The sequence below is a fragment of the Peribacillus simplex genome (assembly GCF_001542915.1).
GTDB classification, from domain to species: Bacteria; Bacillota; Bacilli; order Bacillales; family DSM-1321; genus Peribacillus; species Peribacillus simplex_B.
Map to the genome: position 1 here is coordinate 56534 of NZ_LNNH01000007.1, position 57671 is coordinate 114204.

Genomic DNA, 57671 nt, shown 5'->3' on the forward strand with positions numbered 1-57671 from the left:
GATGTTGCTGAAATCGTCGGCACCGCTGTCTATGACCAAGCAAAAATTGAAAAGAAAAAACCATTTCCACCTCAAGGGAAAAAGGTGAAAGCACCGCATTTAGCTGAAGAGAAAGAATTCAAGTAAGGAAGATGTACGAAGGGTAAGTTTTTTAGGGTGCATCCTGCACCCCTTTTTTTATGTTTAAAAATGGAAAATCAGGGGTAATAAGCCTAGGTTGGAACTGCTTTTATATGGGTGTAATTTCCTAATGTTCGAGCTTAAATAGCTTATTTATCCCTATTTAACTGTAAGACTATAATCCTTATAATAAAAAATATGAAAAATATGACAGTGATGAAGAATGATTTTTTGAGGTGATTACGAATTGCATGCAAATTCTTTAAGGGAGATTCACTCGGCCATCTCGGGCAGAATGTCGGACGTGAGTGAAAAAATCAATCGCTTGGAGCAGGCTAAACGACAAATCAATGAAGAACAAAATATATGCTTAGGAGAAATCAGGAAAATAATACATCCGGAATTGGCAGGAAGCTGGACGGGAAATCGAGCCGATGACTTCCAAGATGCCCGCAGCGATGCGTACAAGGCCATGTCTGCGATCATTCATGCTGATTATGACGACTATCAAGAGAAAATCGAAGGAAAAATCACAATGCTGAATATAGAGAAAACAGCTTTGAGTGCAGCAGGCACCATAGCCCATGAAGCGGATGCCCTTTTGGAAAAAGGAGAAGCCGTCATTGATCAATTGGAAAGTAAACTATCATATTTAAAAGGGTGGTTGTTTTAATGACGACAATCAAGCTGAATCATCCTGCCGTAACGAAGCAGGTCGATCAGGTAAAGACGGCCCTTGGTGGCGTCAGTCTTGGACATGTACCAGCAGGAGAGCTTGGCAGCAATAAATTGGAATTTACCTCGAAGTGGATGGATCGGGAAACGAACCTTGAGAAGGTTTTCGAACAATATATTAAAATCGTCCAAAAAAATGTCGAAGATACCCGGGCCAATATCGATTTATTAAAAGAGCAGGATGAGGCCATCTCCCATACTTCACATGGGTATCCTGCGAGATGAAAATCTACGAAGCCGAGAGCTTGCAGGACGCAACCAAGTCACGCGCCAAGCAATATGAAGAGTTAAAGAAGCAAATCATTGCCCTTAAAAAGGAATTTCAGGGGATCGTCGGCCTTGATCACGAGTTTCAGGGAGCCGGTGCTGCCGCCATCAAAAGCTTCTATGAAGCGCAGAGCGACGTAGCTGACGCCTGGATTGAGCTATTCACGACTCAAATCAGTTTTTTGGAGGGCATTCCTGCCACTCTCGAAGATGCGGACCTCTCCGGTAATACGGTGGTGGAGGTTCCATTTTTAGATGGGGAAGTTTCGAATGGCATTAAGCAAGCGAAGTCGCTTGTCGATGAACAAGCAAGCGATCTTAACAGAATCCTGAACAGTATTGATGATATCCTACCTCTGGATATGTTCGACCAAAAGGATTTTAATGAAAAAATCACGCTGGCCGGGCATAGACTGGATGACACCGTGACAAAGGTAGAGAATGTCGACCGGCAATTGGTCGAGGAGTATGAAGTGTCTGTCGGGCAGGAAAACGTGGCGGTTGGCCTTTTTCGTGCCTTGCTTGATGCGACCAAACAGGACGGCACCATTTCGCCGATGACGTTCAACCAAACAGCCTTCAAGAATAGTGAAGTCTATCAAGTGAAGGATGAAGTCGCCGGTCAGATGAAGGAGTACCAGACCTTCAAAAAGGAACAAGCCGAAGCCAAGGAAATCGAACAAGAAATGGAAGAACTCGAAAACCGCCCATGGTACGAAAAAGCCTGGGATACGACAAAAACCTTTACAGGGGAATTTACGGGATATTATGATTCAATCAGGGCAACGACCGGGGTCGATCCAGTCACGGGCCGCAAGCTGTCCGATGCCGAACGAATCGCCGCAGGCGCCATGGCGGCCGCTGGGTTCATCCCCGTCGTCGGCTGGGCCGGACGGGCCATCAAGGGCGGCAGTGCCATCTACAAAACGGCCAAAGGACTGAACGCCGCGAATCACGCACTCGACGCTTACAAATCGACAAAGGGCTTTAGCCTTCTCCAGAAATCCGAATACGGGATATACGGACTCCTCGCCGCCAACGGCCTTGGCGAAGCCGCCACAGGCAAAGACATGTTCGGCAACCAGCTAACCGAGGAACAGCGCCAGAACGGCCTCTTGGTGGCACTGGGAATCGGCAGTGTGGCTGGTGCGGCCAAAGTCGCCGATAAAGTAGCAAGTGGTACAAAGTTCATCCCTTACAGCAAGGAATTTGCGCAGAAGCAGGTTCAGAAGGTTCAAGCTTTCGGCAGGGAAATCGGCAAGGTGGAAGTTCCTCTCCGGATTAGGGTCGAAGAATTAGCGACGGCGTATGGATACAACTATAAATATGTCACTTTTGATAATACTACGGTTAAGGATATCGTGCAGAAGTTTACGGTTAAGAGTGATGGTGGTAAGGGTACAGGCAAAGTAGTGCTTGCAAAGGAATCCATTGAAATTACAAAAGTGGAGTATGGAAAGCATTATACAAGAGAGCGGATGAAGAAAGTTTTAAAACCGAATATTGAATATACATCCCCTGGTGGTCACGTATATAAAACAGACGAAAAGGGTCGTATAACAAGTGTAGAAGGTTCTCTCGACTTAGGTAGTGGTAAACGAAACAATTATGCTCAGCGAATTGCTGGAAGGGAAGACCGCTTGCCGGATGATCAAGGGGGCCACTTAATCGCCAGCATATTTAAAGGGTCTGGTCATCTAGACAACCTTGTTCCTATGAATGCAAACCTGAATATGGGAGAATGGAAAAAACTCGAAATATCTTGGGCAAAAGCTTTAGACAGTAATCCTCCTAAAACAGTAGAAGTGAAAATTTATCCTGTGTATGAGGGAAATTCAACTCGACCTACAAGTTTCGACATAGAGTATAAAATTGACGATGGCCGTTGGGATTTAAGAACATTTGAAAATAGAGCAGGGGGATAAAAAATGAATGAATCAAAACTAAATGAATATTATCAGAAAATAGCTCAAACAGTAAATGAGATGATTCCAGAAGAATGGAGTAAAGTTATTTTGTATGGAGAAGTTAATGAGGGGACAGGGACTGCGTTCTTTTTCTATCAGTCTAATATTAATGATAAACTCATATATAGTCACGATATCCCTGAATTACATAGTATTAGTAGAATAGAGTATAGAGATACTTGGCGGAGGTTAATAAAGGTTTTAAAAGAATTATCAGATGAATTTAAAGATAATAATCAAGAACAATGGACCAATTTAACTTTTACTTTAGAAAGTACAGGGGAATTTAAAGTTGACTATGATTATGAAGATTTATCAAATGCAGATGATCACGAAAGAAGGGTTATTTGGGAATATACTCGTTTGGGTCTTTTACCTGAAACTGAATATGATAAGAGTATTTTAGAAGAATACCTCAAGAAAGAATAATGGAGGATAAAAAAAGCTTGTTTTTTTGTATGACCTTAACGGTAAAGTTAAGGTCTTTTCATTGTAGAAATAGCATATGTATTGTTTTAAGTTATATCGGGCTTCTCATATAAAAGGCCGTTAGTTCTAAAAAAGATATATAGATAAGAATATGGATTTACTGACCTCAGACATCGTGATTAAATACAAGTGGTACAAAGTTCATCCCTTACAGCAAGGAAATTGCGCAAAAGCAGGTTCAGAAGGTTCAAACTACAATAACAGACATTGCGAGATCTGGAAAAGCCACGTTAAAAAATATAGGTGAAGAACTAGGTAAAAAAGAAATCCCTAAACGGATAAGTATGGAACAAGTATCCCTCGCAGGAGGACCAACCCTTCGCCAAGTTATGATGGAAAAGCAGACAATTAAGGAAGCCTATCAGAAATTCACGGTTAAGGATAGCAAAGTAGAGGGTGTTTCTGGGGAGAGTATTACTAAAGGTAAAGTGTATCCAACTAGACAAATAGATTCAGTAGCAGAAACACATATAATTGATAGAGTAAAAGAGCTAAGAGGAAATTTAACAAGTAGGTATAAGAAATCTGGTAATTTTGCTGTTGCAGAAGTGGATGTCAGTGGGATAAGTAAATCTGAATTTTATGCTCAAAGTAGCATAAATGAACTCAAAGGAAGTCTTGAGGATATGGTGCCTGATATTTCTTTACAACCTGAAAATCCAATGTTTAAAGCTACAGAAGCTATTGGTAAAGAGGGAGAGAGTTACTTAAGGAATACAGATACGGAGTATAAAATACTAAATGACATTGCTTCTGGGCTTGGGGAGAATACACAAGCTAATGGGAAAATTAAGTTTTTTACAGAATTGGATACTTGTTACAGTTGTAGTAAAGTCATAGCAGAGTTTGCTGCTAAATATAAAAATATCGAATTAGAAGTCATACACAACAATGGTAATAGAATTATTCCTTAAACTTAATTTTGAATGGAGGAGAAAATTAATGAAAGATTGGGGATATAATGAATTATTTGATGCGATTCAGGAGACATATGAAGAGTTGTTAGAAGAAGATAGGGGATATAGGTATGCTATAGCAAAACTAGCTGATGAATTTGATAGATTAGGCAAGATAGAAGATTTTATTGTTGATACTGCTATTGGAGAGATAGCAATCGGCCATGAAAAAGTATATGTTGGGCGCATTGAAGGTATAACAAAAAGGTTAAGCATGTTTATCCCACAAGAAGCAGAATCTGACTTAACATTAGAAGAAATACAAGACTTATCGAAACGAATAAAAAAAGTAATACAAGGACTAAGAAATGCAGAGGTTGATTATAATTCATCAGCAGAATAGCAGGTGAAAGAAAAATATTTAATCATGAAGTGTTAACCTTGAGTGGACAAAGCCATTCGAGGTTTTTTAATGAATTAGACAGTTTTAAATCTTAGTATGTTATCTATGATGGCTAAGTGTTATTTTTATAATTTTTGAAATTACAGGAAACTAAACAAATGAACCAACTAGAAGCAAAAGAAATAATCGAGCAATTTCATAGTTTTTGCGCAGATAAAGCAATCAATGAAGAGAATGGGGATTGATATCAATCACCGATATAAATATAAAAAAGCATTATAGGGGCTTTTATGTCCAGATCCCAGTTTATCCTATGTTAAACAGGAACCGCGACGGTTTGTACCTCATGTACTGGAAAAAGGTTTGAATATCCACCCAATTCTTTAATTAAGCAAGCAAGCGATTAGTTTTACAAAAAGTGGGTATAAAGTATGGAGCGACCTTTCATTTAATAGCTAACACTAAGTTTTCTTTATGTTGAATAAGGAGAATTTGGTGGGAGGTGATTAAATGAGGAAAGTCTATGGTATTAAAAGTTTAATAAAGTACCTTGAGTCGGTAAATCAGCCAATTACCGAAGAGGAGATCAATGATCTGATATTAAATAAAAAGATACCCCATCTCAGACCCATCAATAATTTACTGGTTTTTAATTTAGATCATATTGATGGCTGGCTTCATGACCAGCCATCCAAACCTTAACTAATGGAAGCCCTGCTTACAAGTGAATTTAAAAGGGAAAAGCCGGCCAAGGTGTTTCATGAAAACCTTGGCCGGCTCCTTTTCTTTTTTATTAGTGGAAAGGGATCACCAGCTGGCGCATGACTCATAATAGCGTAAGCAGGGCTTGGATGCCGGTCAGGATGATCCCGATTATAAAACCGCATACGGCTCCGTTCACCCGGATCCATTGCAAGTCTTTTCCTACCCCATTTTCCATCATGTCGATCAGCGTTTCGTTATCTAGCTTATCGAGATTTTCCTGGACAAGATTGCCGATTTGCGTATGATTATTTTCAATGAGAGCAGTAATTTGCTTCTGGATCCATTGATCGATGCTGGTGCTATTTTCTTTCATATTATCCAGGACTCGCTGAATGATGGGGGTCAAGTAAGCGTCCATGAAATGCTCACCTTCGACGAATTCCAGTGCTTCTTGTTGAATTTGTTGTAGACCTCCCGTTATGGTTGCCTCGGGCTCCCATTTCGTTAGAAGTTGTTCCTTCCATTTTTCAACTCCTTGTAACAGTTCCCTGTTATCGTTAATGCCTTGAATTTCTTTCCTGATATATAAGATTAAAGCTTCTCTATTTGGTTCCTTCTCATTTTTTAAATTATTTACGACACTTAACAGAAGGTTTTGGATGATATTGCCCAGTTTCTCCTCGTTAAGCAAGCTTTGAATCGATTTAACGGCAAACTGAAGCATGCCCTCCAGTTCAATCTTGCTGAGTACATCCATGGAAACAGTGCCTAGCCTGTGTCCGGTTTCTTTTTGCCTTAACCAATCTTCAGCTTTTTTCAAAACATGGTCCAAAGCCTTTTTATCAAACTCTTCGTTTACTAACTGTGAACTTACAGCATGTAGAAGCTTGCTCATGTCTATGTTAGAAAGTGATCCTTTTATTTTTTTTGCAACAAAAGGCGTAATCTTTTCTATATCTATATAACATATCATTTGCTTAATAAGTTTAATCAGGACTTTTCTGAACGTGTCACTTTGTGTCTCTTTTACTATGACTGGGATCAATTTTTCTGTAAAAGGAATGTTTTTGACTTTATCCTGAATGCTCTCCTTAGACAGCCAATCGTTTTTCAGCATTGAAACCAGTGCATGGGTCATTCTTTTCCGGTTGTTGGGCAAGAGAGCTGTATGGGGGATCGGAATTCCAAGCGGATGGCGGAATAGTGCAGTGACGGCAAACCAATCTGCCAATCCACCGACAAGTCCTGCCTCGAATCCTCCGTGTAATAAATCCAGCGGCAAGGAACCTAGAAAGGGAGTGGTTGCAATATATCCCGCTCCCATGATCAATAATGAATACCGAGCTATTTTTCTTGACGATTTTATTTTTGGCGACATTTTATTCCCTCATCCTTAACATGATATTCCATTATTAGTATCGAATCATCAACGTATTTTATGTTTTGCTTTTATTTAGTAGTATAGCAGGTAGTTCAAAAAAATACCCACAACTAAGGCGGTAAGTTCATATTTCGGGAATGGGGAAACTGCTTATTAAGAAGAAAATACTTGCAATCAAAAAAAGCCGATCATTTCGATCGGCTAAAAACGGCAAAAACGTTCAAAGTTCATCATTATATGCTTTTTTTAATCGAATCATTTTTAACTTCCACACTCTTTTTTCTCTCTTGCATGCGGCTGAAAATATAGGCTAATATGGATCCGGATATATTATGCCAAACACTGAAGATGGCACTGGGTACAGCAGCTAAAGGCGAGAAATGGGCGGTTGCTATCGCTACACCCAAACCGGAATTCTGCATCCCGACCTCCATGGCAACGGCCTTCTGTTTTGCCAAATCCATCCCGCATAACCGGGCAAAGAAAAAGCCAAGAATAAAACCAAGAACATTATGAAGCACGACGACCGCGAAAATCATTAACCCGGTTTTAGCCAGCTGATCTTGACTGCCTGCGACGACGGCTGAAACGATCAGGACGATGGCAATGACTGATACGAGGGGCAAAGCCTTTGCACCGGCCTCTGCCTGTTTACCGAAAAACTTCTTGACGATGAATCCAAGCAGGAGCGGGATGATCACGACTTGAATGATGGAAATGAATAACGATCCAATGCTGATATTGACCCATTTACTTGCCAACAGCAGGATGAGAAGCGGGGTGATGATGGGCGCTAAAATGGTGGATACGGAAGCGATGGCAACCGCAAGTGCAACATTTCCTCGTGCAAGGAACACCATGACATTTGAAGCTGTCCCACTAGGGCAGCAACCGACCAAAATGACGCCGACCGCCACTTCTTTCGGCAGGTCGAACAGGATTGCCAAAGCAAATGCCAATAACGGCATAATGATGAAGTGTCCTGCCACCCCGAGGGCTACATCTTTCGGTCGCCGGAAAACTTCTTTGAAATCAGCGGCGGACAGTGTAAGACCCATGCCAAACATGACTATACCCAATAAAGGAACGATGTACGCTCCAATCCATATAAAGTGATTAGGCATGAAATATGCTAGGACTGCAAATATCATCACCCATAAGGTAAATGTTTTTCCAGCAAATGCGCTGACTTTCTCTACTAAACCCATAATGACCTCCTAGATGTTTTAAAATAAATCAATTATAGTGTATATTCAGAATATTTAAAACCCCATTTCGGTAATAAAAAATATCCATGCATGTTAACCCGCTAATTGGGCTGAATTTAAATGCAGGCAAAGAAAGTTAGGATCATGCCGTTTTTGTGAGATGAGAACATAAAAGCGGCCAGCCAATAAGGAACGGGAAGCTACAATCAGTATGGGTTGTTTTAAAAGCCCAATTATTGCTATTGTAAGAATAATGACGGTAATACATGAAGTGGAGATGTGGGTGCTTTGATACATATATTAATTGCGGATGATGATCGGCATATTCGGGAATTGCTTAAATTCCACCTGGAGAAGGAAGGGTACATCGTTTTCGAAGCGGAGGATGGCAATGAGGCCTCGCTGCTACTTGAGAACGAGCGAATCCATCTCGCCGTTGTCGATATTATGATGCCTTATAAAAACGGCCTGGACCTTTGTAAGGAAATACGTGATCAATATGACTTGCCGGTGATCTTATTGACTGCTAAAGATCAACTTATCGATAAAGAAAAGGGTTATTTTGCCGGTACCGATGATTATCTTGTCAAGCCATTTGAGCCAAGGGAACTAATATTTCGAATAAAGGCTCTATTGCGAAGGTACCGAATGGTTAATTCCGAATCAATTGCATTGAACGAAACGATTATTGACCGTAAAAGCTATGAGGTGCGAATTGAGGGGAAGACATTGCTCCTGCCGCTTAAGGAATTTGAGCTGCTGGCACAGTTAGGGAGTTTCCCTGAGCAGGTTTTTACGCGTGAGCAGCTGATTGAACTCGTATGGGGCGCTGATTTTGAAGGAGATGACCGAACGATCGATGTCCACATAAAACGATTAAGGGAGCGCTTCTCCGGACGGACCGATGATTTCGCCATCACCACCGTTCGTGGCCTCGGTTATAAGCTGGAGGTCAATAAAAAGTGAAAACACTCTATTTCAGGATAGTTATTCAAACCATACTGATCATGGTGCTCGCCAGTGTCATCGCCTTTTTAATTTCCAATGTCTACTACCATAAGGTTCAAAAACCCTATAATGGTGAGAAAATTAGCAAAGTCGCTAGTGATATCGTTTCCTTATATGAGGAAAATCCAAGTCAGGATATCGATGCCTATTTAAACCATATAGCAGGATTGCACTATCAGATGTATTTGTTTAATGAGCGGGGTGAAGGAACTTTATATGGGGAGCCGTTTCGGGAAACCGCTTTGGATTCAGGCACGATTTCTGGAGTTTTGAATGGCAAGACCTACCAAGGAATCGCCAGCTATAATAATGGGTTATTCATTACCGGATTTTTTGATGATGTATTAATCAATAGCATCGGTGTCCCGATTAATGTGGATGGCGAGAAACATGCCCTGTTTGTTCGGCCGAATATAGAATTGCAGTTTGGCGAAATACGCTTTTTCCTTGCCGTTTTGCTAATACTCACACTACTGCTCAGTTTTTTATTCGTGATCATCAATACACGTTTCATCGTCAAGCCAATTACGAAATTGACTGAAGCTACGAAGAGAATCGCTGATGGAGATTATGGCAGTGAATTGAATGTATCCCGACGTGATGAAATCGGGGATCTGGCACAGCATTTTTCGAAAATGACCCAAAGTATCCAGCGGCTGGATGAAATGAGACAGGAGTTCGTATCGAACGTTTCTCATGAAATTCAATCGCCGCTTGCATCCATCCAAGGATTTTCGCAAACCCTGCAATCAGAGGAATTAACAAGGGAACAAAGAAATCAGTACTTGTCCATAATCGAAAAAGAGAGCAGGCGTATGTCTTTACTAAGTAAACAACTGCTTCAGCTAGCTTCGTTGGATAAAGAGGAAGATCCGCTGCAGCGGTCCAGTTTTGATTTGGCGCAGCAAATTCGGCAAGTGATGTTCATGCTGGAATGGAATTGGCGGGAGAAAGAAATGGTGATCGAAATGGATGTGCCTTCAATCGTCGTTTTTGCAGATGAGAAACTTATGAGCCAAGTATGGACGAACTTGATAACCAACAGCATTAAATATTCCGAAATGGGCAGCACAATTTACATTCGCCTCAAAAAACTGGATCATTTTGTTGAAGTGATGATTTCAGATACGGGCCTGGGAATTTCGGAAGAAGACCTCCCGTATATCCTGGATCGGTTTTATAAAGTAGACAAAGTGAGGAATCGCAGTGAAACCGGCAGCGGCTTAGGGCTTTCAATTACGAAGAAGACGATAGACCTGCATGGCGGAACGATTGAAGTTCAAAGCGAACTTGGCAAGGGAACCACTTTTTATATCCGTTTGCCCCTTATGTAATCATTCGTTCATCTTCCATTCATATTGGTTGATTACAATCCATTCATACCGATCGAAGGCTTATGGATCGGTTAACAAAAGGAATGGGAGATGAGATCATGTTTTTAGCCATACGTGAACTGAAGCATTCAAAGCTACGTTATTCGCTGATTGGATTGATCATGGTATTGGTCGCTTTGCTTGTCTTTATCATTTCAGGATTAGCCAATGGTCTTTCTTCAGATAACGCTTCATCCATACAAAACATGAAGGCTGACTATTTCGTCATGGAGCATGACTCGAAAAACAAATTGAATCGGTCGATCATATCCATGGACACGCTGGATGAACTCCGGGCTTCACCGGATGTGCAAGCAGCAGAAGGTCTGGGGCAAATGATGAGCACCTTAAATCAAATCGGTTCAAATGAAAAAACGGATGTCACGATTTTTGCGACCAATGGCAAAGGTATTTTGGCACCGGAAGTCATGGAGGGAAAGATCTATGATGATAAGAGACAAGGTGAGGCTGTTGCTGATCGTTCCTTAAAAGAGGTTGGCTATAAGTTAGGCGATTCATTTCGAGATGATTGGTCAGGAAAGGTTTTCACCATTGTTGGTTTTACGGAAAAGCAATCTTACAGCCATTCGCCGGTTGTCTACATGAATGTTAACGGATGGAGGGAGATCAATCCGGCACTGAAAAATCAAGCGAAGAATTCGATCAGTGCGATAGCTGTGCAGATGGATGCGAAGGCAGAAGAAACTATACGTAAGTCATTATCTGAAGGCGTAACACTTCTATCAAAAGATGAATTGCTTCAGAGTATCCCAGGCTTCAAAGAGGAACAGGGCACATTGACGATGATGATTGCCTTCTTGTTTGTCATCGCAGCGTTTGTCTTGGCTGTATTCTTCTATGTGATAACCTTGCAGAAAACGAATCAATTCGGAGTCCTTAAAGCACTTGGTGCCAATACGGTTTATCTTGCAAAAAGCATTGTTGGCCAGGTCATGCTGCTTGCCGTTGTATGCATCGTTATCAGTGTGGCACTGACATATGGAGTCACTTTCATCATGCCAGAGGGGATGCCTTTTGAATTGCGTCCAGATCTGGTCATTAAATATTCCCTGTTACTTTTGGTTGTATCCGCATTGGGTTCACTGCTATCACTCTATCGAGTGGCGAAGATAGATGCCCTTCATGCAATTGGGAGGGTTTCGTGATGGGTGATAAGCTATTGTTTGAAAACATCAGTAAAATTTATGGAGAAGGCGACAACATGGTGACGGCCCTTGATGATATTTCCCTAGCAGTGAGAGCAGGGGAATTCGTTGCCATCGCGGGACCATCTGGCTCAGGAAAAAGCACGTTCCTTTCCATAGCCGGTGCATTACTTTCCCCGAGTAAAGGCCGTATTCTCCTGGATGAGAAAGATATCACTTCATTACCTTCAAAGGAATTGACCCGGGTGCGTCTTGAAAAGATCGGATTCATTTTTCAAGCGGCGAACCTAGTGCCATATCTGACCGTGCGTGAACAGCTTCTGCTACTTTCTGAATTGACTGGCAAGCGGGATAAAAAAGCTGTGATAAAAGCGGATGATCTGCTTAGCCATCTTGGCCTTGAACATCGGGCAGATCACTTGCCGGAAGCGCTGTCAGGTGGAGAGCGGCAGCGTGTAGCCATCGGCCGTTCGCTTATGAATGATCCGGAAATCATTTTAGCCGATGAACCAACCGCAAGCCTGGATTCCAAAAGGGGCAGGGATGTGGTCGAAATGCTTGTGCATGAGGTGAAGGCAAGAAATAAAGCGGCGATCATGGTTACGCACGATGAAAGAATGTTGGATTTATGTGATCGGGTGATCCATATCATCGACGGCAAGATCTTTACAAATGGTGATACGGAAAAACGCGCGAACCTGCAATAAGTAGAATGGATAAGAGGAAAAATAGAGGCTGCTTCATTCCGGTAAGACGAGGAACGGGGCAGCCTATTTTGTTCATGCCTGTTTCCCTTTTTGAATCGAGACAATCGTAGAGGGGACAAATACAACTGAAAACAAAAAATCTTTGAAGGAATCAGTGGCTTTCCATGTTACTATAGAGCAGTGAAATTAACCTATCTTTTCACATTAACCACACTTAAAGGAAGGTAATAACCATGAAAAAGATTTCTTTAGATGTTTTCTTTATAGTAATTGGGGCTTTTATATTCGCCTTGGCAATAAACCTTTTCGTTATTCCGAATGAACTGGGGGAAGGGGGAGTCACGGGGATAACGATCATTTTATTTTATCTTTTTGAATGGTCGCCGGGACTTTTAAGCTTGATCATCAATGCTTTCCTGCTCATTGTCGGTTATAAATATTTGTCGAAAATGACCACGATTTATACGATCGTTGCCGTTGCATTCAACTCGCTATTCCTTCATTTAACGGAGAGTTGGAATATATCTTCCGATGAAATTGTCATCAATGCGATATTTGGCGGAGTGTTTGCCGGTGCAGGAATTGGGATGATCATTCGAGTGGGCGGGACGACTGCCGGTACAACGATCCTGGCCAGAATCACGAATAAGTATTTGGGATGGAGCTTAAGTTATGGACTTCTGTTTTTCGATTTAATCGTTGCGTTCTCATCTTATTTCATCATTGGCGCAGAAGGCCTTATGCTTACAATCCTAATGCTTTATATTGGAACGAAAACGATGGAATTCATCATAGAGGGCTTGAATCCGAAAAAAGCGATTACCATCATATCCAATGAAGCGGATCAGATTGCAAGTCAAGTAACCGTACTGATGGACAGAGGGGTAACCGTTTTTAGCGGTCATGGATACTACACGAAAGCTTCAAAGGATATTTTATATATCGTTATCAGCAAGCAGGAGGTCCTCAAGTTAAAAAGGATCGTGAAGGCAACCGATAGCAATGCATTTATTGCCATTCATGATGTCCGTGACGTATTTGGTGAAGGATTCCTCGATATATCGAAGTCCTGAATGGATTGTTTTTAGCTGGTGGATAAAGTGGTTTCGGAGTGATCTCATTCCGAAACCTTTTTTTTATTGCTGTTGTTCTATGTAGGAACCCTCGAATATTGTCTGAAGGTGTCATGAAATATATTGTAAAATAATCTATATATTCAGAATAAAATGTTATATTATGTAATTCAGAAGTCATACAACCCTGACGAGTGCAGCCATTAATGATGGAGGTGTCCAAAATGATCCTTTTGAAAGTGGATGACAGGAAGTTTGGGAAGCATACTATCAAGTATAGTGTAGTAGATAAGGAAACGAATGAATTGATCATCAGTGGTGTGTTTGAAGAATTTGGACAAGCAAGCGACAAATATTATGAATTGAAAGATGAATACGGATCTTCCAATGTGAAGATGGTATTGAAATGAAAAAAGGGGACCATTGGTTTACCCTTTTTTATTTTAGTAGAGAAACATTATCATGCAAAAGGCCCGGATACTTATTTATTTTTATACTCACATATAGGAATAATTGCAGGTTTCCCCATCATATAATTAAGTTGAGAAGGCTTTCTTGTACCTTTTTTTTGCAAAAACCTACAAAAATATTGTAAAGTATGGAATTTGGTGGTAACATAAAGCGCATAAATGTAAACGTTTGCAAGTTTATTATGTAAGGAGGTGATGTTAAAGGTTCGTGATAGTATGTAAATATGGTAGATAAAAAGATTTTTATTTTCTTTTTTTATGCAAACGTTTTCTTAAAATTGCATGAATTTTATGAAAAAGGGAGAGTCGGTATGATGAAGCGTAAAAAATGGTACGGGGGAATCTTTTCTATTTTATTGATATTTAGCGTGTTTTTGGCTGGGTGTTCTTCTTCCACTGGCGGGGACGGCGGCTCTGATAAGGTGACGCTCGATATATTTCAATTCAAGGTAGAGTTCAAGTCGCAATTCGAGACTTTGGCCAAGCAGTATGAAAAAGAAAATCCTGGTGTGAAGATCAAGATATCGACAGTCGGCGGCGGAAATGATTATAAATCAGCCATTACCGCAAAATTCGCTTCCGGTGAAGAACCAGCCGTTTTTAACATTGGCGGACCAGTGGATGTCGAACAATATAAAGATAGATTGTTAGATTTAAAGGATACGAAGGCGGCAGAAGCAGCCCTTGATGGCACTTTGGATGGGGTGAAACAGGACGGGCAAGTTCTGGGCCTTCCATTCAACCAAGAAGGGTACGGCTTGATTTATAATAAGCGGATTCTTAAAGAAGCCGGTATCAAGCCTGAAGAAATCACAAGCTATTCAGCGCTGGAGGCAGCGGTCAAGAAAATCGATTCACAGAAGAAAAAATTGAAGCTTGATGCCGTTTTCGCTTATCCGGTCAAGGAGAAGTGGGTGACAGGAAACCATCTATCCAATGTCTTTTTAGCTCCGGAGTTTGATGGGAATGTATTGGAAGCAAGCAAGTCCCCTACGGTTAAATTCACGGATGGTGATAAGTTCAAGCAACTTGTTGATATCCAAAATGAATATTCCGTCCAGCCGACAGCAAGTCTTGATTACTCCCAGCAAGTGGAGGAATTGTTCTCGCTGGAGAAAGTTGCAATCATTCAGCAAGGAAACTGGGTGTATAACACCGTGTATGACATGGATCCTGAGCTAGCGGAAAAAGGAATTGGCATCATCCCGATTCCTAATGGAGAAAAAGCTACGGGCATGCCTGTCGGCGTCCCTAACTATTGGGCAGTGAACAAGAAATCCGATGAAAAGGTACAGAAGGAAGCGAAGAAGTTCCTTGATTGGATGTATACATCTGACGAAGGGAAAAAGGCCGTTTTGGAGGACTTCAAATTCATTCCTGCTTATGAAGGATATGATGTGGAAAAAATAGCCGATCCAATTTCAAAGGAAATCTATAAATATTCCCAAGCAGGAAATACGACAGGCTGGGTGTTTAACGGTTATCCTGTCGGCTGGAATGATGAACTTGGTGCGAGCATCCAAAAATACGTAACTGGTAAGCTGACGTGGGAGGAATTTGTTAAGCAGAACATTGAAAATTGGGAAAAAATACGCAGTAAATAATGCTTGGAAATGGACAAATGACCAATCGGCATAAAGGCATGTCGATTGGTTGTTCCTGATTGGATTGCACAAACCAGCTCTTCATTTTACTTAAAGCTATAAACCCCTTTTCTACTACATTATTTTTTCATAAGGAGGTCGGTTTCGTTGAGAAATCGGGATGCCGCATATTGGCTGTTTTTGACACCTGTTCTTGCTGCACTCATTTTGGTGGTGATCGTGCCGCTTATCTATGGTTTTTATTATTCCTTTACGAATTGGAACGGTCTTGGAACCCCGGACTTCATCGGGCTCAAGAATTATCTGGATTTGTTCACCGATAGAGGATTTCTGGATACATTTTGGTTCACCATTAAATTTTCCGTAGCTGCAATCGTGGTGATCAATATTATTGGATTAAGTTTGGCTCTAATCGTGACATCCAAAATCAAATCAAGCAACATCCTCCGGACAGTTTTCTTTATGCCCAATCTGATCGGCGGCTTGATCCTCGGTTTTATTTGGCAGTTCATATTCATTAAAGTCTTCGGTGCAATCGGTGATCTAACAGGCATCGAAGCATTTAATGGCTGGCTTTCAACGACAGAAACCGGGTTTTGGGGCTTGATCATATTAACGGCTTGGCAAATGGCCGGATATATCATGATCATCTATATCGCCTATCTGCAGGCTGTTCCTGAAGACTTGATCGAGGCGGCGAAGATCGATGGGGCCAACAGCTTCCAGCGCTTCCGCCATATTACCTTTCCGCTTGTGGCACCTGCTTTTACCGTCAGCCTGTTTTTGACGCTGTCCCATTCGTTCAAGATTTATGATCAAAATCTTTCTTTGACGAACGGTGCTCCTTATAACTCAACCGAAATGGTCGCGATGAATATCGTGAAATCGGCCTTCACGGAAAATGACATGGCCTATGCACAGGCAAAAGCGGTTATCTTTTTCGTGATCGTGGCAGTCGTTTCGTTGACACAAGTGTATATCAATAAGAAAAGGGAGGTTGAGCTGTAATGAAGGAAAAATGGAAATTGTGGCTGCTTGGAATCATTGGCTTCATTTTGGCGATAGTATGGCTCACTCCGTTTTATTTGATGATTGTCAACGCATTTAAAATGAAGCGTGATATATTTGCCGATACCCTTGGTCTGCCGTCAGCCTGGACGTTCGAAAACTTCGCTCAAGCTTTCGAGCAGCTGGATTTTCTCCGGACTTTATTCAATTCTTTGTTGATATCTGGTGTGAGTGTCGCCATCATCATCATCTTTTCGGCGATGGCAGCATATGCACTTTCACGAAACAAAAGTAAAATAAGCTCCTTGCTTTTCTTCGTGTTTGTAGCAGCGATGCTAATCCCTTTTCAATCCGTAATGATACCGCTAGTTGCCCAATTCGGTCAGTTTGGGATGCTGAACAAGGGCGGTTTGATTTTCATGTATTTGGGATTCGGCTGCAGCCTTTCCATTTTCCTCTATCATGGTACCTTGAAGGGAATTCCGATCTCGCTGGATGAAGCGGCAAAAATAGATGGTGCAAACCGTTTTCAAGTATTTTGGCATATCATTTTTCCACTCTTGAAGCCCATGTCGATTACCGTTGGGATCTTAAATGTCATTTGGATATGGAACGACTACTTGCTGCCGTCCCTTGTAATAGGCGGCGCAGGCTCTGAGACCATCCCACTCAAATTGTTTTTCTTTTTTGGACAATATACGAAGCAATGGCATCTTGCCTTGGCTGGACTCACTTTATCCATTATTCCAGTCATCATCGCGTACTTTTTCGCTCAAAGGCAAATCATTAAAGGGATTGCAGATGGAGCCGTTAAATAACTATTCAAATATAGGGAATATTAAACCATATGCGGTGGACGGGGAGTGGTGATGAAGATGTCTGTAACAATAAAGGACGTCGCCAAAAAAGCGAATGTCGCTCCATCTACAGTATCGCGTGTAATCCATAACAGCCCGGCAATCAGTGAGAAGACTAAGCGTAAGGTACGCAAGGTATTAAAGGAAATGGGCTATCATATGAATGAAAACGCCAGGAACTTGGTCACGAAGTCTACCAAGGCCATTGGCATCGTCATGAAAAGCTCAGCGAAGGAATCACTTTATAATCCTTTTTTTCCAGAGGTGATCCGTGGGATCGGGGACTTCTGCAATAAAGAGGGTTTCAGTCTTTCCTTGACAACCGGTGAAACGGAGGATGCCATCTTTGAGGATGTCGTGAAGATGGTCCAAGGCAGAAGAGTGGATGGCATGATTGTTTTATACTCAAAGAAGGATGACAAGGTGGTCCCGTATCTGCTGAAACAGGGGTTTCCGTTTGTATTGATAGGAAAGCCAAGTACGAACATGACCGGCATCACCTTCATAGATAACGACAATGTTCAAGCAGCGACGGAGGTAACTGAGTTTGTGATTGGTCTTGGACATCAGCGAATCGCCTTTTTAGGAGGAAGTCCTGAGTTTGAGGTGATCTCCGACCGCTTGATGGGATTTCAGCAAGCGGTGGAACAGGCAGGGTTAGATGTACCTCAGGAATATATCAAATTGATTCCTTTGAATCGGATCGATGGAATAAAGGCAATAGACGATTTGCTTGGATTGAAAGAAGCACCGACCGCTTTTTTGGTTACGGATCTTTTGTTGGCCGTTCTTTTGCTCGGATTGTTGGCTGAAAGGAATGTGAAAGTGCCCCAGCAGGTCAGTGTCGTCTGTTTCAATCATTCCGAATTCATCGAATTCTTAAGTACGCCGCTGACAACGGTTGATATCCATACGTATCAGTTAGGATACGAGGCAGCCAAATGCGTATTCGATTTAATTGCAAACCCCGAAATGATGGAAAAAAATATAAGGATTCCTACCAAAATCATCAAGGGTGAGTCGCATTTTGCTATCGAACAGGAAATTAAAAGAAAAATGTAGAAATGTTTTCCCAATTAAAGCTTGATTTTTGTACACTTAAATTTACAATAAAGATTATCACAATCATTTTTAATAATTCATACTATTTCGTTTAATACGTGTGTTCAAATATTGGAATGTGCTTCGGTCAAGGGAAACGCAAACGTTTGCGTTAACGAAATTGAGGTATTAGGAAACAAACGAGGCAGGGAGGGGATTGTTCATGAGGGTCCTGGTATGGAATGAATTTCGCCATGAGAAGTCAAAGCCTGAAGTGGCCGAAATATATCCTGATGGAATCCATGGGGCGATAGCCGGTTTTTTACGAAGTGAACAGGTTGAGGTAAGGACCGCCACCCTTGATGAGGCAGAGCATGGGCTAACGGAAGAAGTACTGGAACAAACCGATGTACTTCTTTGGTGGGGGCATGTTGCACATGATGAAGTGCGGGATGAAATCGTTGCAAAGGTCCACAAGCGGGTACTCGAGGGAATGGGCCTCATCGTCCTCCATTCTGGTCATTTTTCGAAAATCTTCAAACAATTGATGGGTACGACTTGCGATTTGAAATGGCGTGTGGCCGACGAGAAGGAAAGACTTTGGGTAATCGATCCCAGCCACCCGATCGTTGAAGGAATCGGAGAATATATAGAGCTTGAGAAGGAAGAGATGTACGGGGAGCACTTCGATATTCCTGCACCAGATCAATTATTATTCGTCAGTTGGTTTGAAGGTGGGGAAATTTTCAGGAGCGGCTGCACGTATCAACGTGGAAAAGGGAGGATTTTTTATTTCCGGCCAGGTCATGAATCATATCCGACTTACCATAATCCGCAGATACAACGCGTCATCAAGAATGCCGTCAAATGGGTCAAGCCCGAGTTTGGCATGGTGACGAATTATGGAAGATCCGAACCGTTGGAATCCATCTCAGGCAAAGAGTGAAGTGAAGGAGAGAGCGTAATGGGCAAATTGAAGGTAGGAGTCATTGGATGCGGGAGCATTGCGAAAAATAGGCATTTTCCCGAGTATGAAGCAAATTTGCAAACAGAGATCATGGCCGTTTGCGATATTGTGCCAGACAGGGCGAATGCAGCAGCACAAAGGTATGGCGCGCGAGCATATACTGATTATATAGAACTTTTGAAGAATGAGGAGATTGAAGCGATCAGTGTATGTACACCGAACTACCTGCATGCACGCATTACCATTGCGGCATTGGAGGCAGGCAAGCATGTCCTTTGTGAAAAACCAATGGCCACTTCTTTGGATGACGCGGAAAAAATGAATGAGGCCGCAGCGAGAAACGGAAAAATCTTGATGATTGGTCATAATCAGCGATTCGTTCCCTCACACCAACGAGCAAAACAGCTTATCGAAAGTGGTGAGGTTGGAAAGGTCTATAGCTTCCGGACCGCTTTTGGACATTCCGGGCCAGAAACATGGAGCGTGGACGGACGAGAAAGCTGGTTTTTTAAAAAAGATCAGGCAGTCATTGGTGCGATGGGAGATTTAGGTGTTCATAAAGCTGATTTATTAAGGTATATCCTTGGAGAAGAATTTGTTGAGGTGGGGGCGTTTGTAGAAACGACTGCCAAGAAAAATACAGACGTCGATGACAGTGCGGCTTGTATTCTAAGGACTGCGAGCGGTATCATCGGTACCCTTACCGCCAGCTGGTCGTATGCGAAGGAAGACAATGCGACGGTCATTTATGCGGAGAAAGCCGTATTGCGCCTTGAAGACGATCCAACATATTCACTGATCATCCATCATGATAATGGAAAAACGGATACGATCCAATTAGGGAGTATCCAAACGAATGACTCCGAAGGACAGCATGACTCGGAAGTGATCAGCCACTTTGTAAAATGCGTGGCGGACAATGAGGAGCCCCTAGTCTCAGGAGTGGAAGGGTTAAAATCTTTAAAAGTCATTCTTGGCGCGATGGAATCAAATGCAACCCGAAAAATCATCCGCTTATAAAGGGGTTAACGATCATCATGTACAAATTGAAAATGGGTATTATCGGTGCTGGAGGAATTGCCCAAAAAAGGCATATCCCAGCTTTTCAAAAATTTCAAGACAAGGTAGTTTTATACGCCATTCATGATATAGACGAGTCAAAGGCAAGAGATGTGGCAAGAGAATTTCATATCGAGAAGGTTTTCACCAACTACGAAGAAATGTTTGCAGAGGTGGATGCTGTCACGATTGCAACACCAAACAAATTTCATGCGGAGATTTCCATTGCCGCCCTGCAAGCTGGCGTACATGTACTCTGTGAAAAGCCGATGGCCATTACGACCGAGGAATGCAAGGCAATAACCGAGGCTGCCAATCTATCGGGAAAAGTGCTGTCGACCGCATATCATTACCGATTCATGAAGGAGGCGCAGGCTGCCAAGAAAATGATTCAGGCAGGTGAAATCGGTGAGCCTTATGTTGCACGTGTACAGGCAATCAGGCGGCGCAAAGTCCCTGGCTGGGGAGTATTTACAAGCAAGGAATTGCAAGGCGGGGGAAGCGTGATCGATTACGGCTGCCATTTGCTTGATTTGGCCTTATGGCTCATGGATGACCCGGAACCGATTGAAATCGTAGGGTCGACATATAATTATGTCAGTAAGGGAGTCGATCAGGTCAATCTATGGGGGAATTTCGATGCCTCGGTATTTGAAGTGGATGACCATGCCACCGCTTATATCAAATTTGCAAATGGGGCGTCCCTTTTGTTCGAAACCTCTTGGGCCGCGAATATTCGTGAGGAAGCCACGGTTTTGAGCCTATCCGGAACGCAGGGCGGACTGGATGTATTCCCGTTAGTGCTGAATCAGGCTAAGCACGGCATGCTTTTAAACAGTGAGGCCGTATGGATGCCAGGGGAGGATACACCGGATCTTCAACAGGCGGAGAACTTTATCAATAGCTGCTTAGGGTTGGTGGAACCATTGGTAAAACCAGAGGAGGCCATGAAAGTTTCGAAAATAATCGAAGCCATTTATCAAAGCTCAGCAAGTGGGAAGGTCATGAGCATAAATTAAAAAAAGGTGAGGTGGGGCATGTGAAATTAGGAATTTTTACAGTATTATTTGCTCAAAAATCATTCGAGGATATGCTTGATTATGTGGCGGATTCCGGTTTAAAAACAGTCGAAATCGGTACAGGCGGGTATCCAGGCAATATCCACTGTCCCCTCGATGAACTTCTTGAGAGTGAGGAAAAACGCCAAAAATACTTGGAATCCGTACAATCAAGAGGATTGTCGATCAGTGCGTTCAGCTGCCACGGCAATCCAATCTCACCGGACGAAGCATTCGCTAAAGAAAGTGACGAAACCCTGATCAAAACGATCAAGCTGGCATCCCTGCTCAAGGTCCCTGTCGTCAATACCTTTTCAGGTACTGCTGGTGATCATGAAGGGGCAAAACATCCAAACTGGCCTGTCGCACCGTGGCCGAATGAGTATTCAGAAGTGCTGAAATGGCAGTGGGAAGAAAAATTGATTCCCTATTGGAAAAGAGTTGCAGCCATTGCCGATGAACATCAAATAAAGATCGGGCTTGAGCTGCATGGGGGATTTCTCGTTCACACACCCTATACCCTGCTAAAGCTGCGCGAAGCTACATCTGATGCCATTGGCGCTAACCTGGACCCAAGCCATCTGTGGTGGCAGGGCATCGAGCCGGTCGGCGCCATCAAGATTCTCGGCAAAGCAGGAGCCATTTACCATTTCCATGCGAAAGACACATACCTGGATCAGGATAACATCAATATGTATGGACTAACCGACATGCAGCCATACGGGAATGTCCAAAGCCGTGCCTGGAACTTCCGCTCGGTAGGATGCGGACACAGCCTCCAAGAATGGTCCGATATCATGAGCGCCCTCCGTACATACGGATACGACTATGTCGTCAGCATCGAACACGAAGATCCGCTGATGTCAGTCGAAGAAGGGTTCCAGCGAGCTGTAACCAATCTGAAAACAGTCCTCATCAATGAAAGTCCCACAGAATTATGGTGGGTATGAACAAACCATATCAAGCAGCCTCAAGCAGGTTGCTTTTTATTTATGTCTGAATGAATGAAATGATCGAATTTCATGAGAAAACGCCCGAAATGTTGTGCAAAGACTAAACTCGCGAGTAAACGCGCCATGATCTCGAAAGTAAGCAATAAACTATGTAGATATCGCGTCCAAATTATGTGTTAGGAACGAATTCACGAGATTGCGAGAATATTGCATGGCAAATAAGACTATTCAAGCAAATAAAAGATGCCTCCTATTTTTGGGGGCATCTCGCTTTTTATCTTTGCCTAGGCGTGTAGTTCAATTCCGTAAACAGTTCCTTCAGTTCATCCTCGGTCAGGTCACGCCATTGGCCGAGCGCCAGGCCGTCTAAATGGATGTTCATGATTCGGATTCGGTGCAAATCACGGACTTCATAACCTAAAGCTGAGCACATGCGGCGGATTTGTCTGTTCAGTCCTTGCATCAAGGTGATGTTGAATGTGTATTTGGTCAATTGCTTAACTTTACAGGGAAGTGTTTTCGTATCCAAAATCTCTACGCCGGCTGACATTTCTTTAATGAATGAAGCGGTAAGCGGCTTATCAACGGTTACGATGTATTCTTTTTCATGTTTGTTCTCTGCACGAAGGATTTCATTTACGATATCTCCGTCATTCGTAAGCAGGATCAGTCCGCTTGAGTCTTTGTCGAGCCGGCCGATATGGAAAATGCGGAGCGGATGATTGACAAAGTCAACGATGTTTCCTTTAATATGTTTTTCCGTCGTACTAGTAATCCCAATCGGCTTATTCAGGGCAATGTAGACATTTTGTTGTTCCACTTTTATCGGATTGCCGTCTACACGAACATCATCACCCGATTGGGCTTGACTGCCAAGTTCAGCTATAGCTCCGTTAATCGTAACACGTCCTTCTGCAATCCATTTATCAGCGCCTCGTCTCGAGGTAATTCCTGATTCACTAATATATTTATTGATCCTCAACTAAAGCACACCTTTTCATTCGAATTTTCTTCTTTAAAGGATAACGTATATCATGCTTGATAGACAAGGTTTGATGAGAATTTCCGGATATTTATTACATGGTTGTCGTGGCAGGCCGATAGGACGCTTTCTTTTGGCTTGTCAAATGGACACCGATGAAGAAGAGAAGACCCGCCAAGGCTTTGGAAGGTGGAGCCCGATTGATCTGCTATAAGAAGGCTAAGAATGGAGGCAAAGACAGAGATCGGATTGAGCAGGACTTCAGCCAGGCCTTGATGTGACGAAGCGTTATATTCCAAAATATGAATGAGCCTACAGATGGGACAATCCCGATATAAAAGAGACCTTCAATGGCTGAAAAGATCGGGATGCTTTTTAGTTTTCTGCCGAATAGAAGGTTATCATTCAACTGGAAGGTCTTCACGATATGCCTCCAATGAAACGCCGCATAAGGAAATGTAATTGCCCGCCAAAAAATTAAATGGCCAGGATAAGATATAAGGTAGTGGTAGCTGTCTTCATCAGCCTTCCTTAAATCGATTAATCTTCAGGAAAAAGCTGCTCAGCTTGAGCTGAACAGCCTTTCCTTATCTGTTAAAAACTCAGATCACGCGAAGATGGCGCTGATTTCGGCAATTTCATCCATGGTCAGCTCGACATCCAAAGCCTTTAAGTTGCGTGTGACCTGTTCCGGTTTTTTTGCTCCGGGAATGAGGACATCGATTGAATGCCTGGTTAAATACCAAGCGAGTACTACATCTGCGACATCAGCATTCTTCCTGCTGGCAATGGCACGGACTTCTTCAACTTTTTGCAGGTTGCTGACAAATTCCTGACCTTGAAAGAGTGGGCTTTGTGCGCGTCCATCCTCGAATTTGGATTCTTGATTATATTTACCGCCAAGCAGCCCAGAAGCAAGGGGGAAATAGGGAATGAAAGAGATATCGTTTTCAGCAGTATATGGCAGCAAGTCCAGTTCCGCCTCGCGTTTGAATAAGTTATATTCGGATTGTAGGACATCGACATAGCCGTCTTTATTCGCTTCTTTTAATTGCTCGAACGTAAAATTGGAAACGCCGATTGCCTTGATTTTCCCGGCATCCCTCAATTCCTTCAAGGCACCTACCGCTTCATCCTTCGGTGTTCCTTCATCAGGGAAATGGATGTAGAATAAATCGATGTAATCGGTTTGTAGCCTTTTCAAGCTTGATTCCACCGCGCTCTTCAGGAAGGCGGGAGAATTATCAAGCACGACTTTGCCATCGACGAATTTGTGGGCTCCTTTAGTGGCAAGGACTACATTTTCACGTTTGCCCGTCTCTTTAAGAATTTCTCCGATAAGTTCCTCTGATCGCTCAGGACCGTAAATGAAGGCTGTGTCCCAAAAGTTAATCCCCTTTTCAAGCGCCGTTCTTAAGACATCTTTTCCGGTATCCTCGCTTAAATTGGGGAAAAGGTTATGTCCGCCAATGGCATTCGTGCCAAGGCCAATCGGATTAACGTACAATTCTGTTTTGCCAATACGGGTTTGCTTAGACATACTGCTTATCATCTCCTTTCCCTCATCATAACAAAAAGGTGGTGGTTATTTCCAAAATAAAGCAATATGGTCCCGAACAAAATAAACGATAAAAACGTCCGCCGCCTCATATTTCGCCCTAAAGGGGCAGGAAATTAGTCTACAGTTGGCGAAACTTCCTATATTCAGGGATAAAAGAACCGGAATAACTCCCTATTATCTTTCTAACCGCAACTATATTATAATAGAAGGCAGAACACTAAAGGAGATAACAGTATGTCTGAAAATAAAAAGTTAAGCCTGGCGGATGCGGTCAAACAAAAACTGGCTCAAAAGCAAGCAGGTTCAAGTAAAGATAAACTGGAAACCGGCGTAGTGAAGAAAACGAAACAGCTCAAAAGCCAGTTGACTAAAAAGCCGAATAACCAACGTAAGCGTACAGGGGTATAATCCTAATTCGTCAAGGGACAACGACTGTTCGGAGCTTATCAAAGAGCAGTGACCTTTCATGATGAAAAGGTGCTGCTTTTTTATATTTTTCAAGTGGGAATTATTATTCGTTTTTTAATGGTTAAAGGGACTGCTGTAACAGGGGGGCAAGGATAAGGGCACAAGGAAACATATTTTCTCGAATATGGAAATGACTTCTCTGTAACGGTTTATTAAAATCATTACAAATCCCTTCGCTTCTGTTTTAAAATTGTAAGAGTGGTGACATCTTGTTACCATATTGTTTTGTTAAAATAACATTTTAAGGTTTTAACAATAATTTTCTTAACTAAAGGAACGTATGGAGCTCTTTGCTCGGAAAGCTTCAGGAAGGCTTTAGCAAATCAGTGAACATCCTTTAATTGAAAATATGAAATATATCGGGGGAATAAAGATGGACGAACGTCTAATCGAAAAAAAATATTATGAAACGATGATTGAGGATGCAACGAAACATCCCATTCAAGCTTTGGGCGAAATGTTCCTCGTGGAACAAAAAAAGGAAAGAGCGGATTTGACCGCAATTCGATATGCACAAGGGGAAGTATACTTTCAACACCATGACTATGAAGCGGCCATTTTTAAATGGGAAAACATTGAGGGCGAGCTTGGATCGTGGGCGAAGAAAAATATCGCTGACGCCTATTTTGAACTGGAAATGTATTCAACGGCAGAAGATATCTATAAATCCGTGGTTACCGATGAAGCGGTGTTGAAAACGGAGGTTCTTCTGCAATTATTTTCCCTTTACATAGTGGAATCAAGAAATGACCTGGCGTCCAAAGTCGTGAAGGAAGCCGTTGAGTTTCAACCGGATTACCCGAATGTCACGGAAATTGCACGCGCCTTTTTTGAAGAACAAAAGGATTGGAACAGTGCGGTGGTCCTAGCGTCGGACGAAAGTATCCGTACGGAATCTATGAGCTGGTTCGATGTGCTGAAAACATATATCCAGCAGGGAGTCGCTCAATCGATGGCTCCGGACTATTTTTCAAATGTCTTAGGTTCGCTATATGCGCTCGACCAGAATCGTTTCGAAAAAATGACGGTTGCCCTCTGGAAAAATTATAAATATACCGATTCATATTTCGAATGGCTCAAAGTGATCAATAACTTGATAGATATGAGTGAATTAAATCAAGGAGACGTCTGGGAAGAGCTTACCGTCCTTTACCGGGATGCCTATGCAAGTCTGCTTGAAGGAACTCATTTGATCAAGGAGCTGAGCCCTGTCGTGCCAAGGCTCCTGGAAAACTGGCTGAAAATCGCAGATGGGGAGCTCTCGTTATTTGCAGCAGCCTCTGCGTTGTCCTGGAATGAAATATTCCCTGATACGATCAATGCACTGGTCATTCAGGATGCAGAAAGTCTGTTGGCGAAGTCCCCTAAATTGGGAGGCGGGCTCGAAGCTGGTGAAAAACTCTTCAATTCCATTATCCAGTGGGCTGAAGAGAATGATTTAAAGGTCGGCAACAAACTGAAGTGGATGGTCGAGGGGCTTAAAGATACCGGCAATTTCAATCTTTTGCTAGTTGGGAGTGCAGGCAATGGCAAGACTTCCTTCATCCAGTCGATTGTCGGCGAGAGCATTGCCGCCGAAGATCATTCGTCCCTGGTCAGCGTTAAAGACGGAGATGATTTGGAAATCCTCGAAATCACGGACACAGAGCGCAAGGCTGTAATGGAATTAACGGAATTGGATGAAACGCGCCGTCAGCGGGGGACGATTGTCGATGTTACGCTGATTAGTGACTACCTGAAGAATAATCGCCTGCGGCTGTTGGATACCCCTGGATTCAATGGGGAAAAAAGCGTCGAATCTGATTTCCAAGGCTATTTGCATGGCAGTGATGGCCTATTGTTCGTCCTTGACGCCCGGGCTCCTTTCACCGGAAGTGAACGGGATCTGTTATTGGAGATTCAAAAGCTGGCTCCGAAGCTGCCGATACACTTCTTGTTGAATAAGATGGATACGATTTACAGCGATCAAGTGGCAGTACGGATGGAAGACGAAACTTGGGATAAGGTGAATGCATATTTCCCGAATGCGAAAGTTTTCGCCTTCTCCAAGCTTTATGATAGCAAGCAGCAGCTGAAGGACCTTTCGGCTTTCCTTCAATCAAATTATCAAGATGGCAATTGGATGGAGAGAAGATCTGAAAAAATCCTTGCGTTCATTCGCAAAACTTTATCTTATTTGTTAGAAAAACGGGCCGCCAACGAGAGGAAATGTGAGCATTCCATCTCTTGGAATGAACAGATGGAGGTCAAGCTGAATGGCGCTGTCAACCAGCTGGCAGATTTGGAAAAAGAAAAAAGTGAAAATATCATAAGGGCGTACCGTATGATTAAAGATGAAGTGAAAAATCAGCTTTCTTCCAACATCCCCGAATTACTTAGGGATTGCTCTAAATCGTTAACGGAAAGCAGTGATTTCAGTCAGGTCCATATCGAGTTGAATCAGGAAATGAATGATCGGATCCAAGCTTTCATTTCCGATAAAATCATGCCGCAATATTACCGTTCGCTGCAAGACTGGATTGCCAGCTCCCAAATGGAATTCTCACAAAGCCAGCAGTTTATGGATGAAATGAGTTCAGGATTCAATGAACTATACAAGGAAGAACGGATCATGCTTGCCGGGGACTTCAGGGTATTGGATGACTGGCGCCGTGATGCGGACCGGATGACAAGCAGCATCCGGATCGAAAACGTCAATATCTTATTGCGCAGGACGCCATCACAGCTGCTGCTCAAAGGAGCAGGAAAACTATTTGGGGCGATTCCGCAAAATAAAGCCAATATGTACAATCGTTATAAGAAATACTTGGAAGGCGAGGATTACCAGGATGTAGCGGAGATGATAACGGATCGCTTCCTGACCCAATTCGGATTGTTTGAAAAATCCTTGGATCGGGACATCTCACTTTTCTATCGCAGCTCATTTGCCTTACTGCAAAAAACGATAGAACAAACGCAGACGGAAATTAAAGACTACCAGGCCGCCTTGGAGCATATGAAGGAAAATCCGGAAGTTTACCGTGACCCTATCACTTTGTTCGAAGTCAAATTGCGCCAGCTAGAGAGACTGGAAAAAATCGAGAAAAAGCGTCTAGCCCAACTGCAAAGAAAATAAATAGTCATGACGAACATTTCAAATATTCAAAAATCTATTGACTTTACGACTATATCCCTATAAAGTGGTAATTACGAAAAACGTAACACAATATATTCTCTTATCAAGAGTGGCGGAGGGACTGGCCCTAAGATGCCCAGCAACCGTTCCATTAGGAATTGGTGCTAAATCCTGCAAAACAGAAATGTTTTGACAGATAAGAGAGGGACAAGTCTGCAAAACAGCCGATTAAACCTCTCTATTACTAGAGAGGTTTTTATTTTAGGATTTACACCAACTTAACAGATAAGAATAATTGAAGAAAATGGGGGAAACAGGATGAGAAAGTCTATTAACGCTGCATTCATTACAGCTATCGCTTCTGCTTTGCTTTTAACGGGTTGCTCTTCAGGACAAAGTTCAACGGAACCGAAGCGAGAAGAAAAAGTTTCATTTGAAAATGTTCCAGAAAGATTTGCCGATGGGGAAGGAGCCAAAATCAAAGTCATCCGTAAAATAGGCGGAGATGATCATACGGCCCAATATTTGGCTGGAGCGAAGGAAGAAGGGGAAGACCTGGGGTTCCAAGTGGATACATATACAGCAAATGGAGATACGGCCAAATTCCATGATGCCATAGCCCAGGCTTTGCAGCAGGATTATGACGGCTATATCATTTCCCATGGGGATGATGCAGCAACAGTCAATGATGTTCAAAAACTGGTTGATGCAGGAAAAAGCGTTGTCACCTTCGACTCCATAAGCGATTTATCCAAGATAGACGGTGTTACATTAACTTCACAGGATGATGAAGCGCTGGCAACACTTGCTTTTGATAAGTTGATAGAAGAACAGAAAGGTAAAGCGGCAATCGCCTATCTGTGGGTGGATGGTTTTCCCCCAATGGTGAGAAGAAATGCCGTCTATCAGGAAAAATTAAAAGAAAATCCTGGTATAAAAGAGGTCGAAAGGTTCGGGGTGGCATCTGCCGATACTTCGGTTCAGACACAGAATGCAGTAGCCGCAATGCTGAATAAATATCCTAAAGGTAAATTGGATGCCATTTTCGCAACATGGGATGCGTTTGCTATCGGAGCAGCCAGGGCGATAAAAGAAGCTGGCCGTGATGAGGTGAAGATATACGGAATTGACGTATCCAATGCAGATCTTCAGGAAATGCACTCTGCCGATAGCTCATGGTCCTACACGGCAGCAGTCGATCCAAAGTTGATCGGGGCTGTGAATATGAGGATATTGGCAAAAAAATTAGCGGGCGAGGATACGCCGCAAACATATGATTTAGAGGCTTCGCTCATTTCACAAAAGCAAATCCAGGCTTCAAAAGAAGCGGTAAACATGACGAACCTATCTGGAATTGTCGATGGATGGGGTGAATCCAGCGAATTTGAAGAAGATTGGATGAAAGTCTTGAAAGATCACTATAAAAAGTAAAAAAAGAGGCACTCTCTTTCCTATGAAGGGGAGTGTCTGTTCAGGTAGGGGGAATGGACATGGCCACACAACTTGAAATGAAAGGCATTTCGATTGAATTTCCTGGAGTCAAGGCGCTTAAAGATGTTGATTTTTCGGTACGGTCAGGGACCGCCCATGCATTGGTCGGTGCAAATGGGGCAGGGAAATCCACGTTGATGAAAGTTTTATCAGGGGCCCATGTTCATTATTCAGGTGACATTTATCTCGATGGGATGAAGCGGGAAATTTGTTCGCCAAAGGAAGCGCAGGAACATGGCATTCAAATCGTGTATCAGGAAGTGGATACGGCACTCATCCCATACTTAACCGTCGGTGAAAATGTAATGCTGAATGAAATGGTCCAAAACATGGGCAAGAAACAGCTGGTCAAATGGAAAGATCTGCACAGCGCGGCCACACAGATTCTTGAAGATATGAACATTCATGTTCCTTCGAAAAAATTGGTGAAAGATCTGACCCTGGCCCAAAAGCAGATGGTCCTCATAGCCAGGGCCGTTTCGACTGAATGCAAATTCTTGATTCTCGACGAACCAACTGCCCCGTTAAGCCATACGGAGACCTCGGAACTTTTTCGAGTTGTAAATGAATTAAAGCAAAAGGGTGTAGGAATCATTTTCATCTCCCATCGTCTCCCAGAAATTTTTAGGGTTTGTGAGGAAATCACGGTCATGAGGAATGGAGAGCGTGTCGCCTGCCGAAAAATGGGCGATATCACCCAGAGTGAAGTGGTTGAGCTCATGCTTGGGAGAAGGATGGATGAACAGTTCCCGGAAGTGAATGCCGCAATTGGTGACGTCGTTCTGGAAGTGAAGGGATTATCAGATGCGGGGAAGATTAAGGATGTCAGTCTGCATTTGAAGGCAGGAGAGATAGTCGGCTTGGCAGGCTTGGTCGGGGCTGGGAAAACGGAGCTGTGTAAAGTCCTGTTTGGACATACTTCGATTGGTACGGGAAAAGTCATACTGAACGGCAGAAGGGTTTCCTTGAAATCACCGCATGATGCGGTAAAAAGCGGTTTGGCACTTGTACCGGAGGAACGCAGGAAAGAAGGGGTCCTTGTTCAGGAAACCGTTACGGCGAACTTGACTGCAGCCAGTATCGGCACATTTTGCAATACTTTCAGTGTTGTGGATCGTAAGGCGGAAAAGGAAAAAGCGAAGGAGATGATTGTGAGTCTCGGCATCAAGGCTTCCTCTGGTGAAGCGAAGGTCGAAAACCTTTCAGGAGGTAATCAGCAAAAGGTTGCCATCGGGAAGTGGCTTTTGGCGGATGCGGATGTATACATATTCGATGAACCGACAAAAGGGGTAGATGTTGGAGCAAAAAAGGATATATTCGAATTGATTGCAAAGCTTGCCAGGAAGGGGAAAGCGATCATTTATGCGTCCTCGGAGCTTTCCGAAATCATCGGCATTACCAATCGGACATATGTGTTATACGATGGAACAACGGTCATCGAACTACAAACAAAGAAAACCAATGAAGAAGAACTATTATTCTATTCAACAGGAGGAAAATAGGATGAACACAATCGTTCCTGTTACAGAGACCGCGAAAAAAAGAAAGGTGGAGTTGTTCGAGTTTTTCTATAAATACGGCACGATATTGACGATTATCCTTTTGATTGGAATCTTTGCCGCTTCCAATCCATCTTTCATTCAAACCAACAATCTGATCAATATCCTCCGCTCGATTTCAATCGTGACGATCATTGCGATCGGCATAACGATATCTTTAACGGTGGATGGATTCGACCTTTCCGTCGGTTCCGTCGCTTCATTGGCCAATGCAATCGTCATATCGATGTTTGTCTGGTTTTCGCAGGATACCTTGATTGCCATATTGGCTGCAATCGGTGCCTCACTTGTCGTAGGGGCCTTGAATTCGTTCATGATCGTTAAATTGAAAATCCCTGACATGCTGATGACATTGGCTACGATGTTCATTATTCAAGGCATAGCCCTTACCTATACAAAAGGGGCGACGGTTTCGCAAAATATGGTCATGCCTGATGGGACGTTCGCGACAGGACTGATCAGCCCGCTTTTCGCCAAAGTAGGCCAAGTACCATGGATTATTTTAATCATGGCAGTCATAGTGGTGACGACGCACATCTTTTTGACGTATACGAAGCACGGTCGTTATATGTACATAATCGGGGGAAATAAGGAAGCGGCAAGACTTTCCGGGATAGCGGTCAATAAATACAAGGTGCTAGCCTATCTCCTTTCCGCTTTATTTGCCGCCATCGGGGGCATTGTCCTTGCTTCAAGGGTCATGACATCTGAAATCAATTCGGGGGCGCCGTATTTAATGGATGCCGTTGCAGCTGCCTTCATTGGTTCCTCCGTCTTGGGGGCCGGGAAACCGAATGCCTTCGGAACCTTTATTGGAGCCGTCCTGATCGGAATCCTGCAAAATGGGCTGATCATGATGTCGGTGCCCTACTATGCAATGGATATCGTCAAAGGAACAGTGCTGGCCCTTGCACTTGCGATTACCTATTATAAACAAAAACATTAATGTTCCCATGATATTTATACATCAGTCCCTTTGCCATCATGAGCATGGGGGCTGATGTCATTCAGGTCATATAGGACTCATAATGAAATATGTGATTTTAAGGTGAGTTTTCTGCCCAGTTTCATCGGCATGGCTGTACATCGGTCGGATGAATACTGATTCAACTTGGCTAGCTCCCAAGACCGGCATCGCAATGGCGGTTCTACTTAGTGACATAGAAAAAACAGAACCCGTAGAATTTCAGGTTCTGTTGATGGCATTATTTGAAATTCCGCACTTCCTCATTGCCCTCGAACTTATTATCCTTCAATATGCCGATTTCCTCTATATGATTTCGGGCATTTTCATCTCCTAATCGATAAATGATGGCATAAAGTTTTTTCATGGCTGCATCGTATTTATCATTCGCACGGTCATGATGATAGAGGAGAAAGGGCACATGTGAACGGGCATATGCTTCCGAATCATCTTTATGTTGCTCTTCTAAGCATTGTTTCAATTCCGCCAGTTCCTCATCCGTTGCGTGTATCGTGAAGCTTGGATTTTCTTCAAGTTTCTGTCCGAGTACATCGCCGCTGACCAAATCGACGTGGTAGGTCTGTTTTTCTTGCGTCATTTGCTGATCATCCTTTCAATCGTTTATCTATGATGTACCACTATTTGTAAAAGATAATCATAAAAGAGAACAATTCCATAAAAATAAAACAAACCGGATCGTGATCAATCGTTTAAAATGGAAGTATAGAGTGGATAAAATGAGGAGTGATACGGTGAAGAAATCATTCGTGATCATTGTCTGGATGACCTTGCTTGCTTCAGGCTGCGTAACAAGAAATTTCGATTCGAATATGGAATTGGGGAGAAGCCAGTTACATGAGGAAAATTATTTAGAAGCCCACGAAGCATTTGAATTAGCCTATAAAGAAGCCAAAACAACAAAAGCGAAAGAATTAAAGGACCTGTCTGGCTTTCTAGCAAATGGTATGAAGAACTACGAGGAACAGGATTTTAAAGCTGCCCAGGCTGAATTTAAAGCGGCAGCCGCCTACAAGGCAAAATCCAGCGAGGGGAAACATCTGGTTACAAAGGCAATGGAGATGGCCTCCGTATCACAATCCGCCAGCATAGAACCAGGTGAGGGGAAGGGTGGAAGTGACAATGCCGAGGAGTTTGCCGAGCCGAATTCGGAAGCGTTAGAAAGGAAGAAATCTTCCACCCTGGAGAAGCCAGCTGAACCAGTGAAGGAAAAAGCGTTAAGTGAACATCAGGCGGAGAAGCTTGTAAGAGATTACGTGGACATGGAAAAATTCCCGCATTTACAAATTGAATATGCTCGTGAGGATAAAAAGGGAAATTATATTTTCCAAGTTTTCGAAAGTGATCAAGAAAGTAAGGGCAGCGGTCACAGGGCGGTATGGGGCTGGTATGGTGTGAATGCGGAGACAAAAGAGGTATATGAAGTCATGGAGACATGACTCTGTGTGTAAAAGAGGCCCCCTGATGCGGCCTTTTTATTTTGCATCAGTGGATAATAGCGCGGAAAAACTTTGATTTTTTTTTAGAAAAGTCTGCACGGCCTTTATTTTCTTAAGAATTTTTTAATAATTGACCTTTATGATAGAACCAATCAAAGGAATTCATAGGAGGGATTAAGATGGAGGATTATAATGGCAATGAGCAAGTCCGGGTGAAGGAAGAACGGAAAAAAGGAAAATCCCTTTGGAAGACTAGTCTTGTTTCCGGCACCGTTGCTTCCATGGTTACATCTTCTGTATTTATATTTGGCGGCGATTTCATAGATCAAGGAAAAAAATCAGTGGATGATTCAGCCCAAACGGCAAGTGTAGCGCAAACGGAAAGGGCAGAAAAGGAAGGGGTCACGCCGCAAAAGCTGTCGACAAGCACTGATTCAAAGGATCGGGCAAATATGGTTGAGACCGCATCAAAATCGATTGTCGGGGTCGTGAACTTACAGGATACACAAAACCAAAGCCCGTTCCAGCAGCAAAGCACGGAAAGTGAAAAGGTCGAGACCGGAACTGGATCAGGAGTCATTTATAAAAAAGCCAATGGAAAAGCTTATATCATTACGAACAACCATGTCATCGAAGGGGCAAAGGAAGTCGAAATTTCCTTGTATGATGGACAAAAGGCGACAGCTGCTGTTGTTGGCGCCGATGCTTTGACGGATTTGGCGGTTTTGACAATCGATGCTTCGAAGGCACCGGATGGAATAAAGTTTGGAAATTCGGATAGTATGCGTCCAGGAGAAGAGGTACTGGCCATCGGGAATCCACTTGGACTTGATTTTTCACGTTCGGTTACACAGGGAATCGTCAGTGCGACGGGGCGCTCCATTTCCGTTGATACATCGGATGGCGCTTGGACATTGGATGTCATTCAAACGGATGCCGCGATAAATCCAGGGAATAGCGGCGGTGCACTGATCAACACGGCTGGAGAGGTTATCGGGATAAACAGCTTGAAGATATCCGAAAGCGGTGTGGAAGGCTTGGGCTTTGCCATACCAAGCAATGATGTGATCCCGGTCGTGACGGAACTGATCGAAAATGGGAAAATCACCCGCCCATACCTGGGTGTAAGCTTGGCCAGTATCGAAGAGCTGCCGCAGTATTACCTTCAAGATGTACCAGAGGCTGCGAAAACAGGTGTGATGATCACAAGTATAGAAGCTGGATCGGCAGCTGAGAAGGGCGGACTTAAGCAACAGGATATCATCATGGAAATGGACGGAACTAAAATCAGTACGGCTGCAGAATTAAGGAAATACTTATACACCGATAAAAAAATCGGCGATAAAGTGAAGGTTAAGGTGTATCGTGGCAAAGAAGAGAAAACGGCAACGATTACTTTGCAAAAGTCATAGTGTGAGTGGAGGACCCCTGAAGATCTATTCAGGGGTCCTTTATTGAAGAGTTGAGCCATCCTGGCAGTTGGTGTATAGAAGAGGGGAATATCGGAGAAAATTAATAGTGTATTTATCCTGTTTTGCAGAAATTCCCATCTAGTCATGAATGCCTAAAGGCAAGCAGTGGCTTCGTCTATTTGTCAAGATTTTCTACTGTTTATATGTTGAAAATTAGAAAAGATTTGACAAATTTGTGAATTGTCATAAAATAGAAAGAAAGGGGATGAAATTATGGAAGCTAATCAGAAGATGTTGGATGCAGTGAGATGGGTATCGGGCACAGGTTGTGTAATCGGAATTTTCATTTTTTGTTTAAGTTTTTTTGTAAGCGATTACAATAGAGATTATATCTTAACTGCTGTTGGCATGGCTATCACATTAAGCGCAGCTGCCATTTTCCTAGTTGGTATATTTTTTGTCCTGACAGAAGAAATGGTTATGAATACACATAAAGGTGAAAGAGTTGAACCGGAGACGACCAAGATCATCAAAATAAAAACAAAAGCGAAAACAAAAAGAAGAAGGGTGTCGATATGACACCCTTCTTTTTAAGCTATTATTGGTAACCCCAAATCATTGTAAGCAGTGTACCGAATATGGTAACCAAAGCAATGAATAGAGCGTAGTAAACGTTTGTGTAGATGGCTTTCTTATCCTCGGATTCACCAGCATGCATGAACATGACCAGCTGAACGCCGGCTTGCATGAATGCAGTCACTAAAAGGACGATCATACCGGTTTTAAAAGAAAGTTCATATACAACTACACCAAGAGCAACGGCTGTAAGAACCATGGAGAATATGAATCCCATAACATGTCCACGCGGGAATAGCTGTTTCATATTCATATTACATCATTCCTTTCAGATAGACGAAGCTGAAAATGAAGATCCAAACAACGTCTAGGAAATGCCAGTATAGAGAGTAGATGAACGCTTTGTTCGTAGTTTCCGGTGTCAAACCGCGCTTTTTGACTTGAAGCACGATGAATGTTCCCCAGAATAAACCGAGCGTTACGTGAGCTCCATGCGTTCCAAGCAATGTTAACAAGATGGATGTGAACGCACTTACTTGCAGTCCTGCACCGATATGAACATAGTGCTTGAACTCAAAGATCTCAGTGCCAAGGAATCCGGCCCCAAGCGCAAGAGTGATGATGAAGAAAACCATCATTGCATTCTTGCTGCCATGGCGCATTGCATTAATTCCAAGACCGATGGTGAAACTACTAGTCAATAGAAGGATCGTTTCAATCAGAACTGGTGTAACCTCAAAGATGTCTCCACCAACAGGTCCATTGCCGGTCCTGTTAACGAGTGTGAAGTACGTTGCAAACAGTGTTGCGAAAAGCGCGATTTCAGCTCCAAGGAAAATCCAGAAACCTAAAATCTTTAATCGGTTTTCTTCTGTACTATATTCAAGTGGCAGCGAGTTATCTATTTTCATGCGTTAGCACCTCGCAATTTTTTTTCTGTTTCTTCTATCTCTTCAACGGAGATGTGATGACCGTGATCTTTTTCAAATGAACGGTGGGCCATGCAAGCAAAGATTCCAAGTGTTGCAATGATTGCGAAGATCCACATGCTGAATACCATTGCAAATCCCCATACGAAGAAGATGATACCCAGTACGAACGGAACGCCGCTGTTATTTGGCATATGGATTTCTTTGTACTTGCCTTTGAACAATGCCGGACCATTATTTTTTGAATCCCAGAATGCTTGTGAAGAATCAACTTCAGGTACGATAGCGAAGTTGTATTCCGGAACTGGACTGTGTGTAGCCCATTCCAATGAACGTGCATTCCAAGGATCGCTTGTGATATTTCTTGGCGCATAACGAGTGCTCCAGTAAATGTTGTACACAAGGAATGCGAAACCGATCAATAAACCAAGTGCACCAACGAATGAAAGCATGTTCAACGGACCATATCCTGTTGCTTCTGAATATGTGTACATACGACGTGCTTGACCATCCAAACCTGTGATGAACATTGGGAAGAATGTTACGTTAAATCCGACTACGATGAACCAGAAAGCCCATTTCCCAATTCTTTCGCTCAATTGGAAGTTGAAGATTTTTGGCCACCAGTACGTAAACCCAGCAAGTACGGAGAATACAGTACCCGGAATCAATACGTAGTGGAAATGCGCCACCAAGAACATTGTGTTGTGATATTGGTAATCGGCACTTGCCATTGCAAGCATGACGCCCGTTACCCCACCGATCGTGAAGATCGGAATGAAAGCTAAAGAGTAAAGCATTGGAACGGTGAATTCAATTTTCCCTCTCCAAAGCGTGAACAGCCAGTTAAAGATCTTGATTCCCGTCGGAACGGCAATCGCCATCGTTGTAATCGAGAAGATACCGTTAACCATTGCACCGTGACCCATCGTGAAGAAATGGTGAGCCCATACAACGAATGATAGAACGGAAATGGCAACCATAGAGACAACCATTGATTTATAACCATAAAGGTTACGACGTGCAAATGTAGAAATGATCTCACTGTATATACCGAAGGCAGGCAAGATAACGATATAAACCTCAGGGTGTCCCCAAATCCAGAACAAGTTAGCCCAGAGCATATCCGATCCGCCGTTAGCCATTGTAAAGAAGTTAGTTCCAAACAGACGGTCCATTGTCATTAACGCCAGTGCCACTGTCAATACAGGGAAAGCGAAGACGATGATAAGGTTCGTGATAAGGATTGACCATGTGAACATCGGCATTTTCATCAATGTCATACCAGGTGCTCTCATTTTCAAAATTGTTACGATAAAGTTGATACCAGTCATCAATGTACCGATACCTGCGATTTGAATCGCGATCGCGTAATAGTTCATCCCAACGGATTCACTGAATTCGACACTCGCTAACGGGAAGTAAGCTGTCCAACCTGCATCAGGAGAACCCCCGACAACGAACGAGATGTTGAATAACATGGCTCCCCAGAAGAACAACCAGAAAGAAACTGCGTTCAAACGAGGGAAAGCTACGTCACGTGCCCCAATTTGTAGAGGAGTGACGATATTCATCAAACCGATGATGAATGGCATGGCCATGAACAGGATCATAACGACCCCGTGTGTTGTGAAAATTTCATTATAATGCTGTCCATCCAACAAACCATTATCAGGTATTGCTGTTTGAGCACGCATCAATATTGCGTCGGCTCCACCACGGAAAAGCATAAGTAGTGCAGCGAGAATGTACATGATACCGATACGTTTGTGGTCAACCGTTGTGAACCACTCGCGCCATAGGTAGCCCCACTTTTTAAAATAGGTTACGCCTACTAGTATTGCAAGTACTGTAACCGCGATTGCGATCTGTGAACCGACAATCATAGGGGAGCTGTGTGGTACGGCAAATCTATCAAAGTAATCCATACTCTTTGTGACTCCTTTCGAAAAGTTATTCTAAATAACTGCTTGTGATTTTAAATCTTAATGTTGATGCTCTGTTTCTGCTTCATCCGCTTTTTTAGAATCTTCGTGTTCTGAGTGTTTAGATTCTCCATTGCCTGAAGCACCGTGATTGTGTTCAGGGGCAGGTCTGAAGTCAAGATGTGTTCCGTTAAATGTGTATTGTCCAACGTGACCTGGCTCCAATAGTTTATCAAATTCACTTTCCGTCAATTTCTTAGCGGTACCGTGAATTTCATCAACCCACTTCGTGTATTCATCTTCAGGCATAGCCTTAACATTGAAAGTATGTTCAGCGAAACCTGAACCACTGAAGTTGGCGTTTCTTCCCATATACTCACCAGGTGTATCTGCTACCAAGTGCAAAGTGTTCACCATGTCACTCATCGCATATTTTTGCCCACCTAGTTGTGGAATCCAGAAGCTTGAGATTGGTCCGTAAGAATAAAGCTTAAATTCGATTGGTCGGTTTGTTGGTAAGAACAAGTAGTTTACTGTTTCAATATCCTCTTCCGGATAACTGAAATGCCACTTCCAGTTTGAAGATGCAGCATAAATGATCAATGGTTCTTGATCCTCATATCCTTTTGGTGTAGCCTCGACTTCATATGTCGAGCGAACACTGACAACGGAAAGGAATATGACGATAAGGATCGGGATAATTGTCCAGATCGCTTCGAGAACGTGACTTCCTTCCACGTGAGGTGGTACATAGTCATCGCTTGACTTGGAAGCGCGGTATTTAAATAACATAATTGCATAGAGAATGACAACGACTAAGACAATAATTAACATCGTCCAAATTGAAATCATGATCACATTAGCTTGGTTTGCTGCTACAGGACCTTTTGGATCGAGTACAGCTAATGGGTTGTCGCAACCAGTTAGTACGGTGGCGATGGAAAAAATTATAGTTAATAAAGCCCATTTCATTTTCATATAGATACCCCTTTCTTTCTTTATTGGAAATTCTAAATAACAAGTTATTCAGAGTGAGTGTTACATTGTTCACAAACTGACGTCTCTATATTAGTATCATATATGGAAAAAAACAATCAAAAGTGACATATGTCACAAAAAGTTCATGAAGAGATAGTGAAAGAATGGGATATGAGCTTATTAGTTGGATATATAATAAGAAAAGAAGTATAATAGCGTATTAGTTTATTTCAATTTAAGGCTGCTTTCAATTGAAATTTGTTCTCAAAAGAACCGTTCGTGAATTGGTAAAATTTCAAGAAAATTACATTAGAATAATATTACATATAAAAGCGATGAATAAGACGAGGGTTATAAGGGTTTTATTTGTTTTTTAATATAAAAAGACACCGGATTACCAATCGAATAAATTGAGGAATTTAGGCCTAAAGGCAATAAAAAAAAGCAGGTATCTAAAAACGATGCCTGCTTTTTTATTCACTCCATTGCTTCTGGACTTGATGAAGGGCCTGTTGTAAAATTTGTTCCTGATTTGCACTAGGTTCCGTGAGGACGTTCGTTTGATAGGATTTCCCTTTATAATCAACTTTCACTGTAACTTTTACCATGATTCATTCTTCCTTTCTTGTCTTGCCTGATTAGTTTAGTGTGAGGGGAGTACACTTCATGTATACCCAGGGGAGTGGAATGCTCAAACATTTCGAACTGGATGACTCAATATTCATAATTATCTGATATTTTATGAAAAATGTCAATATTTTTATGAGGAGTATGACAATAAAAGTGAAGTTTCAGCGCCGGATAGGGAAAGTCAGTCTTGAAAAATGGAAACGGCCCTGCTTTGTTATGGAAGCAGGGTCGTTTCTTTAAATTTTTGTTAAGATAATTCCAATCAAGGCTGCTAAAACACCGGCAATTTGATAGGACTTTAGTTTTTCCTTGAATAAATAACAACCGGCAAAAACCACGATTAAACAGTTCAGGCTCACCACGGGAAAAATGATGCTGGCAATTCCGGTATTTAAAGCGAAGAAATAACATACATACGCAATGATGCTTAGTAAGCCCACAAGAGAGCCGATTTTCACTTCGCTTAACTTGAGCTTTTCATTCTTCATGCCCGATGCCGCCATCAAATAAAGTGTTCCGCCCCCATACATCGATACCAGAATATCAAGTGAGTTCAGATGCAGGCGCGTGGTCGTTGTCATTAAAATCCCGAGTACACCAAATGAGAATATTGCAAATATTGTATGCATCATCCAGGGCAAATATTGATGATTGCCCTTAGCGTTAGGGGTATACTGAATGACAAGGGTGGCAAGGAGCATGCAGGCGATCCCGGTCCACTGCAACGAAGAAATATGTTCATGAAAAATGATCGCAGCACAAAGGATGGGGAAAATAGCATTGGCCGCAATCAACGGTGATGTCAAACTGGCCGGCCCCTTTTCAAATGCACTGCCCATCTGGATATTCCCGTTAGCATTAAGGATACCAATTGCAGCTCCGAGCAAGATGGATAGCCAATTAGTCGTCAAACCATCCACGATTCCGCCATACATAAGTGCCATGATGAAGGCCGTAAAATAAAAGAAAAATTGGATATGTACCTTGGAGTAACCTTTTCCGCTGCTCCATTTGAAAATGCTGTTATTGATACCGAAACATATACTGGTGATGAGTGCTGCAAAAATCCACATTTGTATACTCTCTTCCTTCAGGTAGGATATCTTCATTTCCATTTTAAGCGGAATATAGGCAGGAATCAAACTCATTTTACAAGAGTTGGATTGACAGATGGGATATTTTTTTCTATATTTACTATGACTATTTCAAATATATTTCCCGATAATGGGAGAGGTTCATAGCATCACCCTCTTAAAAAAACTATGGCTTTGATATTTTTCGCGAATCAACCATATCTTTTTAGAGATATGGTTTTTTGTTATATAGAGGCCCATTTTATGAATCTCCCCCGACAAGCGTGGAAGAGGAGGACTTTTTATGTCTGGAAGAAAAGAAGAAGAATTAAAGGAAATTACATTACTTGGGAATCAAGGAACAAAATATACATTCGACTACGCTCCAGAAATTCTCGAGTCGTTCGAGAACAAGCACCCTAACCGAGATTATTTCGTCAAATTCAATTGCCCGGAGTTCACTAGCTTATGTCCAATAACCGGACAACCTGACTTTGCAACCATATACATCAGCTATATTCCAAGCGTGAAGATGGTCGAGAGCAAGTCCTTGAAGCTTTATTTATTCTCATTCCGTAACCACGGCGATTTCCATGAAGACTGCATGAACATCATCATGAATGATTTAATCGAATTGATGGACCCGAAATATATTGAAGTCTGGGGCAAGTTCACACCCCGGGGCGGCATTTCCATCGATCCATACACAAACTATGGAAAGCCAGGGACGAAGTATGAAGAAATGGCGGATTACCGCTTGATCAATCATGACTTATACCCGGAAACCGTGGATAATCGTTAAAAGGCAGAAAAAACAAAAGGGTTTCGAAGACTTTCCTTCCGAAACCCTTTTGAATAGTATGGGTTCCCCATTTAGTCCGCGCATTCATGCTTTTCATATCGAAGAACCGCTAATCCTTCTTTTCGCTTCGCATTTTATCTAGTCCTCATTCCTCAGATGATTTGCTTCTTCCTAAATTGTTACCAACTGTGGCTTGCATCATTTACTAATGATGAAAATGAATAAGACGTTCCCGGACTGCCTCTTGATAAGCGAGTGCCAGCAGTGGAAAGCAACGGTCCAATTCCCCCACGGAACCATTGTTAATGGGGATTCTATCTTTTTTTCAAGCACAGCGGAATGAAACGTTCAAACTCCAAATTCTTCAAAGTGGAGAGCGATGGAAACTTCCAGTTTTATTGCGAGGCTCATGGGAGAAGGAGTAAACATACATATCCGCTTTTTTTCTTAATCTATCGTACAGTTTTATTAGTGGTTTGTCCTTTTTAAAAATACAAATGTCCTCCTGTAATGGAATTATCGCTTGATTGTTTCGTTGAAAAACGTAATAATAGGGAGAGTGAATGTTGACAGAATTTTTTTAATAATAGGGGATGTCGAGATGAAGGTTGCGAAGTTTGGCGGAAGTTCACTGGCGTCAGGTGAACAAATAAAGAAGGTATTCGAAATTGTGGCAGCAGATCCGGAGAGGAAGTTTGTGGTCGTTTCGGCCCCCGGGAAACGCAATTCCGATGATATAAAGGTGACGGATTTATTGATCGAGGCTGCAAAGCAGCAGCTGCGCGGGGATGATGGCGAACCTTTAATCGAAGATGTGGTCGCCCGTTATGGAAGTATCGCTAAGGAGCTGGATATATCCGAGGAAGTCATCACTGGGATTCGCGAAGATTTACAAGCACTGTTGCATGCAGATCAATCCAAGCCAAAGCGTTATTTGGATGCTTTAAAGGCCAGTGGCGAGGATAATAATGCGAAGCTGATTGCCGCTTATTTTCAAAGGCGGGGTGTCGAAGCGCAATATATCAATCCGAAGAGAGCTGGCTTGATCGTATCGGATGAAGATGGATATACCCAGGTGCTGCCAGAATCGTATGATCGGTTATATGATCTGCGTGATGAGCCGGGAATCGTCGTATTTCCAGGGTTTTTCGGATATACGTTAGATGGTGATGTTTTAACGTTTTCAAGAAGCGGCTCTGACATTACGGGCTCGATTCTTGCAAATGGCGTCAAAGCCGAATTGTATGAAAACTTTACCGATGTGGATGCCGTATATGCGGTTAATCCAAATGTGGTTTCCAATCCGAAGGGGATCAGGGAATTAACGTATCGAGAAATGCGTGAGCTTTCTTATGCCGGTTTTTCGGTATTCCATGATGAGGCGCTTATTCCTGCATTCCGGGCGGGAATCCCGGTTCATATCCAAAATACGAACAACCCGGCGGCCCAGGGGACCCGCATTGTGAGTACCCGTGATAATACGAATGGTCCGGTTATTGGGATTGCGAGTGACAAGGGATTTTGCAGCATTTATGTCAGTAAATATTTAATGAACCGGGAAGTCGGATTTGGCCGGAAGCTGCTGCATATCCTTGAAGATTACGGAGTTGCCTATGAGCATATTCCATCGGGCATTGACGATGTGACACTCATTCTGAGACAGGAGCAGATGAGGGGGGACTCCGAGAAGAAAATCATTTCGCGAATCAAGCAAGAGCTGCATGCCGATGAAGTCATTGTGGAGCATAACTTAGCCTTGATCATGGTCGTGGGCGAAGGGATGCGGCATAATGTCGGAACGACGGCAAGAGCCTCGAAAGCGTTGGCGGATGCCAAGGTCAATATCGAAATGATCAACCAGGGCTCTTCGGAGGTAAGCATGATGTTCGGTGTCAAAGAACGCAGCGAAGAGACGGCGATCCAAGCTTTATATCATGAGTTTTTTTGAGAATGACCGTATGGAGATAATAAACCCCGCCTAGAAGGGAGAGGGAGATTATCCACATTAAAGGATTGAATCACTTTTTGTTTTCAGTATCCGACCTGGAAAAATCCATCGAATTTTATAAGACTGCTTTTAAAGGGGAATTCCACAGCCTACTTTGACTTGAATGGGATATGGCTCGCCTTGAATTCAGAAAAAGGTATGGCAAGAAACGAAATAAATGCGTCATCTACGCATGTGGCGTTTTCCATCGATGTAGAAGACTATGAGGACATGTTTACGAAATTGAGAAGCTTAAAGGTCAATATCCTTACTGGCCGGGAGAGAGATGAACGCGATAAGGAGTCTATTTATTTTACTGATTTAGATGGACATAAGTTTGAATTCCATACGGGGTCATTGCAGGACAGACTGGATTATTACAAACAGGAAAAATCCCATATGACGTTTTATAAACATTCGGGACAGTAAAGGATGGGAAACGCGAGTAAAAAGTTAGATGACCTATTACAAGCATCATTGGGTGTCGAAGACAATGGAACCTAAAATAAACCTCCCATTTTTAAAATGGGAGGTTTATTTTTATATTAGTCCATTATTGTAAGTAGTTGATCGATTTCTTTCCTTGGTCTTGGTGTGGGAACCATATCAGGATAGCCAACGTGAAGGCTGCCGACTATTTTCTCACCGGGTTTCACCCCTAATGCTTCACGAAATTCCGTGCTATGTATCATGCCGTATGTTTCCCATATCATCCCGATGCCTTGTTCCCAGGCAAGCAGGCTGAAATTCTGGATCAAGGCGCTTGTAGCCGCATAATCTTCTTCCCGTACCATCAGATTCGGATTTTCTTCCATGATCACCGCGACAAACATTGGTACACCGTTCAGTTTATTGAATCCACGCTGTCCGGCTTCCTTCTTCTTTTCGGGGTCCTTTTCCTTGCCCGCCATGAAAGCGCGGGTTGCTTCTGCTAGTTTTAGTCGGCTATCCCCGTGCACAACGACGAAGCGCCAAGGCTGGGTCATTTTATGGTTCGGAGCCCATGTGGACGTTTCCAATAATGTACGGATGGTATCCAATGGAACAGGGATGTCCTTGAAACGCTTGATACTGCGCCGTCCTTTTATGATATCTTCCAGTTTCATAGTCATCCTTCTCCTTTAATATATATGTATGGTTATCAGTTTTAAAAAGAAAAAATCCCCGGCTGCCTAATTTATGCTTCCAACGTGAATTAATTACTTGAATAAAGAGGGGGCAATATTCTAGTGACATGCATTCGCTAATGAGCATATAATTTTTCTAGGCACAGAGAAAGCCGGGGCGACATTGCAGCTATGTACAACATCAACAGGGTACGATAAGGGAATATCGTAAAAGTTTATCAAATTTCAGAGATCGATAATGAAATTGAAAATCATTATCAATTAGAATTTTCGCTTATTTCCTGTTATTTGTCAAGAGTATTTATTAAAAAAAATCAAATAATTTACCAATCGCTTAAATCAGTTTAAATCTTTTAATAAATCTGTATAAAAATGTATAATGGGAACATGAAAAGATGATGACTACATATGAAGAATCGAAGGGTGTCATAGATGAAAAAACTGTCCTCATTCCTTAAGCCGTACTGGCTCTTGATCATTCTTGCTTTATTCTTGATGATCGTCGAGCTTGGTGTGGAATTATTACAACCTCTATTTATTGCAAAGATCATCGATGATGGCATTTTACAGAAAGATTTATCGGTGGTGATCAAATGGGGAAGCGTCATGGTCGGGCTTTCCGTTTTTTCATTTTTGGGCGGAATCGTTAATTCCTTTACTGCATCACATGTAAGTCAAAGTTTCGGGCATGATGTGAGGAAAAGCCTATTCAGCAAAATACAGGCGTTTTCTTTTGCCAATTTGAATAACATCCCGACTTCCTCGTTGATTACAAGAATGACGAATGACGTGACCCAGCTTCAAAATACGGTCTTTATGGGCTTGCGCATCATGGCAAGGGCGCCATTGATCGTAATCGGCGGTGCAATCATGGCCATGACGGTTGATCTGAAGCTATCGCTCGTTTTGGTGATTTCGATTCCAGTTCTTATTTTCTTCCTTGTGTGGGTTATGAAAAGGGCGGCCAAGCTGTTTAAACTCGTTCAGAAAAAGCTTGATGATGTTAATAACGTCATGAGGGAAAACCTTACAGGCATGCGCTTGATCAAAGCTTTTCTGCGCAAGGAGCATGAGATTGGCCGATTTGACGGCGCCAATGATGAACTGAAAAGAAAGACGGTGACCTCGCTTCGTTTAATTGAAACGACCATGCCAGTGCTGATGCTTGTCATGAATGGGGCAATCTTGATCATTCTCTGGCTTGGAAGCGGATTTATTGAAACAGGGGACATCCAAGTAGGGGAAGTCGTGGCGATCGTTAATTATGCAACAAGGATTGCCGCATCACTTTCGGTTTTTTCCTGGCTGATCACGGTCATCTCCCGAGCAAAGGCTTCAGCCGAACGTGTAACGGAAATATTCGGGACGCCGATAGACATCGACGAAGGCAGGAAGGAAACCGCCACGAACGTTCTCAAGGGCGGAGGCATCAAGTTTGTTGATGTATCTTTCCGATATCCAGGTTCCGACCATGCCGTACTGAAGCATTTGAACTTCACTATCGATCCCGGGGGTTCGCTTGCCATCATTGGAGCGACGGGATCTGGGAAAACATCCTTGTTTCAGCTGATTCCAAGATTATATGAGACTGATGGCGGCTCCATCCTCATTGATGAACAGGATGTGAAGGATATTCCCCTGGACTCACTGCGGAAAAGGATCGGCTATGTACCACAGGAAGCCCTGCTTTTTTCAGGAACGATAAAAAATAACATCGCTTGGGGGAAAGAAGGGGCCACGGATGAGGAAATCAAGGCGGCGGCCATGCATGCCCAAGTCCATGAAACCGTAATGAAGCTACCGAAGCAATATGAAACGATGTTAGGGCAAAAAGGCGTGAATCTGTCAGGGGGACAAAAGCAGCGGCTGTCGATTGCGAGGGCGTTGGTGCGCAAACCGACGATTCTCCTTCTCGACGATAGTACAAGTGCACTCGATTTGAAAACGGAAAGTAAATTGCTTAGTGCTTTAAAATCCTATACCTGCACGACGATCATCATTACGCAGAAAATCAGTACAGCCATGGAGGCGGATAAAATCTTATTGCTGGAAAATGGTGAAGTGCTTGCTGAAGGGAAACATGAAGATTTGATTCAGTCGAGTGAGCTTTATCGGAAAATCGTTCACTCACAGTTTGGGGAGGAGGGGATATCGTTTGAGCCGAAGAATATCTCCCGATAAGGCAAAGGCAAAACCACTTAACTCATGGAGTACGATAAAAAGGATCATCCCGTACTTGGCAACGAATAAAGGCCTTCTATTTTACGTCCTGTTCATGGTACTGGTAAGCTCGGTGCTGGGCTTGCTTGGCCCCTTTCTGGTCGGCAGGGCCATCGATGAATATATTGTCACGAAGGATAGTGCCGGGCTATTTATCCTTCTTATCTGGCTGCTTGGCGTATACCTTTTCTATTCCCTATCGATGTGGCTGCAGAATTATTGGATGATCGGCATTGCGCAGGATACGGTCTATGCTATGCGCAATCAATTATTCAAGAAGCTTCACCAGCTGTCCATTCCTTTCTTTGATCGCCGGCAGCATGGGGAACTGATGAGTCGGGTCACGAACGATATCGAGAATGTAAGCTCCACTTTGAATAGCTCCGTCATCCAGATTTTCTCCAGTTTGCTGACACTTATCGGGACTGTTGCGGTCATGCTGTATTTGAGCCCGTTGTTAACTTTTCTAACCTTGATCATCGTTCCGCTCATGTTTTTCGGCTTGAGATGGATAACGAACCGGACTGGGAAGCTTTTTAAAGAGCAGCAGAAAAACCTGGGGGAACTGAATGGGTTCATTGAAGAAACGATATCCGGACAGCGGATCGTAAAGGCTTTCTCGCAGGAAGATAAAGTGATCCGGGATTTTATCACCCGGAGTGAAAACCTGAAGAAGGCCGGTTTTTTATCGCAATCGTATTCGGGATTGATTCCAAAGCTGATGAATTTACTGAACAACTTAAGTTTTACGGTAATAGCCGCTGTCGGAGGTTTTTTGGCGTTGAGCGGGATAGGAACGGTCACCATCGGGGTGATTGTCATCTTTACCGAATATTCAAGGCAATTCACCCGTCCGCTCAATGACCTTGCTAATCAATTCAATACTCTTCTTTCGGCAGTTGCTGGTGCGGAAAGGGTTTTTGCCATTTTGGACGAGAATGAAGAAGAAGTGGATGAGATACAGGTCTCTGAGCTTCGGGATGTCCGTGGTCAGGTTGATTTTGAAGGGGTATTTTTTTCCTATAATGAAGACGACCAAACCATTTATGATGTCAGCTTTCATGCTGAAAAAGGCGAAACCATCGCGCTTGTAGGGCCGACTGGTGCAGGGAAGACGACGATCATTAACCTTTTGGCCCGTTTTTACGAGCCGAACAGCGGCAGGATCTTGATCGACGGCCAGAATATCCAGCAGGTTACGCGGGCAAGTCTCCGCAAGCATATGGGATTCGTTTTACAGGATTCCTTTTTGTTTCAAGGTACGATTCGTGAAAATATCCGCTATGGCCGTTTGGAGGCGGGAGATGAAGAGGTGGAGGAGGCAGCCAAGCTTGCCAATGCCCATTCCTTTATCATGAAGCTTCCCGAAGGATACGGGACCATCCTGAGTCAGGATGGCAGTGGGATCAGTCAGGGGCAGCGTCAGCTTTTATCGATTGCGAGGGCCATTTTGGCAGACCCCGTCCTCCTGATCTTGGATGAGGCGACAAGCAGTATAGATACGATCACGGAGCTTAAAATCCAGGAAGCATTACAGCGCTTGATGGAAGGAAGAACGAGTTTTGTCATTGCCCATCGGTTGAATACGATTCAGCAAAGTGACTTGATCCTTGTTCTTGATGAAGGAAGGGTCATCGAAAAAGGATCCCATGAGGAGCTGCTGGGGCAAAGGGGTTTTTACTACGACCTATACCGCAGTTCAATTAAGGAAAGTACGACTGGATGATGTAAGAAATGTGTGCCTTAAGGTGCGCATTTTTTTGCGTTTCCATGGAAAACTAATAGTAAGGAGGAAGGGTGCGTTGTTCCGTTTAAGCAAGTGAAAAATGGTTTCAAGTAATAAGTGTTTTCCTCTTGCTTATATGTCTTTAATTTGCTAATATAACTGACGAACGTTCGTTAAAATTCGAGGTGAAAGTATTGAAAAGCAATGACATTAAAGAAGCTGCTCTTAAATATTTTACGATCCATGGTTATGAAGGAGCATCCCTTTCACAAATAGCAGAAGAAGTCGGCATGAGAAAGCAATCCATTTACGCCCATTTTAAAGGGAAGGATGATCTTTTTCTGAACGTTTTACGTGATGCGAAAGAGACGGAGTTAACTTCCAAACTTCAATATTTCAGTAAAGTGGATTCAAGGAACCCTGAGAAGGATTTATACGGATTCTTACAATTGATCATCGATCTTTTCCAAAAAAATGAGCATGTAAAGTTCTGGCTGCGGATGTCTTTTTTTCCGCCAGCCCATCTGGAGGAAGCCATTACAGAGGAAGTCATCGACATAGAGGAAAAAGTGCAGGCCATACTTGAAGAAAAATTTCAGGATTGGATCAATGCCGGGTTAATCATTGAAGAGGCGGCAATCACGCCTACGTTCGCCTTCTTGGGAGTTGTCGATTCGATTATGCTTGAGCTTGTATACGGCAATGATGAGAAGCGGCTGAAGGATAAAGTGGCGGCCTCCTGGACAGTGTTCTGGAGAGGTATATCGCCTAAATGATTTACATGGAAAGAGGTGTCACTACATGGTTAAACCAATTAAAGAACAAAAGGCGGTATTGATCATATTGCTAAGCAATATATTCATCGCCTTTCTGGGAATCGGTCTCATCATCCCCGTCATGCCATCCTTGATGAACATCATGCACCTGTCAGGCAGTACGATGGGCTATCTTGTGGCCGTATTTGCGGTATCCCAGCTTATTATGTCCCCGTTCGCAGGCAGGTGGGTCGACCGTTACGGCAGAAAGAAAATCATCATAATCGGATTATTCCTTTTTGGTGTGTCGGAGCTTATCTTCGGTTTGGGCACGAACGTCGCCGTGTTTTATCTATCAAGGATTCTCGGCGGGATCAGTGCAGCATTCATTATGCCGGGCGTTACGGCGTATGTTGCAGATATTACATCCGTTAAGGAGCGTCCAAAAGCGATGGGGTACATTTCCGCCGCCATTAGCTTGGGCTTTATTATAGGGCCGGGAATAGGCGGGTTCGTTGCTGAATACGGAATCCGTTACCCCTTCTTCCTTGCGGCACTGATTGCTTTTATAGCCTGCCTTTCATCCATATTTATATTGAAAGAGCCACTGACAAAGGAACAGCTTGCAGAAGTTTCGGCTGATGCAGGGCAAACGAACTTTGTTTCCGATTTAAAAAAATCCCTTAATCCGCTCTACTTCATTGCATTCATCCTAGTATTCGTACTGGCATTTGGATTATCGGCATATGAAACTGTTTTTAGCCTGTTTTCCGATCATAAATTCGGTTTCACACCGAAGGATATTGCAATGATCATTACGATAAGCTCAATCTTCGGGGTGGTTGTGCAAGTATTCATGTTCGGAAAAATGGTGGATATCCTCGGGGAAAAGAAGCTGATTCAATTATGTTTGATCGTCGGTGCCATATTTGCAGTTGCTTCCACCTTGATCTCCAGCTATATGGCCGTGTTGGCGGTGACATGCTTCATCTTCCTTGCATTTGACTTGCTTCGTCCGGCATTGACGACATTTTTATCAAAAGCGGGCGGGAAAGAGCAAGGGTTCGTAGCGGGCATGAACTCAACCTACACGAGCTTAGGGAATATCGTCGGTCCGGCAATGGGCGGGATTCTATTTGACATAAACATACACTATCCATATCTTTTTGCTGCAGTCATTATGGTCATCGGCCTTGGTATTACAGTCATCTGGAAGGAAAAACGTTTGGCTGAAAGCTTAGTGCAATGATTAGCAATTCCTGAAACATCAATTACGTGGTTGATTCCTTTCATGACATAAAGCCCCCTTGTCCATATCGGAAAGGGGGCTTTGTTTTTTGAATCTATTAACGGGAATTAACAAATAATAGACGGATTGCATCAAATCCCATTATATTTCCTTTCAATTCTCCTAAGCTCATCTGAAAGACCGAATAAGGTGTGTAATACGGCAGTTTGGATATATAGATTCATATAGTTATCATTGCTCTTCTTTTGAAAAGATAAATCATGTTTTTCATCAATGATTCTAGTGATGCATTGGTTGATTTCAGTCCACAATTCTTTCGTGCTTTCTTTCGTTTTCGTCTCCATATTCTCCCACTCCTTTTTTATTATTCTATCCACTCTATTAAATTCTTATACTTGGTTTCCGTTAATTTCATTCTTCAATTTCCGACAAGATACCGCACATCCATCATTCCTGCATGAAGGGGAGTTCTCTTCCTGCATCAAAAATGACAATAAGACATTTATATGAAGGCGCTGGCGGAAGGAGAGTGATTTATCGACAGAAAAATTGTAAATTCATTACAAATTGACTAAATATATATTGCAAAAAAACCATTTAATAACATATAATTCTGAATATATATAAAATTCTTTAAATTTGATGGTTGCAGTGGTTTTAAGATCTGGCGCCATATGAAATGAGGATTTTTTTATAGTAAATCATCCGTTCCAATGAGAGGAGATGGTAAAAATGAAAGCGCTTAAATCAGTCGTTCTTTGGGGAATCATTTCCGCTGTGGGGGCCGTGAGTTTTGGTTTTGTCGCTTTAAACCGCGGGGAAAGCATCAATGCCATGTGGATCGTTACGGCAGCACTCTGTGTTTATTCCATTGCCTATCGCTTTTATAGTAAATTCATCGCACAGAAAGTGTTTGAGCTGGATGATGATCGCCAAACCCCGGCAGAAGCGAATAATGATGGGAAGGACTATGTACCTACTAATAAATGGGTGCTTTTTGGACACCATTTTGCGGCGATTGCTGGTGCGGGCCCTCTAGTGGGACCCATTCTCGCAGCCCAGATGGGATATTTGCCAGGGACACTCTGGCTTGTTGTCGGAGTTGTATTGGCAGGTGCCGTTCAGGATTTCATCATTCTCTTCGGCTCGATGCGCCGAAACGGTAAATCCTTGGGTGAAATGATCAAAGAGGAAATTGGGCCCGTTACAGGTTTGATAGCCATGATCGGAATCCTTGGCATCATGATCATCTTATTGGCGGTGCTTGCCCTCGTTGTCGTAAAGGCGCTGGTCGGAAGCCCTTGGGGGATGTTCACGATCGCCTCGACGATACCGATTGCCGTCCTCATGGGCATCTATATGCGCTATATAAGGCCAGGACGTGTAGGCGAAGGTTCCATCCTGGGCATCATCCTGTTGATGCTGGCGTTATACTTCGGACGCTTTGTATCGGAAAGCGCGACATTGGCGCCGATGTTCACCTTCAGCGGTGAAACGATTGCCATCATGTTGATAGTATACGGCTTCGTTGCTTCCGTTTTGCCGGTATGGATGTTATTGGCACCGCGTGATTACTTAAGTACGTTTTTGAAAATCGGAACGATCATCGGACTTGCGCTTGGCATCTTTCTTGTCATGCCGAGCCTTGAAATGCCTGCCGTCACCCAATTCATTGATGGAACTGGACCCGTATTCGCCGGGAATCTATTCCCTTTCCTATTCATTACGATCGCTTGTGGAGCGGTGTCGGGATTCCATGCTCTCGTTTCATCTGGTACAACTCCTAAAATGATTGAACGTGAGTCCCATTCCCGTCCAATCGGTTACGGGGCGATGCTGACTGAATCATTTGTTGCCATCATGGCGATGATTGCAGCCTGTGTCCTGACGCCAGGGATTTATTTTGCAATTAACAGCCCGGGAGCGGTTGTGGGGACGGAGCCGGTCCAGGTGGCGGCGACGATATCGGATTGGGGCTTCGTTTTGACGCCGGAAATGATCACTGACCTTGCGGATGATGTTGGGGAAGAGACCATTTTATCCCGAACTGGAGGGGCGCCAACCTTTGCGATCGGGATGGCCCACATCTTCTCGCAAGTGATTGGCGGAGCATCGCTGATGGCATTTTGGTATCACTTTGCGATCCTGTTCGAGGCGCTGTTCATATTGACGACCATTGATGCAGGAACAAGGGTTGGGCGTTTCATGATCCAGGATATCATCGGAACCTTCTACAAGCCATTTGCCGAAACGAATAAGTGGCTGCCCAATATCATTGCTACGGCCATTTGTGTAATTGGCTGGGGATACTTCCTTTATCAAGGGGTCATCGATCCGCTTGGCGGGATCAATACCCTCTGGCCGTTATTTGGAATCGCGAATCAAATGCTTGCTGCCATTGCGTTGCTGCTTGGTACAACAGTCCTCTTTAAAATGGGCAAAAAAGCATACAGTTGGGTCACTCTTGTCCCGACTACCTTCTTATTGATCGTGACCATGACGGCTGGCTGGCAAAAGCTGTTTCATGATAACTCGGCGATCGGCTTTTTAGCTCATAAGGATAAGTTCAAGGCTGCGTATGATAAAGGGGAAATCCTCGCTCCTGCAAAAGATTTAGCCGAAATGAAGCAGGTCATCGTCAATGATTATGTCGATGCTGCACTTTGTGCCATCTTCATGATCGTTGTGATCACTGTCCTTATTTCTGCAATAAGGCTGTGGATAAAAGTGCTGAAGAACCAGAAAATAGATTTACATGAATCGCCTTATGTATCGAGAAGGACCTCATAAGGGAGGGAAGGCAATGTTGAAAAGGTTGACCAAGATACTCAGCTACAGAAAACAGTTTGTCAGTTTGCTTGTAGGCGTGCCCAGTTATGATACCTATGTGACACATATGAACGTCCACCATCCGGAAGATCCCGTAAAGACGAGGAAAGAATTTTTCTGCGAAGCACAGGATGAACGATATAATGCAAAAGGCGGGAAAGTATCCAGATGCTGTTGAATGAATATACGCTTGAAGGCTCCTCGAATATGAGGGGCTTTTTTTTTGTGAGGTAAAGATCTAGTTCAATGGTTTTGATGTTATATAACCTTACATTAGGTTATTAATACGGAAAAAATCTATTGAATTATTAGAAAATTAAGTATATGATAAAAAATATAACATATCTTTGTTAACAAACATAACATGTAAAACAAGGGGGAAACAATATGCAAATGGCTGATTCGGTTTTTATGTTTTTGGCGACCATGATGGTTTGGCTCATGACACCAGGGATTGCCTTATTTTATGGGGGGATGGTAAAAAGTAAAAATGTCCTGAATACCGCAATGCACAGTTACATGCCACTTGCCGTCATTTCGATTCTTTGGGTGCTTATCGGATATTCTTTATCATTTTCACCTGGAAATACACTTCTAGGTGGTCTGGATTGGGTGGGGTTAAAGGATGTAGGGTTCCAACCTGGTCCTTACAGCGAAACGATTCCTCATAGCTTATTCATGTTATTCCAAATGACTTTTGCCGTTTTAACCGTATCGATCATTGCAGGTGGAATTGCCGAACGAATGAAGTTTTCAGCATTCTTGATCTTTACGATCTTGTGGTCGCTATTGGTATACGCACCAGTTGCGCATTGGGTATGGGGAGGAGGCTGGCTGGCGCAGCTTGGTACATTGGATTTTGCTGGAGGCAACGTTGTTCATATTTCTTCAGGGGTTGCCGGTTTGGTTTTGGCGATCATGGTAGGGAAAAGGAAGGAATCGGGGGACAGTGCGCCGCATAATCTGCCGTTAACTTTCCTTGGCGGATCATTAATATGGTTCGGGTGGTACGGTTTTAACGTCGGAAGCGCTTTGACGATCAATGCAGTGGCAATGACGGTATTCGTGAATACAGCCGTGGCTGCAGCTGCTGGCATCATAGGCTGGCTGATCGTTGAGTACATGGCAAATAAAAAGGCGACATTGCTTGGAGCAGTATCCGGAGCGATTTCCGGGTTGGTTGCCATTACACCCGCTTGCGGATTCGTGACGCCTGCATCCTCGATCATCATAGGAGTCGTCGGTGGGGCAGTATGCTTCTGGGGCGTATTCTTCTTGAAGAATAAACTGGGGTATGACGATGCATTGGATGCTTTCGGGCTGCATGGGATAGGCGGAACATGGGGAGGCATCGCTACTGGTTTATTCGCAACGACTTCCGTCAACGAAGCTGGGGGAAATGGATTATTTTACGGGGATTTCAACTTACTGTGGAAGCAGCTTGTGGCCATCATTGCCACATATATTTTCGTTGCCGTGGTCACTTATGTCCTTGCTAAAGTGATTAATGTGTTCGTTCCGTTGCGCGTCAGTGATGAAGATGAGTCAATGGGGCTCGATCTTACACTTCATGGCGAAAAGGCCTATCATGAATCAATTTAGAAGGAGGGTGAATATATGTCAGAGGTTTTAACGAAAATAGATATCATTACTCGTCCAATCAAGTTTGAACAATTCAAAGCGGAACTAGCAAAAATAGGGGTAAGCGGAATGACTGTATCGGAAGTGAAAGGGACGGGTCTCCAAAAAAGCTATGTGGAAACGTATAGGGGCAAAAATCGCGAAATGTCCTTACATGACCGTTTGAAAATCGAAATCGTCGTATGTGAAGTTCCGGTTCAGGAAGTTGTAGATGTAGCGCGTAAATTCCTAAGCACAGGTAAACCTGGTGACGGGAAAATCTTCATTTATGAATTGGCGAATGTTGTGAATATCCGTACGGGAAAAGAAGGACATGATGCGCTGAGGAATGAGTTCTAACGCACTGAAGGAAACCGACCGGAGCTGAATTTCAATTGATTAAAGAAAAGGAGCGAAACAAATGGGAAGACTGGTCCGAATCGTTAATGCCAAAAAACAGAAGATTGCCACCACTCTCATTTCGGAAGGAATATATCAACCTGATGATCGAGCCTTTTTATTGGAATTGCCATTAAAGAATTTAGAGGAAATTCTGTCGCTTCGAAGTAAATCCGCCTTTCGCGATCCCTCAAATAAATAACCCATCAGCCGTTCTTGTGGATCGGCTTCTTTTTGTTTAAATCATCCAAGGCATCTTTTTTCTTGAATCATCCATGGAAATCACGGAGCTTTCCAACTATAATGGGTAAGGGCATAAATTTAAATCCGCTTTTTTTGCTTTTTTTGACACTTTTCGCTTAGTTAATTCAATTTTTCTTTATTTTGCAAAAGTGAGGTGGAAAAAGTTCGTGAAGATCGACGGAACGATTTCGAGGATGCTCTTTTTCGTAATGGGGAAATTATTTAATATGTTTTATTAAGAGGTGAAAGGAAATGGACCAATTTACGGTCGAATCCGTTTTAAATATCATCAGGGAATTTGTACCAAAGGATGCTTCAATTTCCGTGGCTGATTCTGAAAAATACATTTATTACCAACCTAGCAAGCAAGTTGACTTAAGGATCAAACCGGGTGATTTAATAAGTGAAAACACAGCTACATACAAGGCATTGAGTTTCCGTAAAAAAATTGGGGTGCAAGTTGAGAGTAATGTTTTTGGCGTACCGTACTATGGGTTGAGTGTACCGATCATGAATGAGGGCAATCCTCTAGGGGCGGTCACGGCGATCTTGCCATCAAAGCCATTGATTTTACCTACATCATTCCTGACCATTAAAATGGATGACCGCTGGATTCCGCTTCCATATGGTGAAATTATGTATTTAGAAGCGCAAAACAGGAAAACGAAAATTCAGTCCGAACTTGTGAGCGGATACCATAAAATGAACTTAAGTGAATTGGAATTCATATTACCGAGCGATTTATTCATTCGGGTGCATCGTTCTTATATCGTCAACATCAATTATATACAAGAAATCCTTCCGGATTTTCATTCAACGTTTTTGCTTATCATGAAGGATAATTCCAAAATTCAAGTCAGTCAAACATATGCAAGTCAATTCAGGAGAGCACTCGGTTTTTAGTGCTCTTCTTTATGTGATTAAAATGCTGTTTGATGCCCAAATTATGGCTTTTCATTCGGAAACGAATGTGACAATTACACCGGATTGATAAAATTAGGTGTGAGAAAAGCAAAAAAATGGGGGTCTTTCGGATGAAAGAAAGCGTTTTCAATAAAATTCGCAACGAACAATTTAAG

At 42.9% G+C, this 57671-nt stretch carries 57 protein-coding genes, 1 pseudogene and 2 riboswitches (2 of these 60 running past the window's edge); of the genes and pseudogenes, 45 read left to right on the forward strand and 13 right to left on the reverse strand.

What is annotated here, in order from left to right; all coding sequences use genetic code 11:
- The 8 genes from AS888_RS02115 to AS888_RS02150 form a co-directional block, all read left to right on the forward strand.
- Positions 1-126, forward strand: partial view of a M28 family peptidase gene (locus AS888_RS02115; RefSeq protein ID WP_061140563.1) — the 3' portion only. The gene continues 1272 nt to the left of window position 1, outside the view; 126 of the gene's 1398 nt are visible here — the last part of the coding sequence; the start codon falls outside the window, past its left edge; its stop codon occupies positions 124-126.
- Positions 127-367: 241 nt separating this feature from the next.
- Positions 368-793, forward strand: coding sequence for a YwqH-like family protein (locus AS888_RS02120; protein ID WP_061140564.1), 426 nt, complete (start codon positions 368-370; stop codon positions 791-793).
- Positions 793-1080 carry a YwqI/YxiC family protein gene (locus AS888_RS02125; protein WP_061140565.1) on the forward strand — a complete coding sequence of 96 codons (288 nt, stop codon included), beginning with the start codon at positions 793-795 and terminating at the stop codon, positions 1078-1080. The genes AS888_RS02120 and AS888_RS02125 overlap by 1 nt, the downstream gene beginning before the upstream one ends.
- Entirely contained in the window at positions 1077-3047 is a 1971-nt protein-coding gene (locus AS888_RS02130; protein ID WP_061140566.1) for a T7SS effector LXG polymorphic toxin, read from the forward strand. Before AS888_RS02125 ends, AS888_RS02130 begins: the two co-directional genes overlap by 4 nt.
- Positions 3048-3050: 3 nt before the next feature.
- The gene (locus AS888_RS02135; RefSeq protein WP_061140567.1) at positions 3051-3518 is read left to right on the forward strand and encodes an immunity protein YezG family protein; all 468 of its coding nucleotides are present in this window, start codon (positions 3051-3053) and stop codon (positions 3516-3518) included.
- Between the two features lie 344 nt (positions 3519-3862).
- On the forward strand, positions 3863-4492 hold the full coding sequence (locus AS888_RS02140) for a deaminase domain-containing protein (RefSeq protein WP_081092272.1): 630 nt from the start codon (positions 3863-3865) through the stop codon (positions 4490-4492).
- A gap of 28 nt (positions 4493-4520) precedes the next feature.
- Entirely contained in the window at positions 4521-4877 is a 357-nt protein-coding gene (locus AS888_RS02145) for an Imm3 family immunity protein (RefSeq protein WP_061140568.1), read from the forward strand.
- A 510-nt stretch (positions 4878-5387) separates the two neighbouring features.
- Entirely contained in the window at positions 5388-5579 is a 192-nt protein-coding gene (locus tag AS888_RS02150) for a hypothetical protein (protein WP_061140569.1), read from the forward strand.
- Between the two features lie 124 nt (positions 5580-5703).
- On the opposite strand, the gene AS888_RS02155 is transcribed toward AS888_RS02150, so the two are convergent.
- Both AS888_RS02155 and AS888_RS02160 read right to left on the reverse strand, forming a co-directional pair.
- Entirely contained in the window at positions 5704-6960 is a 1257-nt protein-coding gene (locus AS888_RS02155; RefSeq protein WP_061140570.1) for a DUF445 domain-containing protein, read from the reverse strand.
- Positions 6961-7196: 236 nt separating this feature from the next.
- A complete protein-coding gene (locus AS888_RS02160) occupies positions 7197-8171 on the reverse strand; it encodes a bile acid:sodium symporter family protein (protein ID WP_061140571.1) in 975 nt (324 codons plus the stop codon).
- A 288-nt stretch (positions 8172-8459) separates the two neighbouring features.
- Between AS888_RS02160 and AS888_RS02165 the strand changes: the two genes are divergently transcribed.
- The 14 genes from AS888_RS02165 to AS888_RS02230 all read left to right on the forward strand — a co-directional run bounded on the left by AS888_RS02165 (position 8460) and on the right by AS888_RS02230 (position 22512).
- Positions 8460-9137: a response regulator transcription factor gene (locus tag AS888_RS02165; RefSeq protein WP_061140572.1), complete on the forward strand. Its 678-nt coding sequence runs from the start codon at positions 8460-8462 to the stop codon at positions 9135-9137.
- Positions 9134-10513 (forward strand): sensor histidine kinase, encoded by a 1380-nt coding sequence (locus AS888_RS02170; protein ID WP_061140573.1) that lies wholly within the window; start codon positions 9134-9136, stop codon positions 10511-10513. The genes AS888_RS02165 and AS888_RS02170 overlap by 4 nt, the downstream gene beginning before the upstream one ends.
- Before the next feature lie 98 nt (positions 10514-10611).
- The gene (locus tag AS888_RS02175) at positions 10612-11718 is read left to right on the forward strand and encodes an ABC transporter permease (protein WP_061140574.1); all 1107 of its coding nucleotides are present in this window, start codon (positions 10612-10614) and stop codon (positions 11716-11718) included.
- Positions 11718-12425, forward strand: a complete 708-nt coding sequence (locus AS888_RS02180) for an ABC transporter ATP-binding protein (protein ID WP_061140575.1) — start codon at positions 11718-11720, stop codon at positions 12423-12425. The genes AS888_RS02175 and AS888_RS02180 overlap by 1 nt, the downstream gene beginning before the upstream one ends.
- Positions 12426-12658: 233 nt before the next feature.
- Positions 12659-13498 (forward strand): YitT family protein, encoded by an 840-nt coding sequence (locus AS888_RS02185; protein WP_061140576.1) that lies wholly within the window; start codon positions 12659-12661, stop codon positions 13496-13498.
- A 224-nt stretch (positions 13499-13722) separates the two neighbouring features.
- Entirely contained in the window at positions 13723-13908 is a 186-nt protein-coding gene (locus AS888_RS02190) for a hypothetical protein (protein WP_061140577.1), read from the forward strand.
- Between the two features lie 374 nt (positions 13909-14282).
- On the forward strand, positions 14283-15572 hold the full coding sequence (locus tag AS888_RS02195) for an ABC transporter substrate-binding protein (RefSeq protein WP_061140622.1): 1290 nt from the start codon (positions 14283-14285) through the stop codon (positions 15570-15572).
- Between the two features lie 147 nt (positions 15573-15719).
- Positions 15720-16580: a carbohydrate ABC transporter permease gene (locus tag AS888_RS02200; protein ID WP_061140578.1), complete on the forward strand. Its 861-nt coding sequence runs from the start codon at positions 15720-15722 to the stop codon at positions 16578-16580.
- Positions 16580-17398 carry a carbohydrate ABC transporter permease gene (locus AS888_RS02205; RefSeq protein ID WP_061140579.1) on the forward strand — a complete coding sequence of 273 codons (819 nt, stop codon included), beginning with the start codon at positions 16580-16582 and terminating at the stop codon, positions 17396-17398. The genes AS888_RS02200 and AS888_RS02205 overlap by 1 nt, the downstream gene beginning before the upstream one ends.
- Positions 17399-17455: 57 nt before the next feature.
- Positions 17456-18499 (forward strand): LacI family DNA-binding transcriptional regulator, encoded by a 1044-nt coding sequence (locus tag AS888_RS02210; RefSeq protein WP_061140580.1) that lies wholly within the window; start codon positions 17456-17458, stop codon positions 18497-18499.
- Between the two features lie 202 nt (positions 18500-18701).
- Positions 18702-19424 (forward strand): ThuA domain-containing protein, encoded by a 723-nt coding sequence (locus AS888_RS02215; RefSeq protein ID WP_061140581.1) that lies wholly within the window; start codon positions 18702-18704, stop codon positions 19422-19424.
- An 18-nt stretch (positions 19425-19442) separates the two neighbouring features.
- Positions 19443-20465, forward strand: a complete 1023-nt coding sequence (locus AS888_RS02220; RefSeq protein WP_061140582.1) for a Gfo/Idh/MocA family protein — start codon at positions 19443-19445, stop codon at positions 20463-20465.
- A 17-nt stretch (positions 20466-20482) separates the two neighbouring features.
- The gene (locus AS888_RS02225; protein ID WP_061140583.1) at positions 20483-21523 is read left to right on the forward strand and encodes a Gfo/Idh/MocA family protein; all 1041 of its coding nucleotides are present in this window, start codon (positions 20483-20485) and stop codon (positions 21521-21523) included.
- 20 nt (positions 21524-21543) lie between these two features.
- Positions 21544-22512 carry a sugar phosphate isomerase/epimerase family protein gene (locus tag AS888_RS02230; protein WP_061140584.1) on the forward strand — a complete coding sequence of 323 codons (969 nt, stop codon included), beginning with the start codon at positions 21544-21546 and terminating at the stop codon, positions 22510-22512.
- A 277-nt stretch (positions 22513-22789) separates the two neighbouring features.
- Here AS888_RS02230 and rluF read toward each other — a convergent pair whose 3' ends face one another.
- On the reverse strand, positions 22790-23497 hold the full coding sequence (gene rluF, locus AS888_RS02235) for a 23S rRNA pseudouridine(2604) synthase RluF (RefSeq protein ID WP_061140585.1): 708 nt from the start codon (positions 23495-23497) through the stop codon (positions 22790-22792).
- A 155-nt stretch (positions 23498-23652) separates the two neighbouring features.
- On the opposite strand from rluF, the gene AS888_RS26610 reads away from it, so the two are divergent.
- Entirely contained in the window at positions 23653-23778 is a 126-nt protein-coding gene (locus AS888_RS26610; protein ID WP_260320085.1) for a hypothetical protein, read from the forward strand.
- A 326-nt stretch (positions 23779-24104) separates the two neighbouring features.
- Here the strand turns inward: AS888_RS26610 and AS888_RS02245 are convergent, their stop codons facing one another.
- Positions 24105-25037: an aldo/keto reductase gene (locus AS888_RS02245; protein WP_061140587.1), complete on the reverse strand. Its 933-nt coding sequence runs from the start codon at positions 25035-25037 to the stop codon at positions 24105-24107.
- 255 nt (positions 25038-25292) lie between these two features.
- Here AS888_RS02245 and AS888_RS26055 point away from each other — a divergent pair, with 255 nt between their 5' ends.
- From AS888_RS26055 to AS888_RS02265, 5 genes are all read left to right on the forward strand, one after another.
- Positions 25293-25466 (forward strand): hypothetical protein, encoded by a 174-nt coding sequence (locus AS888_RS26055; RefSeq protein WP_164468807.1) that lies wholly within the window; start codon positions 25293-25295, stop codon positions 25464-25466.
- 433 nt (positions 25467-25899) lie between these two features.
- Complete coding sequence (locus AS888_RS02250; RefSeq protein ID WP_260320086.1) at positions 25900-28641, forward strand: GTPase domain-containing protein; 2742 nt, start codon at positions 25900-25902, stop codon at positions 28639-28641.
- Between the two features lie 97 nt (positions 28642-28738).
- Positions 28739-28844: riboswitch (SAM riboswitch) on the forward strand.
- Between the two features lie 115 nt (positions 28845-28959).
- Entirely contained in the window at positions 28960-30072 is a 1113-nt protein-coding gene (locus tag AS888_RS02255; RefSeq protein WP_061140588.1) for a sugar ABC transporter substrate-binding protein, read from the forward strand.
- A 59-nt stretch (positions 30073-30131) separates the two neighbouring features.
- A complete protein-coding gene (locus AS888_RS02260; RefSeq protein ID WP_061140589.1) occupies positions 30132-31634 on the forward strand; it encodes a sugar ABC transporter ATP-binding protein in 1503 nt (500 codons plus the stop codon).
- Position 31635: 1 nt separating this feature from the next.
- Positions 31636-32637 carry an ABC transporter permease gene (locus tag AS888_RS02265; protein ID WP_061140590.1) on the forward strand — a complete coding sequence of 334 codons (1002 nt, stop codon included), beginning with the start codon at positions 31636-31638 and terminating at the stop codon, positions 32635-32637.
- A gap of 259 nt (positions 32638-32896) precedes the next feature.
- On the opposite strand, the gene AS888_RS02270 is transcribed toward AS888_RS02265, so the two are convergent.
- Positions 32897-33253, reverse strand: a complete 357-nt coding sequence (locus AS888_RS02270; RefSeq protein WP_061140591.1) for a hypothetical protein — start codon at positions 33251-33253, stop codon at positions 32897-32899.
- A gap of 154 nt (positions 33254-33407) precedes the next feature.
- On the opposite strand from AS888_RS02270, the gene AS888_RS02275 reads away from it, so the two are divergent.
- The 3 genes from AS888_RS02275 to AS888_RS02285 all read left to right on the forward strand — a co-directional run bounded on the left by AS888_RS02275 (position 33408) and on the right by AS888_RS02285 (position 36103).
- A complete protein-coding gene (locus tag AS888_RS02275) occupies positions 33408-34112 on the forward strand; it encodes a hypothetical protein (protein ID WP_155645355.1) in 705 nt (234 codons plus the stop codon).
- A gap of 179 nt (positions 34113-34291) precedes the next feature.
- The gene (locus tag AS888_RS02280; RefSeq protein ID WP_061140593.1) at positions 34292-35524 is read left to right on the forward strand and encodes a S1C family serine protease; all 1233 of its coding nucleotides are present in this window, start codon (positions 34292-34294) and stop codon (positions 35522-35524) included.
- Between the two features lie 273 nt (positions 35525-35797).
- Positions 35798-36103, forward strand: a complete 306-nt coding sequence (locus AS888_RS02285; RefSeq protein WP_061140594.1) for a hypothetical protein — start codon at positions 35798-35800, stop codon at positions 36101-36103.
- Between the two features lie 19 nt (positions 36104-36122).
- Here AS888_RS02285 and qoxD read toward each other — a convergent pair whose 3' ends face one another.
- The 6 genes from qoxD to AS888_RS02310 form a co-directional block, all read right to left on the reverse strand.
- Complete coding sequence (qoxD, locus tag AS888_RS02290) at positions 36123-36407, reverse strand: cytochrome aa3 quinol oxidase subunit IV (RefSeq protein ID WP_057914023.1); 285 nt, start codon at positions 36405-36407, stop codon at positions 36123-36125.
- Positions 36408-36414: 7 nt separating this feature from the next.
- Positions 36415-37011: a cytochrome aa3 quinol oxidase subunit III gene (gene qoxC / locus AS888_RS02295; RefSeq protein WP_061140595.1), complete on the reverse strand. Its 597-nt coding sequence runs from the start codon at positions 37009-37011 to the stop codon at positions 36415-36417.
- Complete coding sequence (gene qoxB, locus AS888_RS02300) at positions 37008-38957, reverse strand: cytochrome aa3 quinol oxidase subunit I (RefSeq protein ID WP_061140596.1); 1950 nt, start codon at positions 38955-38957, stop codon at positions 37008-37010. Before qoxB ends, qoxC begins: the two co-directional genes overlap by 4 nt.
- 57 nt (positions 38958-39014) lie before the next feature.
- Positions 39015-39932, reverse strand: coding sequence for a cytochrome aa3 quinol oxidase subunit II (qoxA, locus tag AS888_RS02305; protein WP_061140597.1), 918 nt, complete (start codon positions 39930-39932; stop codon positions 39015-39017).
- 473 nt (positions 39933-40405) lie between these two features.
- On the reverse strand, positions 40406-40540 hold the full coding sequence (locus AS888_RS25455; protein ID WP_155645356.1) for a BA3454 family stress response protein: 135 nt from the start codon (positions 40538-40540) through the stop codon (positions 40406-40408).
- A gap of 258 nt (positions 40541-40798) precedes the next feature.
- Entirely contained in the window at positions 40799-41635 is an 837-nt protein-coding gene (locus tag AS888_RS02310) for a DMT family transporter (protein WP_061140598.1), read from the reverse strand.
- 151 nt (positions 41636-41786) lie between these two features.
- Positions 41787-41832: riboswitch (PreQ1 riboswitch) on the forward strand.
- Between the two features lie 107 nt (positions 41833-41939).
- On the opposite strand from AS888_RS02310, the gene queF reads away from it, so the two are divergent.
- From queF to fosB, 3 genes and pseudogenes are all read left to right on the forward strand, one after another.
- On the forward strand, positions 41940-42437 hold the full coding sequence (gene queF, locus AS888_RS02315; RefSeq protein ID WP_061140599.1) for a preQ(1) synthase: 498 nt from the start codon (positions 41940-41942) through the stop codon (positions 42435-42437).
- A gap of 601 nt (positions 42438-43038) precedes the next feature.
- A complete protein-coding gene (locus tag AS888_RS02320) occupies positions 43039-44385 on the forward strand; it encodes an aspartate kinase (RefSeq protein WP_061140600.1) in 1347 nt (448 codons plus the stop codon).
- Positions 44386-44462: 77 nt separating this feature from the next.
- Positions 44463-44853: pseudogene (gene fosB, locus AS888_RS02325) on the forward strand (metallothiol transferase FosB).
- Between the two features lie 116 nt (positions 44854-44969).
- On the opposite strand, the gene AS888_RS02330 reads toward fosB, so the two are convergent.
- The gene (locus tag AS888_RS02330) at positions 44970-45530 is read right to left on the reverse strand and encodes a nitroreductase family protein (RefSeq protein WP_061140601.1); all 561 of its coding nucleotides are present in this window, start codon (positions 45528-45530) and stop codon (positions 44970-44972) included.
- Between the two features lie 453 nt (positions 45531-45983).
- Here AS888_RS02330 and AS888_RS02335 point away from each other — a divergent pair, with 453 nt between their 5' ends.
- The 4 genes from AS888_RS02335 (at position 45984) to AS888_RS02350 (ending at position 51501) form a co-directional block, all read left to right on the forward strand.
- Positions 45984-47732 carry an ABC transporter ATP-binding protein gene (locus tag AS888_RS02335; RefSeq protein WP_061140602.1) on the forward strand — a complete coding sequence of 583 codons (1749 nt, stop codon included), beginning with the start codon at positions 45984-45986 and terminating at the stop codon, positions 47730-47732.
- A complete protein-coding gene (locus AS888_RS02340) occupies positions 47707-49497 on the forward strand; it encodes an ABC transporter ATP-binding protein (RefSeq protein WP_081092273.1) in 1791 nt (596 codons plus the stop codon). The genes AS888_RS02335 and AS888_RS02340 overlap by 26 nt, the downstream gene beginning before the upstream one ends.
- A gap of 194 nt (positions 49498-49691) precedes the next feature.
- The gene (locus AS888_RS02345; protein WP_061140603.1) at positions 49692-50273 is read left to right on the forward strand and encodes a TetR/AcrR family transcriptional regulator; all 582 of its coding nucleotides are present in this window, start codon (positions 49692-49694) and stop codon (positions 50271-50273) included.
- A gap of 25 nt (positions 50274-50298) precedes the next feature.
- Positions 50299-51501, forward strand: coding sequence for an MFS transporter (locus AS888_RS02350; protein ID WP_061140604.1), 1203 nt, complete (start codon positions 50299-50301; stop codon positions 51499-51501).
- A gap of 131 nt (positions 51502-51632) precedes the next feature.
- Here the strand turns inward: AS888_RS02350 and AS888_RS02355 are convergent, their stop codons facing one another.
- Complete coding sequence (locus AS888_RS02355) at positions 51633-51878, reverse strand: hypothetical protein (protein WP_221408553.1); 246 nt, start codon at positions 51876-51878, stop codon at positions 51633-51635.
- A gap of 355 nt (positions 51879-52233) precedes the next feature.
- On the opposite strand from AS888_RS02355, the gene AS888_RS02360 reads away from it, so the two are divergent.
- From AS888_RS02360 to AS888_RS02390, 7 genes are all read left to right on the forward strand, one after another.
- Positions 52234-54291: a carbon starvation CstA family protein gene (locus AS888_RS02360; RefSeq protein WP_061140606.1), complete on the forward strand. Its 2058-nt coding sequence runs from the start codon at positions 52234-52236 to the stop codon at positions 54289-54291.
- Between the two features lie 13 nt (positions 54292-54304).
- Entirely contained in the window at positions 54305-54508 is a 204-nt protein-coding gene (locus AS888_RS02365) for a YbdD/YjiX family protein (protein ID WP_061140607.1), read from the forward strand.
- Between the two features lie 209 nt (positions 54509-54717).
- Entirely contained in the window at positions 54718-55932 is a 1215-nt protein-coding gene (locus tag AS888_RS02370) for an ammonium transporter (protein ID WP_061140608.1), read from the forward strand.
- Between the two features lie 15 nt (positions 55933-55947).
- Positions 55948-56310 carry a P-II family nitrogen regulator gene (locus AS888_RS02375; RefSeq protein ID WP_061140609.1) on the forward strand — a complete coding sequence of 121 codons (363 nt, stop codon included), beginning with the start codon at positions 55948-55950 and terminating at the stop codon, positions 56308-56310.
- A 61-nt stretch (positions 56311-56371) separates the two neighbouring features.
- Positions 56372-56551, forward strand: coding sequence for a hypothetical protein (locus tag AS888_RS02380; RefSeq protein ID WP_061140610.1), 180 nt, complete (start codon positions 56372-56374; stop codon positions 56549-56551).
- Positions 56552-56844: 293 nt separating this feature from the next.
- Positions 56845-57495: a LytTR family DNA-binding domain-containing protein gene (locus tag AS888_RS02385; protein WP_061140611.1), complete on the forward strand. Its 651-nt coding sequence runs from the start codon at positions 56845-56847 to the stop codon at positions 57493-57495.
- A 131-nt stretch (positions 57496-57626) separates the two neighbouring features.
- Positions 57627-57671, forward strand: the 5' end (the start) of a protein-coding gene (locus AS888_RS02390; RefSeq protein ID WP_061140612.1) for an acetyl-CoA hydrolase/transferase family protein. Its footprint extends 1482 nt past the window's final position; 45 of the gene's 1527 nt are visible here — the first part of the coding sequence; the start codon lies at positions 57627-57629; its stop codon lies off the right edge, out of view.

Excerpts from the sequence above, each read along its gene's own strand:
- AS888_RS02125 (WP_061140565.1), top strand. The coding sequence starts at position 793 with ATGACGACAATCAAGCTGAATCATCCTGCCGTAACGAAGCAGGTCGAT.
- AS888_RS02130 (WP_061140566.1), top strand. The coding sequence starts at position 1,077 with ATGAAAATCTACGAAGCCGAGAGCTTGCAGGACGCAACCAAGTCACGC.
- AS888_RS02135 (WP_061140567.1), top strand. The coding sequence starts at position 3,051 with ATGAATGAATCAAAACTAAATGAATATTATCAGAAAATAGCTCAAACA.
- AS888_RS02140 (WP_081092272.1), top strand. The coding sequence starts at position 3,863 with ATGGAACAAGTATCCCTCGCAGGAGGACCAACCCTTCGCCAAGTTATG.
- AS888_RS02145 (WP_061140568.1), top strand. The coding sequence starts at position 4,521 with ATGAAAGATTGGGGATATAATGAATTATTTGATGCGATTCAGGAGACA.
- AS888_RS02150 (WP_061140569.1), top strand. The coding sequence starts at position 5,388 with ATGAGGAAAGTCTATGGTATTAAAAGTTTAATAAAGTACCTTGAGTCG.
- AS888_RS02155 (WP_061140570.1), bottom strand. The coding sequence starts at position 6,960 with ATGTCGCCAAAAATAAAATCGTCAAGAAAAATAGCTCGGTATTCATTA.
- AS888_RS02160 (WP_061140571.1), bottom strand. The coding sequence starts at position 8,171 with ATGGGTTTAGTAGAGAAAGTCAGCGCATTTGCTGGAAAAACATTTACC.
- AS888_RS02175 (WP_061140574.1), top strand. The coding sequence starts at position 10,612 with ATGTTTTTAGCCATACGTGAACTGAAGCATTCAAAGCTACGTTATTCG.
- AS888_RS02180 (WP_061140575.1), top strand. The coding sequence starts at position 11,718 with ATGGGTGATAAGCTATTGTTTGAAAACATCAGTAAAATTTATGGAGAA.
- AS888_RS02185 (WP_061140576.1), top strand. The coding sequence starts at position 12,659 with ATGAAAAAGATTTCTTTAGATGTTTTCTTTATAGTAATTGGGGCTTTT.
- AS888_RS02190 (WP_061140577.1), top strand. The coding sequence starts at position 13,723 with ATGATCCTTTTGAAAGTGGATGACAGGAAGTTTGGGAAGCATACTATC.
- AS888_RS02195 (WP_061140622.1), top strand. The coding sequence starts at position 14,283 with ATGAAGCGTAAAAAATGGTACGGGGGAATCTTTTCTATTTTATTGATA.
- AS888_RS02205 (WP_061140579.1), top strand. The coding sequence starts at position 16,580 with ATGAAGGAAAAATGGAAATTGTGGCTGCTTGGAATCATTGGCTTCATT.
- AS888_RS02210 (WP_061140580.1), top strand. The coding sequence starts at position 17,456 with ATGTCTGTAACAATAAAGGACGTCGCCAAAAAAGCGAATGTCGCTCCA.
- AS888_RS02215 (WP_061140581.1), top strand. The coding sequence starts at position 18,702 with ATGAGGGTCCTGGTATGGAATGAATTTCGCCATGAGAAGTCAAAGCCT.
- AS888_RS02220 (WP_061140582.1), top strand. The coding sequence starts at position 19,443 with ATGGGCAAATTGAAGGTAGGAGTCATTGGATGCGGGAGCATTGCGAAA.
- AS888_RS02225 (WP_061140583.1), top strand. The coding sequence starts at position 20,483 with ATGTACAAATTGAAAATGGGTATTATCGGTGCTGGAGGAATTGCCCAA.
- AS888_RS26610 (WP_260320085.1), top strand. The coding sequence starts at position 23,653 with ATGAAGAAGAGAAGACCCGCCAAGGCTTTGGAAGGTGGAGCCCGATTG.
- AS888_RS02245 (WP_061140587.1), bottom strand. The coding sequence starts at position 25,037 with ATGTCTAAGCAAACCCGTATTGGCAAAACAGAATTGTACGTTAATCCG.
- AS888_RS26055 (WP_164468807.1), top strand. The coding sequence starts at position 25,293 with ATGTCTGAAAATAAAAAGTTAAGCCTGGCGGATGCGGTCAAACAAAAA.
- AS888_RS02250 (WP_260320086.1), top strand. The coding sequence starts at position 25,900 with ATGGACGAACGTCTAATCGAAAAAAAATATTATGAAACGATGATTGAG.
- AS888_RS02255 (WP_061140588.1), top strand. The coding sequence starts at position 28,960 with ATGAGAAAGTCTATTAACGCTGCATTCATTACAGCTATCGCTTCTGCT.
- AS888_RS02260 (WP_061140589.1), top strand. The coding sequence starts at position 30,132 with ATGGCCACACAACTTGAAATGAAAGGCATTTCGATTGAATTTCCTGGA.
- AS888_RS02265 (WP_061140590.1), top strand. The coding sequence starts at position 31,636 with ATGAACACAATCGTTCCTGTTACAGAGACCGCGAAAAAAAGAAAGGTG.
- AS888_RS02270 (WP_061140591.1), bottom strand. The coding sequence starts at position 33,253 with ATGACGCAAGAAAAACAGACCTACCACGTCGATTTGGTCAGCGGCGAT.
- AS888_RS02280 (WP_061140593.1), top strand. The coding sequence starts at position 34,292 with ATGGAGGATTATAATGGCAATGAGCAAGTCCGGGTGAAGGAAGAACGG.
- AS888_RS02285 (WP_061140594.1), top strand. The coding sequence starts at position 35,798 with ATGGAAGCTAATCAGAAGATGTTGGATGCAGTGAGATGGGTATCGGGC.
- qoxD (WP_057914023.1), bottom strand. The coding sequence starts at position 36,407 with ATGAAACAGCTATTCCCGCGTGGACATGTTATGGGATTCATATTCTCC.
- qoxC (WP_061140595.1), bottom strand. The coding sequence starts at position 37,011 with ATGAAAATAGATAACTCGCTGCCACTTGAATATAGTACAGAAGAAAAC.
- qoxB (WP_061140596.1), bottom strand. The coding sequence starts at position 38,957 with ATGGATTACTTTGATAGATTTGCCGTACCACACAGCTCCCCTATGATT.
- qoxA (WP_061140597.1), bottom strand. The coding sequence starts at position 39,932 with ATGAAAATGAAATGGGCTTTATTAACTATAATTTTTTCCATCGCCACC.
- AS888_RS25455 (WP_155645356.1), bottom strand. The coding sequence starts at position 40,540 with ATGGTAAAAGTTACAGTGAAAGTTGATTATAAAGGGAAATCCTATCAA.
- AS888_RS02310 (WP_061140598.1), bottom strand. The coding sequence starts at position 41,635 with ATGTGGATTTTTGCAGCACTCATCACCAGTATATGTTTCGGTATCAAT.
- queF (WP_061140599.1), top strand. The coding sequence starts at position 41,940 with ATGTCTGGAAGAAAAGAAGAAGAATTAAAGGAAATTACATTACTTGGG.
- AS888_RS02320 (WP_061140600.1), top strand. The coding sequence starts at position 43,039 with ATGAAGGTTGCGAAGTTTGGCGGAAGTTCACTGGCGTCAGGTGAACAA.
- AS888_RS02330 (WP_061140601.1), bottom strand. The coding sequence starts at position 45,530 with ATGAAACTGGAAGATATCATAAAAGGACGGCGCAGTATCAAGCGTTTC.
- AS888_RS02335 (WP_061140602.1), top strand. The coding sequence starts at position 45,984 with ATGAAAAAACTGTCCTCATTCCTTAAGCCGTACTGGCTCTTGATCATT.
- AS888_RS02350 (WP_061140604.1), top strand. The coding sequence starts at position 50,299 with ATGGTTAAACCAATTAAAGAACAAAAGGCGGTATTGATCATATTGCTA.
- AS888_RS02360 (WP_061140606.1), top strand. The coding sequence starts at position 52,234 with ATGAAAGCGCTTAAATCAGTCGTTCTTTGGGGAATCATTTCCGCTGTG.
- AS888_RS02365 (WP_061140607.1), top strand. The coding sequence starts at position 54,305 with ATGTTGAAAAGGTTGACCAAGATACTCAGCTACAGAAAACAGTTTGTC.
- AS888_RS02370 (WP_061140608.1), top strand. The coding sequence starts at position 54,718 with ATGCAAATGGCTGATTCGGTTTTTATGTTTTTGGCGACCATGATGGTT.
- AS888_RS02375 (WP_061140609.1), top strand. The coding sequence starts at position 55,948 with ATGTCAGAGGTTTTAACGAAAATAGATATCATTACTCGTCCAATCAAG.
- AS888_RS02380 (WP_061140610.1), top strand. The coding sequence starts at position 56,372 with ATGGGAAGACTGGTCCGAATCGTTAATGCCAAAAAACAGAAGATTGCC.
- AS888_RS02385 (WP_061140611.1), top strand. The coding sequence starts at position 56,845 with ATGGACCAATTTACGGTCGAATCCGTTTTAAATATCATCAGGGAATTT.